The sequence below is a fragment of the Achromobacter sp. 1011791174 genome (assembly GCF_059760925.1).
The window spans coordinates 1-56,145 of the sequence record NZ_JCBANH010000027.1 but is presented as its reverse complement, the minus strand read 5'-3'; the positions used below and the strand labels follow the sequence as shown (position 1 = coordinate 56,145).

Genomic DNA, 56,145 nt, shown 5'->3' with positions numbered 1-56,145 from the left:
TCCTGGGCGAGCCGGTTCAAGCCGGCTTCTGCTCGGGACCGTCGCGGCGGGGCGCGGTCCGGATGGTGGAGATGATTATGCGCAGGCAGCTATGTGTTTTGAAATGAAATTATCTTATTATCCATACGAAGAAATATATACCTCAGAGACAAGCAAGGGGCTTGCATGGACTGGACCCACCGGTTGCGCCTGCGCAACCTGAAGATGCTGCTCAGCCTGGACCAGACCCGCAACATCAGCCATTCGGCGGCCATGCTCAATACCACGCAGCCCGGCCTGTCGAAGTGGCTGAAGGATCTGGAAGACGATATCGGCCTGCCGCTGTTCGAGCGGCACGCGCGCGGGCTGCGGCCCACGCCGCATGGCGACGTGCTGATCGCCCACGCGCGCCGCGTCGAGGCTCAGCTCGACCGCGCCGGCGAGGACATGGCCGCGCTGCGCGAGGGCGGCGGCGGGCGGGTGGTGATCGGCGCCTCGGGCGCGTCGGCGTCCGACACGGTGCCGCTGGCGGTGATGAAGCTGCTCGAGCGCATGCCGCAGGCGCGCGTGAAACTGGTCGAAGGCACCACCGACCGGCTGCTGGAGCAACTGGCGCAAGGCGGGCTGGACATCGTGGTGGGGCGCTCGGCGCCCGAGCATCACGATCCCGCCATCCGCTACGAGGCGCTCTATCTGGAACCCATCCACCTGGTGGCGCGGCCGCGCCATCCGCTGTTCGCCGTCGCGCAGCCGGACTGGCCGCAGCTGCTGTCGTACCGCTGGATCCTGTGGCCCAGGGGCACGCCCATCCGCAATGCGCTGGACGCCGCGCTGGCCGCCGCCGGCCAGGTCGCGCCAGCCGACCACGTGGAATCCAATTCGGTGACCATCAATCTCACGCTGCTCAACAACAGCGACATGATCGGCGTGGCCTCGCACCGCGCCGCGCTGCGCTTCTCGGAGCTGCGGGCCATGCGCATCCTGCCGGTGCGCCTGTCGGGCTTCGGCTCGGTGGCGATGTACTGGCGTGAGGACGCCTTCCGGCCGGCGGCGGTGCAGGAGGCGATGGCGGCCCTGCGCGCCACGGTGGCCGAACACGCGCCGGGCGCGGCGAGGTCCTGACATGCCCGCGTCCCGCCGTGGCCTGAATGCGCTGATCGCGCAGTGCCGCCGGCTGGAGGCGGAGCTGGACGGCGCCGGGTCCAGGGAGTCGACGGCGATGCATCGCTTCGTCGCCGAGATGGACGCGCATCGCGCGCCGCCGGGCATGTGGTCGCCGCTGGCGCTGGCGGTGGGGCCGATGGCGGGCGGGGGGGGCGTGGGGCTGGGCCTGCTGAGCCTGCTGCTGCCGCTGGCGGGCGCGGCGGCGGCGGCCTTCGCGCTGGTGCTGGCCTGCGCCGCGACCGCGCTGGTCCTGGCCATCGGCGTGGTGGCCTTCATGGGCGGACACGCCTACGGGCTGGTGCTGCTCAGGCGGCTGGCGCTGGGTCTGGCGGCCGCCGGCGCGCTGGGCCTGATCGCCTGGACCCAGGGCGACATGCGCGCGGTGGGGCCGGCGCTGGCGCTGTCCTGCGGACTGGGCGCCTGGCTGGTGCTGGACAGCAGTGCCTTCTATGTCTACGCCGGCTACCGGATGGCGCGGCGGGCGATGGACCGGCGCGAGGGCCGCCGGCGCTGACCGCGCCGGCGGTACCGGGCGCGGCCGTTACCTGGCGGTGTTGGACCAGCCCTTGGACAGCTCCACCGCCTGGCGCCAGCGCTGCATGCGGGCTGCGCGCACGGATTCCGGCCAGGCTGGCTGGAAGGTCCGCTCGGCTTGCCACTTGGAGGCGAACTCGTCCTGGCCGGACCAGAAGCCCACGGCAAGGCCGGCCAGGACGGCCGCGCCCAGCGCGGTCGATTCCGATACGCGCGGGCGCACCACGGGCACGCCCAGCAGGTCGGCCTGCATCTGCATGAGCAGGTCGTTGCGCGCCGCGCCGCCGTCCACGCGCAGCTCGGTCAGGGCGATGCCGCTGTCGCCGTTCATGCAGGTCAGCAGCTCGGCGCTTTGCAGCGCGATGGATTCCAGCGTGGCGCGGGCGATGTGGGCGCGCGTGGTGCCGCGCGTCAGCCCGACCAGGGTGCCGCGCGCGTAGGGGTCCCAGTGCGGCGCGCCCAGGCCGGCGAAGGCCGGCACCATGAACACGTCGTCGGTGTCGGCGACGCTGGCGGCCAGCGCCTCGATCTCTTCCGAGCGCTGGATGATGCCCAGCCCGTCGCGCAGCCACTGCACCGCCGCGCCGGCCACGAACACGCCGCCTTCCAGCATGTACGCAGGTTTCCAGGCGCCGGGCGAGCCGGCATCGGGCAGGCCCCAGCCCACGGTGGACAGCAGGTTGTTGGCCGAGCGCACCGGCTTGTCGCCAACGTTCATCAGCATGAAGCAGCCGGTGCCGTAGGTGTTCTTGGCCATGCCGGGCGTGAAGCAGGCCTGGCCGAAGGTGGCGGCCTGCTGGTCGCCAGCCACGCCGGCGATGGGGATGGGGCCGCCCAGCCATTCGGGCAGGGCGTTGCCGATCACCGCGCTGCTCGGCGCGATGCCGGGCAGCACGCTGCGCGGGATGTTCAGCAGCGCCAGGATGTCATCGTTCCAGTCCTGCGTGTGCAGGTCGAACAGCATGGTGCGCGAGGCGTTGCTGGGGTCGGTGCTGTGCACCGCGCCGCCGGTCAGCTGCCACACCAGCCAGGTGTCGACGGTGCCGAAGGCCAGTTCGCCGCGCTCGGCCATCTGGCGTGCACCGGGCACGTGGTCGAGCAGCCAGGACAGCTTGGTGCCGGAGAAGTACGCGTCCAGCACCAGGCCGGTGCGGGACTGCAGGAAATCGGCGTGCCCGTCGGCGCGCAGCCGGTCGCACAGCGGCGCGGTGCGGCGGTCCTGCCAGACGATGGCGCGCGCCAGCGGGCGGCCGGTGGCGCGTTCCCAGATCAGCGTGGTTTCGCGCTGGTTGGTGATGCCGATGGCGGCTACGTCGGCCGCGGTGGCCGCGGCGTTGCGCAGCGCTTCGCGCGCCACGTCGAGCTGGCTGTGCCAGAGCTCGCCGGCATCGTGCTCGACCCAGCCCGGCCGGGGATAGTGCTGGTGGAATTCACGCTGGCCGACGCCGCGCACCACGCCGTCGCGGTCGAACACGATGGCCCGGGAACTGGTCGTGCCCTGGTCCAGGGCGAGGACAAACTCATTCGTCGTCACTTTGCTTTGCGCCGTTCAGGTGTGCCCCGGCCAGAGGCTCGAGGCGTCTAAAGGAGAAAACCGAGGCCGCGCACATCAGGCCGATGACGATGAAACCCGCGACCACGTCGCGTATGGCCAGCGTCTCGGCGCCGCGCAAGGTCATGCTGACGTTCAGCGTGACGGCGGCCACCCCCACGCCCAGGCTGATGCCCAACTGCTGCGCCATGGCAGCGAAGCTGCTGGCGCGGCTCATCTTGGCCGGCGGGATATCGGCATAGGTTAGCGTATTTACGCCGGTGAACTGCAGCGAGCGGAAGAAGCCGCCGACCAGCAGCACGGCGATCATCAGCCAGACCGGCGTGGTGGGCGTGAAGGCGGCGCTGGCGGCGACGAAGGCGCCGGCCAGCACCGCGTTGACGGTCAGCACGCGGCGAAAGCCGAAGTGCCTGACGATGGGCGTGGCCACGAACTTCATCAGCAGCGCGCCGGCGGCGCTGGCGAAGGTGATCAGTCCGGCCGAGAACGGCGTCAGGCCGAAACCCACCTGCAGCAGCATGGCCAGCAGGAAGGGAGTGGCGCCCACGGTGAAGCGGCACAGGTTGCCGCCCAGCGTGGAGATGGCGAAGGTGGGGATCTTCATCAGCGACAGGTCGATGATGGGATGCTCTACGCGCCTGGCGTGCCAGGCGTAGAGCAGGCCGCTGGCGGCGCCGGCGGCGAGCAGGCCCAGCAACGCGGGCAACGGCATGATGTCGCGGCCGATGGCCTCGAAGCCGCTGACCAGCATGGCCAGACAGGCCGCGCTCAGCAGGAAGCCCAGCCAGTCCAGGCCGGGCGCGCTTTCCTCGCGGATCTCGGCCACGTAGCGCAGCACCAGCGCGATGCCCAGCACGCCGATCGGGATGTTGATGAGGAAGATCCAGTGCCAGGACATGTAGGTGACCATGAAACCGCCCAGCGGCGGTCCGATCACCGGCCCCAGCAGCGCCGGGATGGACAGGAAGGACATGGCCTTCAGCAGATCCTGCTTGGGCACCGTGCGCAGCAGGATGATGCGGCCCACCGGGACCATCATGGCCCCGGCCATGCCTTGCACGATGCGCGCCAGGACCAGCTGCGGCAGGTCCTGGGCCAGGGCGCAGGCGACGGAACTCAGGGTGAACAGGCCGATGGCGGCCACGAACACGCGCCGCGCGCCGTACCGGTCGGCCGCCCAGCCGCTGACCGGCACGAACACGGCCACCGACAGCAGGTAGGAGGTGATGGCCACGTTCAGTCGCACCGGGGTCGAATCCAGGGCCCGGGCCATGGCCGGCAGGGCGGTGGCCACCACGGTGGCGTCCAGCATCTGCATGAAGAGCGCGCAGCCCACGATGAAGGGAATCATCCGCGCCGCGCGCTGCGCGTCCGGGGTCGAGGGCGGAGCGGGATGGGCGGCTGCGGCGGTGTCTGCGGGCATGGCGGGAGGGGGCGTTGGGTGCCGGAAGATTGTAACGCCGGGGGTGGCCCGGGGTGCAGTAAACTCCCGGGATCAGAAACCCGCTGAAATTGGTGTCATGGCAACCAACTACGAATCCGAGATCACTCTCTTCCTGAAGGACTACAAGAAGTCCCATCCCGGCACCGAGGAGCGCCAGCGCGAAGGCCGCGCCCGCCTCTGGGACAAGCCGCAGGACCAGGAACTGCAGGAAGGCTTCCGCGCGGCCCGCGTGCCGCAAAAGCCGTACGTGTATCAGGCCGACTGATACCGTCGCGGCAGCCATGTCCAAGAACGGCTCCGTCCCAGGCGACGCCCTGGCCGCGCTCGTGGAACCGCCCGTCGACAGCACCCCTGACACGGTCGACAGCGTGGCCTTCGCTCGCCTTTACGGCGAGCCGCTGTTCCAGATGCCGACGGACCTGTATATCCCGCCGGATGCGCTGGAGATCTTCCTCGAGGCGTTCGAGGGGCCGCTGGACCTGCTGCTGTACCTGATCCGCAAGCAGAACTTCAACGTTCTGGACATTCCCATGGCGGATGTCACGCGGCAATACCTGTCGTATGTGGACCAGATCCGCATCCACAACCTGGAGCTGGCCGCCGAGTACCTGCTCATGGCGGCGATGCTCATCGAGATCAAGTCGCGCATGCTGCTGCCGGTCAGGAAGACCGACACCGGCGAAGAGCCCGAGGACCCGCGCGCCGAACTGGTCCGCCGCCTGCTCGAGTACGAGCAGATGAAGCTGGCGGCGCAGAAGCTCGACGCCATGCCCCAGCTGGGCCGCGATTTCGTCAGCAGCCACGCCGTGGCCGACCTGAGCGTGGAGCGCATGCTGCCCGAGGTCGATGTGGACGACCTGCGCGCGGCCTGGGCCGACATCATGAAGCGCGCCCGGCTCAACCAGCACCACCACATCACGCGCGAACAGCTGTCCGTGCGCGACCACATGACCCATATCCTGAGGCGCCTGAACGACGTGCGCTTCATGGAGTTCGGCGACCTCTTCATGGAGCGCATCCGCGAAGGCGCGCCCGTGGCCGTGGTCGTCGTGCATTTCATCGCCATGCTCGAGCTGGCCCGCGAATCGCTGCTGGAGATCACGCAGGCCGAGCCCTACGCGCCGATCTACGTGCGCCTGGCCTACACGAGCGTGGCCGCCGTCGCGGCCTGATCCGCCGGCGGGGCTGCGCCCAACCCCGGAGAATTCCCTTGAAAGTCGTCCACACCATCCAGGAACTGCGCGACCAGCTGCGCGGCCAGAACCGCGTCTCCTTCGTGCCCACCATGGGCAACCTGCACGAAGGCCACCTGTCCTTGATGAAGATGGCCCGCCAGCACGGCGACCCGGTGGTGGCCAGCATCTTCGTCAACCGGCTGCAGTTCGGGCCCAACGAGGACTTCGACCGCTATCCCCGCACGCTGGCGGCCGACATCGAGAAGATGGAGCGCGAGCGCGACGTCTACGTGCTGTTCGCGCCCGACGAGCGCGAGATGTATCCCGAGCCGCAGAACTACCGCGTGCAGCCGCCCGACGACCTGGGCGACATTCTGGAAGGCGAGTTCCGGCCCGGCTTCTTCACGGGCGTGAGCACCGTGGTGCTGAAGCTGTTTTCCTGCGTGCAGCCGCGCGTGGCCGTGTTCGGCAAGAAGGACTATCAGCAGCTCATGGTGGTGCGCAACATGTGCCGCCAGTTCCAGCTGCCGGTGGAAGTGCTGGCGCACGAGACCGTGCGCGCCGACGACGGCCTGGCGCTGTCCTCGCGCAACCGCTACCTGAGCGACGCCGAGCGCGCCGAGGCGCCGGCGCTGTACGCCGAGCTGCGCGCTATCGAGCAGCGGCTGGTCGCCGGCGCGACCGACTCGGCCGCGCTGGAGGCCGAGGCCGCCGCCAGCCTGGCGCGCCGTGGCTGGCTGGTGGATTACATCTCGGTGCGCCGCCAGCGCGACCTGAAGCGTCCCGAGGCCGCCGACCTGGCCGCCGGCGAACCGCTGGTGGCGCTGGCCGCCGCCAAGCTGGGCGCGACCCGGCTGATCGACAACCTGGAACTGGCCTACCGGGTGTAGCCGCCGGGGGGGGGGCGGGCGCGGCCCGCCGCTGTCAGAATTGCCAGCTTACGGCCTGGCCAACGCCGCGGCAGACTGCGGGTATTCACAGGAATGCCAGCCGTCTTTGCCCATGCAGCTACGCTCCGATCTCGATTCCCTGCTCGCTTCGCTGACCCCTCGCGAACGCGAAATCGTCCTCTATGTGGCCACCGGCCGCGCCAACAAGGTCATCGCCATCGACCTTGGCATTTCGCTGCGCACGGCCGAGGCCCATCGCGCCCACATCTTCGAAAAACTTGGCGTCCGCAACGCCATGCAGCTGGCGTGCCGGCTGTGCGAGCACTGGCGCGCGGGAGCGTCGCCGTTGCTGCGGCATCCCGACGCGGCCGCGGTTTGCGCTGGCGCTTCCGGTTCGTCCGCCTCCGCCGCTGCGTCCGATTCCTCCGGTTCTTGTTCGCGCCCTGTCCGTCCGGCCGCCCCGCGCGGCCGGGGCCGGTCCTAGCGCGGGCGCCAGGTCCGGAAACGCGCAGGCCCGCCAGAAGGCGGGCCTGTCGTGTCGCAGCCGGGCAGCCGGGATAGCTGCCCGCCGCGTTCAGCCGTTGCCGGCGGCGCTCAAGGGCACTGCGGTGCGGCGGCCTTGGCCAGTTCGTCGATCGGGTCCAGGTCGGGCTGGCGGGTCAGGTTGTAGTTCAGGTTGGGCGTCTGGCCGGCGATGGATCGCACGCGCAGCACATTGTTGGCGGCGGCGGCGAACTCGGCGCGCACGTTGCCCTTGCCGTCCAGCAGGATCACGCGCGAGGGGCGTTCGTCGGTGGCGTTCCAGCAGCCTTGTTCGACCACCGGCGCGCCCTGCTTGGCGTCGCTTTCCAGGTAGGCGACGCGACCGCGCCAGCGGCCGTTGGGCGCCAGCGTCAGCGTCACGCGCTGCGCCGTGCACTGCATGGCGGGCGAGAAGCAGGGCAGCGTACCCATGTAGGTCTGCGGCTGCGGCACGAGGCTGTGCGCGGCGGCGCTGGGCGTGGATGCCGGCAGGGCCGGGGCGGGCGCCGCGCCCGAGGCAGCGACGCCCGAGGCGGCGCCGCTGTCGGCGCCTTCGGGCACGGGCTGGCCGTCCTCGGTGGTATGGCCCGCTTGCGCGGCCTGGGCCTGCTGGCTCGCGGTCTTGCGGGGGGCGTCGGGCTTGAGCGCGATCTGCACTTGCGACGGTGCGCGCAGGACGGTGCGGTAGCCGGCGCCGGAGCCTTGGGACTGGGCGTCCGTGACGGTGCTTTCAGCCGGAGGGTCGTAATAGCCTTCGGTGCGCTGTTGCGCGCAGCCGGCGATGCCGAGTGCCGAGCCTGCCAGCAGCAGCGCCATGATGTTGAATTTGCGGGGGCGGGTGGAGGTATCGTCGCGCGCGGTCATCATGGCAGCTTATCCGTGAATTGAGTCTGTCTCCGATTTTACGCACTTATGCGAAGATTCGATACGAATCCAATCGCTGCTCCGTCGAGCGGCCAGTCTTTATGCCCAAATTACGACACGTCCCCAGGCATGAACGCCTGGCATGCCTGCCCGGCCCCTCGCGTATCAGCGGGGCTCGGCCATGCGCCTGGCCGGACGGCGGGGGCGCATGACGGCCATGTGGCAAGCCTTTGACCTGCCTCAATCCCTGTTCCTGGCTCTGGCGGCGCTGGCCGGCCTGGCCGTGGGCGGCTGGCTGACGCTGCTGACCCATCGGCTGCCGCGCATGATGGAGCGAGAGTGGCAGGCGCATTGCCAGGAGTCAGCCGAGCCGGCCGCCGCCACGGAGCCGGCGTGCGCGCCGGTCTATGGCCTGCGCGCGCCGGTCTCGCATTGTCCGCAATGCTCGGCGCCGGTCCGGGGCTGGCGCCTGCTGCCGCTGGCGGGCTGGCTGCTGCTCAAGGGGCGCTGCGCGGCCTGCGGCGCGGCCATCGGCTGGCGCTATCCCGTGATCGAACTGCTGACCGCCGTATTGTTCGCCGCCTGCGCCTGGCGCTTCGGCCCCACGCCCATCGCGTTGTGCGGCATGGGCCTGTCGGCCTCCCTGGTGGCGCTGGCCTGGATCGACCTGGAGAGCACGCTGCTGCCCGACGCCATCACCTTGCCGCTGGCCTGGGCCGGGCTGCTGGTCAATCTGGGCGACGGTTTCACGCCGCTGCCGCTGGCGGTGCTGGGCGCAGTGGCGGGCTACGGCTTCCTGTGGCTGATCTTCCACGCGTTCCGCTACTTCACGGGGCGCGAAGGCATGGGCTACGGCGACTTCAAGCTGCTGGCCGCGCTGGGCGCATGGTTCGGGGTGGGCGCGCTGCCCATGCTGCTGCTGGCGGCGTCGCTGGCCGGCGTGCTGGTGGGCGGTACGATGACGCTGGCCGGTCGAGCCCGCCGTGGCCAACCCTTGCCTTTCGGCCCCTACCTGGCGTTGGCCGGGGTGGCGGTGCTGTTGCTGGGCGGCGAGCCCGGGCTGGCAAGGCTGTTGCCATGACCATCGAGCATGGCGCCGGCGCGCGAGCGGCCATACATGGGACGAAGCGATGAGCATATTCAAAATAGGTTTGACGGGGGGCATCGGCTCGGGCAAGTCGCGCGTGGCGGACATGCTGGCCGAATGGGGCGCGTCCGTGGTGGACACCGATGAGATCGCGCGGGCGCTGACCGCTGCCGGCGGTTCGGCCATGCCCGCGATCGAGCAGGCGTTCGGCGCCGAGGCGCTGGCCGAGGACGGCTCGCTGGACCGCGCCTGGATGCGCGAGCGCGCCTTCGCCGATGTCTCGGTGCGGCAGCGGCTGGAAGCCGTGCTGCATCCGTTGATCGGCGATGAGACAGAGCGCCAGGCCGACGCGGCGCGCGGCTGCTACCTGGTGTTCGTGGTGCCGTTGCTGGTCGAGTCGCTGCCGCGCTGGCGGCCGCGCGTGGACCGCATCTGCGTGGTCGATTGCGATCCCGCCACGCAGATCGCCCGCGTGCAGTCGCGCAGCGGGCTGACGGAGCCTGCCATACGGCGTATCATGGCGGCACAGGCTGCGCGGGCAAGCCGGCTGGCGGTCGCGGACGATGTCGTCGCCAACGATGGCGACACGACGCCAGAACAACTGCGCGCGCGGACGAAGACCTTGCATGAGCGTTGGTTGGCATTGGCGGCCGCAAGGCCGTGAGCCTGGCGCCGATGCGGCGCTCATGAATAACCCGGCCCACGCGGCCGACCCCTGACGGGCCTGCATATAGCGTGATTGTTTACGAATATCCCTTCAACGAGCGCATCCGCGCTTATCTGCGGCTGGAATACCTGTTCGACAGGCTGTTCTTCTTCGCTCGCGAGGGAGATTTCCGCCAGCACCAGGTTGCCGTCACCGCCTTGTTCGACCTGCTCGACGCCTGCGAGCGCACCGACATCAAGGGCGCGCTGCTGCAGGACCTGGAACGGCAGCGCCTGGCGCTTGGCGCATTGCGCGACCATCCTGGCGTGGCGCAGGACGCGCTCGAGGGCATGTTGCGCGAAATGGAGAAGGTCGCGCAAACGCTGTCGGCGACCGGCAAGACCGGCCAGTCGTTGCGCGAGAACGAATGGCTGACCAGCCTGCGCGGCCGCCTGTCGGTGGCGGGCGGCGCGATCCAGGTCGACATGCCCTCGTACTATTCCTGGCAGCACAAGCCCCAGGCCGCGCGCTGCGCCGACCTGCAGGCCTGGACCGCGCCCTTCGTCCCCCTGTACGACGGCCTGACGCTGGCGCTGCGCCTGTTGCGCGAGTCCGGCCGCAAGAGCGACACCGTGGCCGAGCAGGGCGCCTACCAGCAGATGCTGGGCGGCAAGCAGTTCCAGATGCTGCGCGTGTGGGTGGACCCGGCGCACGGCGTGTTTCCCGAGATCAGCGCCAATAAGTATATGATCTGGATACGTTTTTCCACCCAGGACGGGGATTTCAAGCCCCAGCCGGTGGCGCGGGACGTGCCCTTCCAGATGACGCTCTGCAATTCCTGAGCGCGGGCCTTTCAGGCCCTGATTCCTGTTGCGGGCTATTTCAGCGCGGCCGGGCATCATACGAATTCAACGTCGCCTAGTAGACAATACGGCTTTTCCCGCTCGCGCCGGATCCGCTTCCATGTCTCAAAGCCGTCCCGTTACTCCGCCTTCCCGTTGGACCCGACGCCGCTTGCTCGGGTGGGCCATTCTGCTGCTGGTCGTCGCCGGCATCGTATGGCTGGCGTTGCGGCCTTCGGCCAAGCCCGGCGCGGGCCGCCCCGGCGCGGGACGTGGCCAGATGGCCGCCATGGCCAACATGGCCGTGCCGGTGCGCGCGGCGGCCGCGGTCAAGCAGGACATCGACATCTATCTCAAATCCCTGGGCACGGTCACGGCCTATAGCACCGTCACCGTGCGCAGCCGCGTCAGCGGCGAGCTGGTCGACGTGCCCTTCAAGGAAGGCCAAATGGTCAAGGCCGGCGACCTGCTGGCACAGGTCGATCCGCGCGCCTTCCAGGTCGCGCTGGCCCAGGCCCAGGGCACCCAGATGCAGAATCTGGCCCAGCTGGAAAACGCCCGCCGCGACCTGCAGCGCTACCAGGCCCTGTACAAGCAGGACTCCATCGCCAAACAGCAGGTCGACACGCAGGCCGCGCTGGTGCGCCAGTACGAAGGCGCGGTCAAGAGCGACCAGGCCAATGTCGACAATGCCAAGCTGCAGCTGGACTACTCGCGCATCACCGCGCCCATCAGTGGCCGTCTCGGCCTGCGCCAGGTGGACAAGGGCAACCTGGTGTCCAGTTCCGACACCAATGGCCTGGTGGTCATCACCCAGACCCAGCCCATCTCCGTGGTGTTCACGCTGCCCGAGACCCAACTGCCCGAAGTGCGGGCCGAGCTGGCGGCCGGCCACACGCTGACCGTGGAGGCCTATGACCGGGCCGATACCCGCCGCATCGCCACCGGCAAGCTGGAAACGCTGGACAACCAGATCGACGTCGCCACCGGCACGCTCAAGCTCAAGGCGCGCTTCGACAATGCCGACGACGCGCTGTTTCCGAACCAGTTCGTCAATGCCCGCCTGCACGTGACCACGCGCAAGGACGCCACCGCGATTCCCATCGCGGCGGTGCAGCAAGGCTCGGCCGGCGCTTTCGTCTTCCTGGTCCAGGACGACGATACGGTGGCCGTGCGGCAGGTCAAGCTGGGCGCCGTCAACAACGGCATGGTGGCGGTCAACGAGGGCCTGCAGCCCGGCGACCGGGTCGTGACCGAGGGCACCGACCGCTTGCGCGCGGGGGCCAAGGTCGACGTGGCCAAGGGATCGGACACGATACCCAAGTCGACCGACAAGTCGCTGGGCGCGGGCGCGCCCGCCGGCACCACCCCGGCCACCCGATAAGCGGACGCCGCCGTGAGCCCGTCGCGCCTGTTCATCCTGCGGCCCGTGGCCACCACGCTGTCGATGGTGGCCATCCTGATCGCCGGCTTCATCGCCTACCGGCTGCTGCCGGTGTCGGCCCTGCCGGAAGTGGATTACCCGACCATCCAGGTGACCACGCTGTACCCCGGCGCCAGCCCCGACGTGATGACCTCGCTGGTCACTTCGCCGCTGGAGCGCCAGTTTGGACAGATGCCGGGGCTGAACCAGATGTCGTCCACCAGTTCCGGGGGCGCGTCGGTCATCACGCTGCAATTCAACCTGAGCCTGCCGCTGGACGTGGCCGAGCAGCAGGTGCAGGCGGCCATCAACGCGGCCTCCAATCTGCTGCCCAACGACCTGCCGGTGCCGCCGACCTACAACAAGGTCAATCCGGCCGACGCCGCGGTGCTGACGCTGGCGATCACCTCGCCGACCATGCCGCTGCCGCAGGTGCGCGACCTGGTGGACACGCGCGTCGCGCAGAAGCTGTCGCAGATTCCGGGCGTGGGCCTGGTCAGCGTGGCCGGCGGGCAGCGGCCGGCGGTGCGCGTGCAGGTCAATCCGCAGGCGCTGGCCGCCAACGGCATGTCGCTGTCGGACCTGCGCACGGCCATCGTCGGCGCCAACGTCAACCAGCCCAAGGGCAACCTGGACGGCCCGCTGCGCTCGACCACGATCAACGCCAACGACCAGCTCAAGACGCCCACCGACTACAACAGCCTGATCATCGCCTACAAGAACAACGCGCCGCTGCGCCTGTCGGACGTGGCGCGCGCGGTGGAAGGGGCCGAGGACGTGCGGCAGGCGGCCTGGGCGGGCGACAAGCCGGCCATCCTGCTGAACATCCAGCGCCAGCCCGGCGCCAATGTGATCGACGTGGTCAACCGGATCAACGCGCTGCTGCCGCAGCTGCGCGCGTCGCTGCCCGCCACGCTGGACGTGACCGTGGTGTCCGATCGCACCCAGACCATCCGCGACTCGGTGGCCGACGTGCAGTTCGAGATGCTGCTGGCCGTGGCGCTGGTGGTGATGGTGACTTTCGTGTTCCTGCGCAGCCTCACGGCCACCTTGATTCCCAGCGTGGTGGTGCCGCTGTCGCTGGTGGGCACCTTCGGCATCATGTACCTGGCCGGCTTCTCCATCAACAACCTGACGCTGATGGCGCTGACCATCGCCACCGGCTTCGTGGTGGACGACGCCATCGTCATGATCGAGAACATCGCCCGCCACATCGAGGAGGGCGAGAGCCCGCTGCAGGCGGCGCTCAAGGGCGCCTCGCAGATCGGCTTCACGCTGATCTCGCTGACCTTCTCGCTGATCGCCGTGCTGATCCCGCTGCTCTTCATGACCGAGGTGGTGGGCCGGCTGTTCCGCGAGTTCGCCATCACGCTGGCGGTGTCCATCCTGATTTCCCTGTTCGTATCGCTGACGCTCACGCCGATGATGTGCGCGCGCCTGCTGCGCGCCGAATCCGAGCAGCACCACGGCCGCTTCCACCAGATCACGGGCGGCCTTATCGACCGCGTTATCGCCGCCTATGACCGCATGCTGCAAGTGGTGCTGCGGCACCAGCCGCTGACGCTGCTGGTGGCCCTGGCGACCTTCGCGCTCACCGTGCTGCTGTACATCGTGATCCCCAAGGGCTTCTTCCCGCAGCAGGACACGGGTCTGATCCAGGCCATCACCCAGGCGCCGCAATCGATCTCCTTCACGGCCATGGCCGAGCGCCAGCAGGCCGCCGCCAGCAAGGCGCTGAAGGATCCTGACGTGGCCGCCGTGTCGTCCTTCATCGGCGTGGACGGCAGCAATGCCACGCTCAGCGCCGGCCGCATGCTGATCGCGCTCAAGCCGCATGCCGAGCGCAGCGGCGACCTGCGCGCGGTCATGGCGCGGCTGCAGGACTCGCTGGCCACGCAGGACGGCCTGACCGTCTACATGCAACCGGTGCAGGACCTGACCATCGAGGACCGCGTCAGCCGCACGCAATACCAGATGACGCTGTCCAATCCCGACCTGGGCGTGCTGAGTCTATGGACGCCCAAGCTGGTCGAGCGGCTGCGCCAGGTGCCCGGCCTGTCGGACGTGACCGACGATCTGCAGGACGAGGGCTTGCAGACCTGGGTGGAGATCGACCGTGACGCGGCCTCGCGCCTGGGCATCACCGCCGCCGTGATCGATGAGGCGTTGTACGACGCCTTCGGTCAGCGGCTGATCTCCACGATTTTCACGCAGTCGAACCAGTACCGCGTGGTGCTCGAGGCGCAGCCGCAGTTCCAGACCAATCCGGCGGCGCTGGGCCAGATCCACGTGCCGACATCGACCGGCGGACAGGTGCCGCTGTCCTCGGTGGCGCGCATCACCGAAGGCAAGACCGTGCTGGCCGTGAACCGGCTGGATCAGTTCCCCATGGTGACCGTGTCGTTCAACCTGGCGCCGGGCGCCTCGCTATCCGGCGCTGTCGAGGACATCAAGGCCGCCGAGGCCGAGATCGGCATGCCGGCCGGCGTGGAGACGCGCTTCCAGGGCGCGGCGCTGGCCTTCCAGAATTCACTGACGAGCACGCTGTGGCTGATCCTGGCGGCGGTGGTCACCATGTACATCGTGCTGGGCGTGCTGTACGAGAGCTACATCCACCCCATCACCATCCTGTCGACCTTGCCCTCGGCCGGCGTGGGGGCGCTGCTGGCGCTGCTGATCAGCGGCACCGAGCTGGACATGATCGGCATCATCGGCATCATCCTGCTGATCGGCATCGTCAAGAAGAACGCGATCATGATGATCGACTTCGCGCTCGACGCCGAGCGCAAGCGCAGCCTGTCGCCGCGCGCGGCCATCCACGAGGCGGCGCTGCTGCGCTTCCGTCCCATCCTGATGACCACGCTGGCGGCGCTGTTCGGGGCGCTGCCGCTGATGCTGTCCACCGGCACGGGCGCTGAATTGCGCCAGCCGCTGGGCCTGGTGATGGTCGGCGGGCTGCTGCTGAGCCAGGTGCTGACGCTGTTCACCACGCCGGTCATCTACCTGATGTTCGACCGTCTGTCGCGTCGCTGGCGCGGCGCGCGGCCGGCGCGGCCCAGGGGCGCTTCATGATCATCTCGGCGCCCTTCATCGTCCGTCCGGTGGCGACCACGCTGCTCACCCTGGCGGTCGTGCTGGCGGGGCTGCTGTCGTTCTTCCTGCTGCCGGTGGCGCCGCTGCCGCAGGTGGACATTCCCACCATCTCGGTGTCGGCCAGCCTGCCCGGCGCCAGCCCCGAGACCATGGCCTCCAGCGTGGCCACGCCGCTGGAACGCTCGCTGGGAAGCATCGCCGGCGTGACCGAGATGACCTCCAGCAGTTCGCAGGGCTCGACCCGCGTCACGCTGCAGTTCGACCTGAGCCGCGACATCAATGGCGCCGCGCGCGATGTGCAGGCCGCCATCAACGCGGCGCGCTCGCTGCTGCCGACCAGCCTGCGCAGCAATCCTACGTATCACAAGTCCAACCCGTCGGACGCGCCCATCATGACGCTGGCGCTGACTTCCGACACGCTCAGCCAGGGCCAGCTCTACGACCTGGCCTCGACCATCGTGGCACAGAAGCTGTCGCAGGTGGACGGCGTGGGCGAAGTGACGGTGGGCGGCAGCTCGCTGCCGGCCGTGCGCGTGACCGTGCTGCCCGGCGCGCTGGCCAACCGCGGCGTGTCGCTGGACGACGTGCGCACGGCGCTGGCCAATGCCAACGCCAACCGCCCCAAGGGCGTGCTGGAGAACGACCGCTATCACTGGCAGGTCATGGTCAACGACCAGCTCAGCCGCGCCGAGCAATACAAGCCGCTGATCGTGGCCTGGCGCGACGGCGCGCCGGTGCGCGTGTCGGACGTGGCCAAGGTCGAGGATTCGGTTGAAGATCTCTACCAGACGGGCTTCTTCAACGACCGCAAGGCCATCCTGATGATCCTGCGGCGCCAGGCCGACGCCAACATCATCGAGACGGTGGATGCGGTGCGCGCCCAGCTGCCCATGCTGTCCGCGCTGATGCCGGCCGACGTCAAGATGTCGGTGGCGCAGGACCGCACGCCCAGCATCCGCGCCTCATTGCACGAGGCCGAGCTGACGCTGGTCATCGCGGTGGGCCTGGTGGTGCTGGTGGTGCTGCTGTTCCTGCGCCGCTGGCGCGCCGCGCTGATCCCCAGCGTCGCGGTGCCGGTGTCGCTGATCGGCACCTTCTGCGTCATGTACCTGTGCGGCTACACGCTGAACACGATCTCGCTGATGGCGCTGATCGTGGCCACCGGCTTCGTGGTGGACGACGCCATCGTGGTGCTGGAGAACATCATGCGCCACGTCGAGCGCGGCATGACGCCGATGCGCGCCGCGCTGCGCGGCTCGCGCGAGGTCGGCTTCACCGTGCTGTCCATGAGCCTGTCGCTGGTGGCGGTGTTCATTCCGATCCTGCTGATGGGCGGCGTGGTCGGGCGGCTGTTCCGCGAGTTCGCCGTCACGCTGTCGGCCGCCATCGCGGCGTCGCTGGTGGTGTCGCTGACGCTCACGCCCATGATGTGCGCGCGGCTGCTGCGCGCCGAGCCGGCCGAACCCCGGCCGCCGGGCCGGCTGGCGCGCTGGTCCGAGCGCGGCTTCGTGGCCATGCAGGACGGCTACCGTCGCACGCTGGGCTGGGCGCTGGCGCATGGCCGGCTGATGATGCTGATCCTGGCCGCTGCCGTCGGGCTGAACGTCTATCTGTACGCGGTGGTGCCCAAGGGCTTCTTCCCGCAGCAGGACACCGGCCAGCTGCTGGGCTTCTTCCGCGTCGACCAGGGCACCTCGTTCCAGGCCACCGTGCCCAAACTGGACGCGCTGCGCAAGGTGGTGCTGGCCGATCCCGCCGTGCAGAGCATGACCGGTTTCGCCGGCGGGCGCGGCGGCAGCAACAGCAGCTTCATGCAGATCCAGCTCAAGCCGTTGCAAGAGCGCGGCGTATCGGCCGACGTGGTCATCAACCGCCTGCGCGGCAAGCTGCAGAACATGCCGGGCGCGCGCATGTTCCTGGTGGCGCAGCAGGACATCCGCATCGGCGGCCGTTCCAGCCAGGGCTCATATGACTACACGCTGATGTCCGGCGACCTGCAGCTGCTGAGGACCTGGATGCCCAAGGTGCAGCGCGCCATGGCCGAGGTGCCCGAGATCACCGACGTCGACACCGACGTCGAGGACAAGGGGCGCCAGATCAACCTGGTGATCGACCGCGAGGCCGCCACCCGGCTCGGCGTCAGCATGAGCACCATCTCCACCGTGCTCAACAATTCCTTCAGCCAGCGCCAGGTATCGGTGATGTACGGCCCGCTCAACCAATATCACGTGGTGATGGGCGTGGACCCGCGCTTCGCGCAGGATATCGAGTCGCTCAAGCAGGTGGAAGTGATCACCGCCACCGGCGTGCGCGTGCCCATGTCGGCCTTCGCCCGCTTCGAGGATGCCAATGCGCCGTTGAGCGTGCAGCACCAGGGGCTGTTCGTGGCCGACACCGTGTCGTTCAGCTTGGCGCCGGGCGTGTCTCTGGGCCAGGCCACGGCGGCCATCGACGCGGCGGTGGCGCGCATCGGGCTGCCGTCGGATCAGATCCAGGCGGGCTTCCAGGGCACCGCCGCCGCCCTGCAGCAGACGCTGGCGCAGCAGCCCTGGCTGATCCTGGCCGCCCTGGTCACCATGTATATCGTGCTGGGCATCCTGTACGAGAGCTTCGTGCACCCGCTGACCATTCTGTCGACGCTGCCATCCGCCGGCCTGGGCGCGCTGCTGGCCCTGCTGATGCTGCGCCAGGACTTCACGCTGATCGCGCTGATCGGCGTGTTTCTGCTGATCGGCATCGTCAAGAAAAACGCCATCATGATGGTGGACTTCGCGCTGGAGGCCGAGCGCACGCAGGGGCTGGCGCCGCGCGACGCGATCTTCCAGGCCTGCCTGACGCGCTTCCGTCCCATCATGATGACGACCATGGCCGCCATCTTCGGCGCGCTGCCGCTGATGCTGGCCACCGGCGCCGGCGTCGAGATGCGCCAGCCGCTGGGCATCACCATCGTGGGCGGCCTGGTGTTGAGCCAGATCCTGACGCTCTACACCACGCCCGTGGTTTATCTCTATCTGGACCGCTTCCGTCTCTGGGCCGCGCGCAGGCGCCGTTCCGGCGGCGCGGCGGCCGTTTCCTCAGAACATCCATGACCCGCAACGCCAAGCCGTCGTTTTCCCTCCTGCCGTTGCGCGGCGCCGTCGCGCTCGCGCTGTGCGCCTTGCTGGGCGCCTGCGCCGTCGGGCCCGACTATCAGCGCCCGGCGCTGGACATCGGAGCATCCTACAAGGAAGGGCAGGGCGAGGTGCCGGGCTGGAAACCCGCCGAACCGCGTGACCAGGTCGATCGCGGCGCATGGTGGCGGGTCTATGGCGACGCCACGCTCGACGGCCTGGTCGAGCGCCTGAACGCGTCGAACCAGACCATCGCGCAGGCCGAGGCCAACTACCGCCAGGCGCTGGGCCTGGTGCGCGGCGCGCGCGCCGGCTTCTTCCCGACCGTGGGCGCCAATGCCGGCGTCACGCGCTCGGGCAGCGGCGGCGGCACGCAGGGCGGCTCGTCCTCGTCGGGCGGCAATGTGTCGAATCAGTATTCACTGAGCGGCAGCGTCAGCTGGGAGCTGGATGTGTGGGGCCGCGTGCGCCGCTCGGTCGAGTCATCCGAGGCCAGCGCCGCCGCCAGCCAGGCCGATCTGGCCGCCACGCGGCTGAGCGCGCAGGCCAGCCTGGTGCTTACCTATCTGCAATTGCGCGTGCTGGACGAACAGAAGCGTCTGCTGGACGCTACCGTCGCGGCCTATGAACGGTCGCTGCGCCTGACGCAGAACCGTTACGAGGTCGGCGTGGCCGCGCAGGCGGACGTGGCCGTGGCGCGCACGCAGCTGGAAAACACGCGAGCCCAATCCGTCGACCTGGATTGGCAGCGTGGGCAATACGAGCATGCCATCGCCGTGCTGATGGGGCAGGCGCCGTCGCAGTTCAGCCTGACGCCCGCGCCGTTCACGCAGCGGCTGCCGCAGATTCCGGTGGGGCTGCCGTCAGAGCTGCTGGAGCGGCGTCCCGACGTGGCGGCGGCGGAACGCCGCGCGGCCGCCGCCAATGCCGAGATCGGCGTGGCGCAGGCGGCCTGGTTCCCCAGTCTCACCCTGTCGGCGGACGGCGGTTTCCGCAGCGGCCAGTTCGCCGAACTGCTGACCGCGCCCGCGCGCTTCTGGTCGCTAGGCCCGGCGTTGGCATTGACCGTATTCGACGGCGGCGCGCGCCAGGCCAAGGTGGATCAGGCGCGCGCGGCCTACGACGCGCAGGCGGCGGCCTATCGACAGGCCGCGCTCACCGGTCTGCGCGAAGTCGAGGATTATCTGATCCAGCTGCGCGTCCTGGAGCAAGAGCAGGTGGTGCAGGGCCGCGCGCTGGAGGCGGCGCGCGAATCGCTGCGCCTGATCCGCAACCAGTACGAGGCCGGCCTGGTGGATTATCTGAGCGTGTCGGTGGTGCAGGCCACGGCGCTCAACAGCGAGCGCAGCGCGCTGAGCCTGCTGGGCAACCGGCTGGCCGCCAGCGTCAACCTGATCGTGGCGCTGGGCGGCGGCTGGGATGGCTTGAATCCGCCGCCGGCGCAGGCCGCCACGGCGCCCGCGAACGCCGGGCCGGCGGCTGCCGCCGCCGAGCCGGCTGCGGCGACGCCGGCGCGGCCCTAGTCCTGGATCAGCCGCCCGCCGTCTACTTGGTGGTGTAGCCGCCGTTGATCAGGATGGTCTGGCCGGTGATCCACCAGCCGTCCGACACCAGGAAGCGGATGAAGGGCACCACGTCCTCGATGTCGGTCAGGCCGGTCTTGGAAAACGGCGACAGCGCGGCGGCGGCCTTGTGGTAGGCCACCGCGTCGGCGCCTTCGGCCGGATAGAAGAAGGGCGTGTCCATCGGGCCGGGGCCGACCGCCGTCACCGAGATGCCGCGGATGCCGTATTCCTTGGATGCGGCGCGGGTGTAGTGCTCGACCGGGGCCTTGGTGCCTGCATAGGCCGCGTAGAACGGCGTGTAGGCGCCCAGCAGCGAAGTGACCAGCGTGCAGATCTTGCCGTTGTCGTTGACGTGGCGGCCCGCTTCGCGCAGGAAGAAGAACGCGGCCTTCGAGTTGACCGCCGTCATCTCGTCGTACTCGGCCTCGGTGATTTCGGTGAAGGGCTTCTTCAGCACCTTGCCCACCGTGTTGATCGCGATGTCGGGCCGGCCGACGGCGGCCACCGCGTCGGCGAACAGCTTTTCCATGGCGCCGGCCGAACTCAGGTCGGCCTGCAACGCCACCGCCTGGGCGCCCAGCTGCTTCACCGCCGCCACGGTGGCGTCGGCGTCCGCCTTGGTCGCCGGACTGTTGTAGTGGATCGCCACGGCGTGCGCGCCCTGTTGCGCCAGGTCGCGGGCGATCAGCCCGCCCAGGTTCTTCGCGCCGCCCGCGATGATGATGGTCTTGCCCTTGATGCCGTGATCCGCCATGAGAGGCTCCTGATTGCGGGGCCGCCGGATGGTGGCCGCTCATGGAAGGGAATGATATATTCCACAAAATCAGGATAAAGCTGTTAATTCTGTCTTTACTGTCCAGAATTAACGAACATTCTGGCGGCTTCGGCTTCGGCTTCGGCTTCGTCCAGCCGGGTTGGCGCTCCCGCGTCGCCCGCCCCTCATCGACTCATACGCCGGCTCGCGGCCGGACCCCGCATGGATAGGATCGACCTGTTTCGCGTCTACGCCCGCGTCGTCGAATGCGCCAACTTCACCCGCGCGGCGGATACGCTGGGCCTGCCCCGTTCCACGGTGTCGGCCGCCATCCAGGAACTGGAGGGCCGGGTCGGCGCGCGGCTCCTGAACCGCACCACGCGCCAGGTCGCGCCCACGCGCGAGGGCGAGGTTTTCTACGCGCGCTGCCTGCGCCTGATCGAAGACATGGAAGAGGCCGAGAACCTGTTCCGCCAGGCCTCGGTCGGGCCGCGCGGCGTGCTGCGCGTGGACGTGCCGGGCCGGGTGGGGCGGTTGATCGTGGCGCCGGCGCTGCCCGCGTTTCTGGACGCGTATCCGCAGATCGATATCACGCTGGGCGTGACGGACCGCGCCGTCAACCTGATCGAGGAGGGCGTGGATTGCGCGCTGCGCGTGGGCGAGCTGCCGGATTCGGGGCTGGTGGCGCGCACGATGGGCAAGCTGCCGCTCATCAACGTCGCCAGCCCGGCCTATCTGGCGCGCCACGGCGTGCCGCGCACGCCGGCGGACCTGGACGCGCATGCCTGCGTGCACTACGCCTCGCCGTCCACGGGCCGCGTCGCGCCATGGGAATGGCTGGAGGGGCAGGTCGCGCGCATACGCACGCTGCCGGGCCGCGTCACGGTCAACAATGCCGAGGCCTATATCGCCAGCTGCCTGGCGGGTCTGGGGCTGATCCAGATCCCGGCCTATGACGTGCGCCAGCATCTCGCATCGGGCGAGCTGGTGGCCGTGATGCCGGACCATCTGCCCGCGCCCATGCCGATGACCTTGCTCTATCCGCAGCGGCGCTTGCCGTCGCGCAGGGTGCAGGTGTTCGCGGACTGGCTCGAGGCCCTGCTGCGCGAGGCCTGCGAGCCGACGTGACGCGGCGGCGGCCTGGCCGCCTTCGGCGCGCGTCGATGCCGGATCAGCGTTCGGCGTCGGGCGCGGCGGACGGCTTGCGTTCCGCCTCCAGCTCGGCCAGCGAAGCACTGCGCAGCGCCTCCGGGAAGCCGCCCGACACCAGGTGCGCCAGCGCCGCGTCGATCCGCTGCCAGCCTTCCGGTTCGCGCAGCGGCAGGCCCAGGAAATGGCTTTCGGTCTTGGCGCGCAGCGTCAGGTAGAGCACGCCGGCCAGCATCACGCTGACCACGGCGGGCGCGTCCAGGCCGGGACTGAGCCCGTCGATGCGGTCGATGAAGTCGCGCGCGGCGCGTTCGCGCCGCTCGGCCAGCGGGGCCGACACCTCATTGCGTTCGATCAGCTCCCAGCGCCGCACTTCGCGCAAGGTGTCGTTGCCGGCCAGCGCCTCGACCTGTGCGCGCAGCATGGACAGCACCAGGTCGGCCGGCGTGCGCTGGCTGGCCTCGTCGGACAGCAGCAGGCCGGGATTGCGCGTCCAGAAATCCTGTTCCTGCATCCAGGCCAGCATCAGGCCGGGCATGCCGTCGAAGTAGCGGTAGATCAGTTCCTTGCTGACGCCGGCGCGCTTGGCGATGGCGTTGATGCCGACGCCGCCCATGCCCGTTTCCCGGATCTGTTCTTCCAGGGCCTGCAGGATCTGGCGTTCGGTTTTCTCGCGTCGGGACATGGGCGCATTCCTTCGATGTGGCGGGCCGCTAGCGCGCGGCGGCGTGGCGCGCCGGCGCTCGTGGTCATCTGCTGAATTCTAAAGAGGAATCCGCGAATCGACGAACGCCCGCGTCGACATGACCCGATCGAAGGTTGAGCGGCCCGCCCGCGAAGCGCGCGGGCGCCAGCTCCGTCCGCGCCTAGAGCCCGACCGCGCCGAGATCCGGACGGCGCAAGTGCCAGTCCGTGGCGGCCTGGAAGGCCATGCCGATACGGCCCAGGGCGGCCTCGCCGTAGGGGCGGCCCAGCAGTTGCACGCCGACGGGCAGGCCGTCGGCGGTGAAACCGGCCGGCAGCGCCAGGCCGGACGCGTTGACATAGTTGCCCGCGCGCGTGAAGGCCGCCAGCGGCGTCGCCGTTTCGTCGACGTCTTCGAGGCGGCAGGCGGCGAAGGGCAGGCAGGGCGTCAGCAGCGCGTCGACGCCGCGCATCCATTCGGCCCAGGCCGCGCAGGCGCGGGCGTGCGCCTGCAGCGCCAGCACATAGTCCGCCGCGCCCGTGGCCTTGCCCGCCAGCACGCGGGCGCGCACATGCTTGCCGAAAGGCAGGGAAGCGTCCTCGATGTACTCGCGGTGCAGCGCGTAGGCTTCGGCGGCGATGATCAGGCCATTGCGCAACATCATGTCGTGGAAGTCGAACGGGAAGGGCGTTTCGCACACCTCGGCGCCCAGTTCGATCAGCGCGCGGCGCGTGTCATCCAGGGCGGCCAGCACGGCGCCATCGACCTCGATCGGGTATTGCGCGGGCGGCATCATGGCGATGCGCATGCCGCGCAGGGGCCGCGCGCCGGCGGGCGTCCCCGGCATCTGGAAGGCCGGCACGCCCTGCGTGAGCGGATCCCTGGGATCGGCGCCGGCCATGGCCTGCGTCAGCAGCAAGGCGTCGCGCACATCGCGCGTCAGCGGACCGATGGAGTCCAGCGTGCCGGACAGCGGCACCGCGCCATGCAGGCTGATCAGCCCGCGCGTGGTCTTCAGGCCGGTGACGCCGTTGAGCGCCGCCGGGATACGCACCGAGCCGCCGGTATCGGAGCCCAGCGCGGCGGGCGCCAGGCCGGCGGCCACGGCCACGCCCGAGCCGCTGGACGAGCCGCCCGGAATGCGCGCGTGTTCCAGATCCCAGGGGTTGCGCGGCGTGCCCATCACGGGATTGGTGCCCCAGCCGCCGAAGGCGAACTCGACCATGTGCAGCTTGCCCAGCGGCACCATGCCGCCCGCCAGCAGCCTGGCCACGGCGGTCGAGGTGGTCGTGCCGCGCCGCTGGCGCCAGGCCTGCGAGCCGGCGGTGGCGATCTGGCCTTCGATGTCGCACAGGTCCTTGATGGCCACGGGCACGCCGTCCAGCGGGCCCAGCAGGCCGTAGCCGGCGCGGCGGCGCGCGTCGGCGGCCTCGGCCAGGCGCAGCGTGCTGTCGGCATCCACGCTCACATAGGCGTGCAGCGCCTGATTGGCGCGGTCGATGCGGTCCAGGAAGTGCTTCGCCAACTCCACCGAGCTGTGGCGTCCCTCGGCCAGGCCCAGGGCGAGTTCGCTCAGCGTGGCAAATGCGATGTCAGACATGTTTTCCTCGGGTTGGTGCGCGGGCCGCGCGCGCGGCGCGGCCCGGCGCGATGCGCGCGATCAGCGCTTGTTCCAGGCAGGCATGGGGTAGACCGGCTTGGCGGTGGCCACGTCTTCAGGCCAGACGGGCGCCATCTGCTTGCCCGGCAGCAGCTGCACGACGGGGAAGGGCATCTGCAGTTGCTTGCCCGTCTCGTCGATGGCGTAGGGGCCGGCCATCACCGTGAGCTTGCCGGACAGGTCCAGCGAGGCCTTCTTGAGCGCGGCGGCGTCGGTGTTGCCCGCCTGCTTGACGATCTCTTCGGTCAGCGCGCCCGCGCCGTAGGCCAGCGCGGTCTGGAAATCGGGCGGGAACTCGGCCTTGGGGAACAGGCGGTCATAGGACGTGGCGAATTGCTCGCGCGTCAGGCCGGCGTTGACCTTCCAGTTGATCGCGGGATGGTAGTTGGTGTGGCTGTAGATGTAGTCCGCGTCGGCGCCGATGGCCTGGAATTGCGGCGTGGACGCGTACACCATGAAGACGTACGGGAAGTTGATGTCCAGCTGCTTCATCTGGCGCGTCATGCTGATCAGGTCGCCCTCGTAGGAGGTCGGCACCAGCGCCTCGGCGCCGGACGCGCGGGCCTTCTGCAGGATGGTGCTGAAGTCCTTCTGGCCCTTGGGGTACTTCTCGAACATCACGACCTGCATGCCGTTCTTGGTGGCCTGCTCCTTGCCGCCCTCGGCCAGGCCCGCGGGGAAGGGCTCGTCCGAGTACAGCAGCGCGACCTTCTTGACGCCCAGCTTGGCGGCCATCTCCATGTTGGCGCGCAGCATGGCCGACACCGGCATCTGCGTGCCCGACACCATGTTCTTGAAGCCCTGGCGGTACAGGTCGTCGCTGGCGGCGGACCAGACCATCATGTACTTGCCCAGCCGTTCCGTGACGGTCGCGGCGGCGGCCGTCAGCGTGGAACCGAAAGGCGCGAACACCAGGTCCACTTTTTCATCGACAATCAGGCGTTCGTAGACGCGCGTCACCATCTGCTTGTCGCTGCGGTCGTCCAGCTTGACCAGTTCGACGGGGTATTTCTTGCCCTTGATCTCGATGCCGCCACGGCGGTTGACGTCGTCGACCCAAAGCTCGACGCCGCGCACGCCGGATTGCGAGGCGAGCGCGAAGCTGCCGGTGGACGATACCGTCATGCCGATGCGCAGCTTGTCGGAAGTCTGGGCGGCGCCGAGGGACGGCGTCAGCGCCGCGGCGGCCAGGGCCAGCGCGGGCAGGCGGTACAGCCAGGATTTGCCAAACATGGGATGTCTCCAATCGTTATAAATATGCGATCCCGGACCTGGTCTTGGGGACAGATCGCGAGCGGTATTGGGCAGTTTTTGCGCAATACGGGAAGTAGCGTATAACAAATAGGCATGGAGTGCACGCCTTGAGTAAATTGAATTACCGACAGACCGAAATGTTGTGGGCCGTGGTGATGGCCGGATCCATCAGCGGCGCCGCCCGGCTGCTCAATATTTCCCAGCCGGCCGTCAGTCGCATGCTCGCCCACACCGAGAAAGCGATGGGGGTGACGCTGTTCGAGCGGGTGCGGGGGCGGCTGCAGCCGACCGTGCAGGTGCAGAGCCTGTTCGAGGAGATCGAGAAGACGCAGCGCATGATGCAGCGGGTCAATGATCTGGCCGACGCGCTGGCCGAACACGGCACGGGCGTGCTGCGCCTGGCGTCCATCCCCAGTCTGGCGCAGTACCTGGTGCCGCGCGCCGTGGCGCGCTTTCAGCAGCGTCACCCCGAGCTGTTGCTGCGCCTGGGCACGACCGCGCTGCCCAGCCTGATCACCGACGTGCTGCAGGGCGAGGCCGAGCTGGGATTGGTGGTGATGCAGGCCGATCATCCCTTCCTGGTGTCGGAGCCCCTGCATGTGGGGCGCATGGTGGCGGCCATTCCGCGCGGACACGTCCTGGCCGGGCGCGAGGTGGTCAGCCTGGCTGATCTGTCGCCGCATCCGCACATCATCGTCGGCACCCGCATGCCCTACGGGATGCTGGTGCTGAATGCCTTCGAGCAGGCTGGCCTGCCCTGCAACATGTGCGCCGATGTGCCCTGGAGCCAGCTGGCCTGCGCCCTGGTCAACGCGGGCGTCGGGATCGCGGTGGTGGACGAGTTCACGGTCATGCAGAACACCATGCCGGACGTGGTCATCGTGCCGCTCCAGGAGCGTATTCCGCTGAATATCTCGGCGGTCTATGCCAGCAACCGGGAGCCTTCGCGCATCGCGCAGCAGTTCATCAAGGAGCTGCGCGGCGTGCTGGAAGAGGCCTTTCCGGGAGCAAATAAGGGACTGGATAAGGGTTAGTCCTTAACTTGCAGTTATAGTTTTATCTGTTCATAATCGCCTCCAAATAAATGTGGCCGCCGATCCCGAGCGGCCCGGAGGAGACACCATGAGCAGCAGTCCCGCCCTGGCGGCGGGCGCGGCGTCGCATCGCGCGCAGGATCAGCGCGCGCAGCGGCTACGCACCCGTATCGCCATCGCCGTCTTTGCCGCGCTGACCATCAGCCTGGCCCTGGTCCCCGCCGCGACGTCGAACATCTCGTTCGCGTTCTATCTGATGCTGTGGATCACCATGGCCAGCGCCATGAACATCTGCGTGGGCTTCACCGGCTACCTGCCGTTCGGCTACGTGGTGTTCTACGGCGTGGGCGCCTACGCCACCGGCATCTGCTACAAGATCCTGGGCTGGCCTATCCTGCCGTCGCTGCTCGCGGCCGGCGGCACGGGCGTGGCGATCGCGCTGCTGCTGGCGCCCACGCTGCGGCTGCGCGGCGTGTATTTCGGCATCGTCAGCCTGGCGCTGGCCACCATCGTCAAGCTGGTGATCTCCAACCTGCCGCAGTCCTTCACCGGCGGCAGCATGGGCATCATCCTGTCCAACGCCAACAATCCCGCCCACAGCTACTACGCGATGCTGGCCGTCATGGGCGCCACGCTGGCCGTGGTGACATGGCTGTCCGCGTCGGGCCTGGGGCGCGCGCTCAAGGCCATTCGCGACGACGACGGCGCGGCCGCCTGCGTCGGCATCCACGTGCCCAACACGCGGCTGAAGGCCTGGCTGCTGGCCGCGCTGTTCCCGGCGCTGGCCGGCGGCATCGAGGCCTGGTACACGAACGTGGTCGATCCTGAATACGCGTTCCATGTGCTGATCACGGCCAAGAGCATCATCTACGCCATGGCCGGCGGCTTCGGCACCGTGCTCGGGCCGGTGGCCGGCACGCTGGCGCTGCTGGGCATCGATCACCTGATCTGGCAGAAATTCCCGGTGGTGAACCTGCTGCTGCTGGGCCTGATCATCGTGCTGCTGATGCTGTTCCTGCCGCGCGGCATCGTCGGCAGCCTGATCAAGCGCAAGCCGCAACTGCGCCGCTACATCGCCTGAGGGATTCGACATGACCGGACTGATTATCCAAGGGCTGATCAACGGCCTGATCCTGGGCGCCATCTACGGCCTGATCGGCGTGGGGCTGAACGTGATCTTCGGCGTGCTGCGCGTGGTCAACTTCGCGCACGGCGAGTTCCTCGTGCTCGGCGCCTATTTCGCCTTCTATCTGCTGGAGTACCTGGGCATCAACCCCTTGCTGGCCTTGCCGCTGGCCTTCGCCGTCTTCTTCCTGGCCGGCTATCTGCTGTACTTCGTGCTGATCCCGAGGCTGTCCAAGGCCGAAGATCCGGAGATCAGCTCGCTGCTGCTGATGTTCGGCGTGTCCATCATGCTGGGCGCGATCATGCTGCTGGCCTTCGAGGCCGACGCCCGCTCGCTGCCCTATGAGATCGAGCCGGTGTTCCTGAAATTCGGCCCGGTGCTGGTCCCGACGGTACGGTTGCTGGCGCTGGGCATCGCGCTGGCCATCGTGGCGGCGCTGGCCCTGTTCCTGTACCGCACGCATCTGGGCAAAGCGCTGCGCGCCATCATCATGAACCGCGACGCGGTGCGCATCGTCGGCATCAACGCCGAGCGCCTGTCGGCCGTGGCCTTCGGCCTGGGCATCGGCCTGGCGGCGGCCAGCGGCGTGCTGGTGGCGATGGTGTTCCCGTCCTTCTCGCCGTTCATGGGCAACGACTACACGCTGATCGGCTTCATCGTCATCGTGCTGGGCGGCCTGGGCCATCCGGTGGGGGCGCTGGTCGGCGCGCTGCTGTTCGGCGTCACCGAGCAGGTGTCGGTGGTGTTCTTCAATCCGTCCATCGCCACCATCTGCGGCTTCACGCTCATGGTCGCCATGATCTTCGTGCGGCCCAGCGGGCTGTTCGGCCGCCAGGCGCTGCGCTAGGAGATCCGCCATGTTGAAAGTCAGCAATCTGAAAAAGCGTTTCGGCGGCCTGGTGGCGCTGCAAGGCGTGGATGTGCATGTGCCGCGCGGCGCGATCCTGGGCGTCATCGGCATGAACGGGTCGGGCAAGACCACCATGCTCAACTGCATCAACGGCATCTACACGCCGGACGAGGGCCGCATCGAGCTGGATGGCCGCGATATCGCCGGCCGCCAGGTCCATGAAGTGGCGCGGCTGGGCGTGGGGCGCACCTTCCAGGTGCCGCGCATCTTCCGCCAGCTGACGCTGCTGGACAACCTGGACGTGGCGCAGCAGCAGACCGGGCGCAGCGCCGACGAGCGCTACGCCCAGTCCGAATACTGGCTGCGCAAGGTCGAGCTGCACCGGCTGCGGCACAACTACGCCGAGGAATTGTCCGGCGGCCAGCAGAAGCTGGTGGAGCTGGCGCGCATCATGGTCGCGCGGCCCAAGGTGGTGCTGCTGGACGAGCCCTTCGCCGGCGTCAACCCGGCGCTGGCGCAGCTGCTGATCTCGGTCATCCGCGAGTTGCCGGTCGAGCACGATTGCTCGGTGGTGCTGGTCTCGCATGACCTGACCTCGATCTACCAGCTATCCCACCACATCATTGTCATGAACGAAGGCGCGATCCTGACCGAGGGCGATGCCGACCATGTGCGGAACGATCCGCGAGTGGTCGAGGCATATCTCGGCGAGTAGAGCCCACCCCGCAGCGCCTGCGGCGCTTCCCCCTAGAGGGCGCCGCTACGGACCGGCGGAGCCGGATCCGTGCGGCCCCGCTTGAGTGAGGGCGGTTTTTATTGGGTGCGGGTGGTTTATCTCGGATGAGGGGCGCCGGGCTCGTGCGAGGGCGGCGTCCTGTTGGATCGGATCGGATTGGATTGAACTGCGCGCGGCGCAGAGGAGCGACGGATATGAGCAACGCAGTGCTTGCGCTGGAAGAGGTGACCGTGGCCTATCACGGCGACATCACCATTCTGAACCGCGTGAATGTGCAGGCCCGGCAGGGCAAGGTCACGGGTGTGATCGGACCTAACGGCGCCGGGAAGTCGACGGTGCTCAAGACGCTGTTCGGCTTCCTGCCGCCGCGCACGGGCCGCATCACGTTACGCGGGCAGGACATCAGCGCGCAGCCTTCGCACGAGCGCGCGCGCCATGGCGTGGCCTTCGTGCCGCAGCATCGCAGCCTGTTCGGCGAGTTGTCGGTGCATGACAACCTGCTGCTGGGCTGCTGGCCGTTCCGGCAGGACAAGGCGCGCGTGCGCCGGCGTATCGAGTCGGTGTATGAGCGCTTTCCGATCCTGGCGCAGAAGCGCGACGATCCGGTGTCCAGCATGAGCGGCGGCCAGCAGCGTTTCGTGGAGTTCGGTCGCGCGCTCCTGATCGAGCCGTCGGTGATCCTGCTGGACGAGCCGACCGCCATGCTGGCGCCGCGGATTTCCAAGGAGATCTATGCGCTGATCCGGGGTTTCGCGGACGAAGGCATGACGGTGGTGCTGGTGGACCAGAACGTGCGCCGCTGCGCCGAGATTTCGGACTATATGTACATCCTGGAGCTGGGCCGCAACAAGGCGGAGGGATCGCGCGAGGCCTTCGACGAGGGCGGCGGGTTGCGCGAGATGGTCGCGTCGTGGATGGACTACAAGATCGACTGAGGGCCCGACGGTACAAGGACGGACCGGGCATGGCCCGGTCCGGCAGTCGTCACAGCGGCCGTCCGAGCCGCTTTTCCACCTGGGCTTTTTCCCATTGCGGACCGAACAGCCGCCAGGGCGCGTAGACCCGGACGGCGCGCGCCGCCAGGGCCAGTCCCAGGCCCAGCATCGCCCAGTAAGACCACATGTTGTGGGGCGATGTCAGCAGGTTGATCGCGAACAGCGCCACCGCGATCAATATGTAGCGCATGCAAGCCACATAGAAACCGCGCAATTCGCGGACATGGGCGAAGGCTTCCCGTTCCGCCTCGTCGGCGGCCGTCATGGTCGTGTCCATATTCGTTTCCTCTGCGTTCAGGGTGGAAAAGTCGACTTCGAAAACCGAGGCAATGGACTTGAGCGTTTCCACGCTCGCGGGTTGGCCCGCTTCGATGCGCTGGATGGTCCGGGCGCTCAGCCCGCTGGCCTGGGCCAGCTGCTGTTGGGACCAGCCACGCTTGAGGCGCAGCTTTTGAATCAACATGGTTCGGCTTCCATTGGTTCGGAGCTGCCAAGGTAGCCGAAAGGACCGCTCAGGGATACGACACGGGCACGACATGGGTGCGACAGGGACACGACAGCGCTGCGACGGCTATCCGCCACGGGGACGACTGCCCTGGCGGCGGCAGATTCTGACCGTCGATGCCTGTTCCTGGTTTTGGCCGAGCGAAAGTTGACACTGCGCTTTCGGGGCAGTCAGCCGGCGCCGTGATCGAACGTCACTGTGTCCAATCGTCCAGCCGCAGCCCGGACACACGGGAAAACTCGCGAGTGTTGTTCGTGACAAGCACAAAACCCCGAGAGCGGGCGTGGCCGGCGATCATTGCATCGTAGGGGCCGATGGGCGTGCCGGCTCGCGCCAGCTCCGCCCGTAGTCGGCCGGCGTGCGCGGCTGCCGCGCGGTCATAGTTCAGCACTTCCAGGCGTTTCAGGAATCCGTCGATGACGGCATGGTTCCGGGCCGGGGTTGCTGATTTTTCAGCGCCGTAGCGCAGTTCCATCGCGGTGATCGCGCTTACGCACAGCTGGCCTGGCCGCCGGTTGAGCGCCTGCCGCACGGCGCCCGGCTTGTTCTTGATGGCGAAGATGCAGATGTTCGTATCGAGCACGAACCGCAGCGTCATCGGGCGTCGTCCGTCGGCTGGTCGCGATCGACAAGAAAGTCGGCGGTGACGGATTCACCGTCGAACCAGGCGTCCCAGGAGTTGTCGGCGGTTGCGGTGGGGCGCTGGCGGTTGCCGGCGGCGGGCCTGGCCGGGGGTTCCTGCAGGGCGATGGTCGGGGTGGGGCGGATCTTGTAGCGGGATTTGAGTGTCATGGCGTGCTCCTCGGGATGTGCATGGCGCACTTCCGTTGTAGCCAAGACCAGGGAGGCCTGCCTATTGTGGTCTACCGAGGGGTGAAGCAGGCCGGGGACGCCGCGCGCGCGCGCGGACGTCCCGGACTTACTCAGATGAGTCCGCGTATGCCCGCGATGCCGTGCGCGCCATGGCGCAGCGCCTGCGACACGGTTTGCTCGGACTGGCCGCCGAGCGCATACACCGGCAGGCCGGCGTCGCGGTTGCCGGCCACGAAGCCTTCCCAACCCAGCGTCGGCGCGCCGGGATGGCTGGGCGTGTCCAGCACCGGACCCAGCACGGCGAAGTCGGCGCCCAGATCGCGCGCATGCGTGACCTGGACGTTGTCGTGCGCCGATGCGCCGACCAGCGCGCCTTCGGGCAGCGCCGGGCGCGCGTCCAGGCGGGCGGCGTCGGCGGCGCGCAGGTGCACGCCGTCGGCTTCCTTCCACCAGGCGGCCGGATGGATGCTGTTGACCAGCAGGCGAGCGCCGGCGGCGTGGCAGCGCTGCTTCACCTGCAGCAGCGCTTCATGCAGCGAGGCGGCGCCGGGGCCGTCGGGCCATTGCGGCTCGCGCAGCTGCACCAGCTTCACGCCACGCGCCAGCGCCGCGTCCAGCCGGCCCAGGAAAGCCGGCAGGCCCGCGCGCGAGCCGATGGAACTGATGCCGTAGCGGGTCGGCAGCTGCAACCAGCGCAGCGGCGGCAGCGTGGCGGGCAGGAGGTCGCCGACCTCGGCCGCGCGCGCCGGGTCCACCCATTCCAGGCGCTGGTTCTCCAGGCCGCGCGGCTCGCCTTCCCAGCCGGTGACGTGGCAGAACGCCAGCCGTACCGTGGTGTGGGGATAGACGTGCACATAGGTGACCCAGGGGCGCGATTGCGTGACGCGGATGCCGATTTCTTCTTGCAGTTCGCGCGCCAGCGCCTGCAGCACGGTCTCGCCGGGCTCCAGCTTGCCGCCGGGCAGTTCCCACCAGCCCGACCAGGGCTTGCCTTCGGGACGCTGCCCCAGCAGCAGCTTGCCGTCCGGGCGCAGGATCAGGCCGGCGGCGACATCGACGATTTTTTCAGACATGACGGGCAGCCCAGTCGCGGGCGAATTGGTAGGCGACGCGTCCCGAGCGCGAGCCGCGCTCCAGCGTCCATTGCAGGGCCTCGGTGCGCGAGGGCTCGATGTGCTGTTCCGGGCAACCCAGCTCGCGCAGCCAGTGGTAGACGATGTCCAGGTAGTCGTCCTGCTTGAAGGGATAGAACGACAGCCACAGGCCGAAGCGCTCGGACAGCGAGATTTTTTCCTCGACCGTTTCGCCGGGATGGATTTCGCCGTCCGGCTGGTGCTTGGCCTGCAGGTTCTCGCTCATGTATTCCGGCATGAGGTGGCGGCGGTTGGACGTGGCGTAGATCAGCACGTTGTCGCCCGAGGCGGCCACCGAGCCGTCCAGCACCGACTTCAGCGCCTTGTAGCCGGCCTCGCCTTCCTCGAAGGACAGGTCGTCGCAGAACACGATGTAGCGCTCGGGCCGGCCCGCGACCAGCTCGACGATGTCGGCCAGGTCGCCCAGGTCGGACTTGTCCACTTCGATCAGGCGCAGGCCGCGATCGGCGTAGGCCGCCAGCATGGCCTTGACCAGCGAGCTCTTGCCGGTGCCGCGCGCGCCGGTCATCAGCACGTTGTTGGCGGGCTTTTTCTCGATGAACTGCTGCGTGTTGCGGTCGATGACGTTCTTCTGGCGCTCGATGTGCTGCAGGTCGTCGAGGTCGATGCGGGCCACGTGGCGCACCGAGTCGAGCCAGCCGCGCGCGCCGCGCTTGCGCCAGCGGTAGGCATGGGCGGTCCAGTCGATTTCGGGCGTGGCGGGCGGCAGCCAGGCTTCGAGCTGGGCCAGCACGCGCTCGGCGCGCTGGATCAGGGTGGTGAATTCGTTTGCGGTCACGGTTGTGGTCCTTGGATGGGCTGACGGGCCTGCGGCCATCGGGCCGCGGCGCGTCCGCGTTTGTCTTCGGATAGGCGCCGCCCGGATCGCTCGTGGGAGCCGCCGGGCGCGCGCCACCCATCGGGTGTCGCCTGTCGCCGGCCAACAGTGATGCCGCTGGCTGGCGCGGAGTCAGTGACGAGCGATGGGTAGGACGCAGCCACTGGTTTCAATGCATGGCGCGCCGGCGCGGTCGGCGCCGGCGCGCGGGTGGATCAGGAACGGTAATCGGCGTTGATCGACACGTATTCGTGCGAGAAGTCGCAGGTGTAGACGGTGTCGCTGACCTGGCCGCGGCCCAGAGCGATGCGCACGGCGATCTCGGCCTGCTTCATGACGCGCTGGCCGTCGGCTTCCTGGTAGGACGGATTGCGGCCGCCGTTGACGGCGACCAGCACATCGTCCAGCCACAGGCGGATGTTCGAGACGTCCAGGTCGTCGATGCCGGCGTAGCCCACCGCGGCCAGGATGCGGCCCAGGTTGGGGTCCGAAGCGAAGAAGGCGGTCTTGACCAGCGGCGAGTGCGCCACGGCGTAGGCGACCTTCAGCGCTTCTTCGGTGCTGCCGGCTTCCTCGACGCGGATGGTCATGAACTTGGTGGCACCTTCGGCGTCGCGCACGATCTTCTGCGCAAGCTCCAGCGCGGCGGCGGTCAGGGCCTGGCGCACGGCGGCGTAGTCGGCATCGGACTCGGCGTTCACCTCGACGCCGGACTTGCCGGTGGCGGCGATGATGAAGGAGTCATTGGTGGACGTGTCGCCGTCGACCGTGATGCGGTTGAACGAGGCGTCGGCGATCTCGCGGGCCAGCTTGCCCAGCAGCGGCTGGGCGATGCCGGCGTCGGTGGCCAGGAAGCTCAGCATGGTGGCCATGTTGGGTCGGATCATGCCGGCGCCCTTGCTGATGCCGGTGAAGGTGACGGTCTTGCCGCCGATCTGAACCTTGCTGGAATGGACCTTGGGCAGCGTGTCCGTGGTCATGATGCCGTGGGCGGCGCTGAACCAGTGGTCCGGGCCGAGGTTGGCGATGGCGGCGGGCAGGCCGGCGACCAGGCGGTCCAGCGGCAGCGGCTCCAGGATGACGCCGGTGGAGAAGGGCAGGACTTCGGCGGCGGGCACGCCCAGCAGCTTGCCCAGCGCGGCGCAGGTGTCCTTGGCCTTTTGCAGGCCTTCGTCGCCGGTGCCGGCGTTGGCGTTGCCGGTGTTGATGACCAGCGCGCTGATCGGGCCGCCGGCGGCCAGATGGGCCTGGCAGACCTGCACCGGCGCGGCGCAGAAACGGTTGCGCGTGAACACGCCCGCCACGCTGGTGCCGGGCGCGAAGCGGAACACGGTCAGATCGCGTCGGTTGGCTTTGCGGATGCCGGCCTCGGTAACGCCGATTTCAACGCCGGCAACAGGGAAAATTTCGGACTCGGAGGGGATCTGCAGGTTAACGGCCATGACTTCGTCTCTATCAATGAGCAGGACGGAACCGCCGCCCGCTGGGCGGCGCGTGGGGGAAAGCTGGCTATTATCCCACCGCTTTGCTGCAGGGCCGGGATTGCCGCGTCGCGGACCGGCGGGAGGGGCGCGAACGCGCCGGCGGCGGAGCGGCCAGGGGTGGCTTGCGGGCGTCCGCGAGGGGCGGCGCCCTAGGGCCCGACCCGGACCGCGGCCACATCCAGCACGCCGGCATCGCGGTTGGACAGGACCGCGCGCACCGCGCCGTCCGGCGCCTGCAGCACCGAGCTGCCGGCCGCCACGTCCGTGCCGCCGGCGCGTCGGGCCACGCGCCCGCGCGAGGCCGAGAACAGCAGGTCGCCGGGCTGGGCGCCGGCCGCGCGCAGGCCGCCGGACAGCACCCGGGTGCCGGCGGGATAGGTCATGTCGCCCAGCGCGGTCTCGCGCGACAGCAGCCCCTCGAAACCCAGCAGCTGGCGGCGGGCATCCAGCCGCAGTTCCAGCTTCAGCAGCGACAGCCGCTCCACCTCCATGGGCTCGCTGCCTTCCGTGCGCAACAGCCAGCGCGCGCCCGCGCCCGCCTGTTCTATCGGCTGTCCGCGCACGGCCGGGTCCACCTGGATCCACGTGCCCGGTGGCACCGGCTGCCGGTCCAGCTGATTGCCGATGGCCAGATGGCAGCTGGCGAAACGGGGCTGGCCGCCCAGCATGACGAATTCGACGCGGTGGCCGTGGGCGCACAGCCAGCCCTCCTGGGCCTGGTCGCGGGCGATCTCCACGGACAGGGTTTCCGGCTGCCGGGCGGTCGCCGCGTAGCGATACAGGCCAGTGCTTTCCAGGCCATGGATCAGGCCCGGCTGACCCTCGGGGAAGCGGGCGCGATCGAAGGTTGACAGCTCGCCCGGCGTGGCCAGCCGCAGCACGGTGCCGGCGGGCATGTCCACGCCGGCGACGCGGGTGGGCTGGTTCAACACGCTGCGGCGCCCGGCGTCGGCCTGGGCGTCGCGCTCGGCGTCCAGCCACTGGCCCAGCTGTTGATAGGGGAAGATGGCGCCGAGCAGCGCCAGCGCGGTCATCAGGATCGTTCCCAGCCGGCGGTGGCCGCCGAGCCAATGGCGCGCGCCTCGACTGGTGGCGAGCACCGCCAGCCATGTCAGCAGGGTACTCAGACAGGCGAGGGAGACCGCCATCAGCACGTAGAAATTGCCGCCAGGAAGTGAGACCGGGATCATGGGAAGATTATAGGATCCCCCCCGAAGCGCCGGGGGCGCTTCCCCCCCAGGGGGGCGCTGCTACGGACCGGCGGAGCCGGATCCGTGCAGCCCCGGTCGTTGCGGGGCGAGTGGTTTTCCTGGCGTTGGGGTTGTGCTGGCGGGGTGGGCTCGCTGCGCGCTGTTGTGGGCTGGTCGCCTGTCCGGTGTTTTCCCGCTTGGGGCGTGATGGGTGGATTTCCTGGGGCGGGGGCGTGCAAGAAATTACATGACGCGCGCCGGCTTCGGCGTTATACCTGTGGTCTTGCCCGCTGCCATCCGCCTATTTCATTCCCGCCATGAAGGACGTCGTTCGATACCATCCCGTACCCGGCATGCCCGGCATGGTGCTGGGTCAGGCGCGGATCACCGAGTTCCAGTTCGATCGCCACTATCACGTGGACTATCACATCGGGCTGGTGACGCAGGGCGTGCAGCGGCAGAGCTTTCGCGGTCGCAGCGTGCTATTGGGGCCGGGCGCCGTCGCCTTGATGCCGCCGGGTGAAATCCATGACGGCGCGGGCGTTTCCGACTATGGCCTTTCCCATACGCTCCAGACCTTTCGCATCGCGCCGGAGCTGATGCGCGGCTTTCTGCGCGAAGTGGCGGGCGGCGCGGGCGAGGAGCGATTCCTGGCCACGCTGATCGAGGATGCGGGATTGGCGCAGCGGCTGATGGCGCTGCATGGCGCCTGGATGTCCGACGCGTCCGCCACGCCGATGGCGCGCGATGAAGCGTCGCTGGCCGTCATGGCCGCGCTGTTCGCGCGCAGCGGCGCGGCGGCGCCGCGCGCGGTCAAGGGCGGCCTGTCGGCCGAGCACCGCCGCCGTGTGCTGGACTACTGCCAGGAGCGCCTGAGCGAGAAGATCGGCCTGGAAGACCTGGCGGCGCTATGCGGCCTGAGCCGCTTCCAGTTCTTGCGCCGCTTCGCGCATTCCTTCGGGCTGACGCCGCATGCCTGGCTGGTGCGGCTGCGGCTGGAGCGGGCCTGCGCGGCGCTGGCCGGGTCCGGCCTGAGCGTGGCGCAGGTCGCGGCCGAGGTAGGCTTCTACGACCAGAGCCATTTCAACCGCGCCTTCCGCGTGGCCTATGGCGCGCCGCCATCGGCCTATCAGCCGGGCGGCGCGGCATAGGCAGGCAACGCCATGCAGGCGGTCTCATGCGGGCAACGTCATGCGCGCGCCACGGCGGCGCGCAGCGCCGATAGAAAGTGATCCACGTCCTGTTCGCGCGTGGCGAATGAAGTGACCAGGCGCACGATGCCCGGGCCCCAGCGGTCATGGTAGAAGCCGAAGCCCTGCGCCAGCAGGCTGTCGATGGCGGCGGCGGGCAGGCGGCAGAACAGGATGTTGGCGTCGGCGCGGCCCTGCAGCGCCACGCCGGGCAGGCCTTCCATGCCGGCCGCCAGGCGTCGCGCCATGGCATTGGCCTGGCGCGCGTTGCGCAGCCACAGATCGCCGTCCAGATAGGCCTGCATCTGCGCCGACAGCAGGCGCATCTTGGAAAACAGATGGCCGCCGCGCTTGCGGCGGAACGCCAGCGCCTTGGCCGGCGCGGGATCGAACAGCACGATGGCCTCCACGCCCAGCGCGCCGTTCTTGGTGGCGCCGAAGGACAGCGCGGTCACGCCCGCCTTCCAGGTCATCTCTGCCGGGCTGCAATCCAGGCTGACCAGCGCGTTGGCGAAGCGCGCGCCGTCCATGTGCAGCGGCAGTCCGGCGTCGCGGCAGACGGCGCCGATGGCGCGCAGCTCGTCCAGCGTGTAGACGCCGCCGGTCTCGGTGGCCTGGGTGACGCTGACGCAGGATGGCTGCATCGAATGCACATCGCCCGCCTTGCGGCGCGCCTCGACGGCCAGCTGGGCGGGGTCGATCTTGGCGTCGGCGCCGCCCAGCAGCGTCAGGCGCGCGCCGCCGGTAAAGAACTCGGGCGCGCCGCATTCGTCATTGGCGATATGGCTTTGCGCATGACACAGCACGCTGCCCCAGGGCGGCGTCAGCGCCGAGAGGCTGAGCGAATTGGCGGCGGTGCCGGTCGGCACCAGCAGCACGTCGACCTCGCGCTCGAAGATGTCGGCCAGCTGGCGGCGCACCTGCGCCGAACCCTCGTCGGCGCCGTAGGGTTGCGCCTGGCCGTGGCAGGCCGCCGCCAGCGCAGCCAGGATCTCGGGGCTGGCGCCGGCGATGTTGTCGCTGGAAAAGCCCATCTGCGGGGCGTCGGGAGAGGCGGGCGTGTGCAAGGCGGGACTCCGGGGAGTGATTCGGGGATAGACCCCGACTATGCCGCGCGCCGGCCCGCCGCGCTTGTAGAAAATTGCGGCCTGCTCCTACACTGGCCCGCAAGGAACGCGTATCGAAGGAGCATCTCATGTGCCGCTGGCTCGCTTACACCGGCAGTCCCCTGCAGATGGAGCGCGTGCTGTTCAAGGCGCGCCATTCCCTGATCGACCAGAGCCTGCATGCGCGCCTGGGCGCCACCACCACCAACGGCGACGGCTTCGGGCTGGGCTGGTACGCCCGCCCGGCGCCAGACGGCTCCCTGGAACCGCCGTTCCGCTACCGCAGCGTGCATCCGGCCTGGAACGACCGCAACCTGCGCGAGGCCGCGCGCGCCATTCATTCCTCGCTGTTCGTGGCGCACATCCGCGCCGCCACCGACACGCCGGCGCAGGAAACCAACTGCCATCCGTTCCGCCATGGCAACTGGCTGTTCGTGCACAACGGCCTGATCCGCGACTTTCCGCTGCTGCGGCGCGACCTGATGCTGATGATCGCGCCGGCGTATTTCGGCTCGCTTGAAGGGTCGACCGATTCCGAGCTGATGTTCCTGCTGGCGCTGAGCTTCGGCCTGGAGGATGACCCGCTGCCGGCGCTGGCGCGCATGGTGGGGGCGGTGGAAGAGACCGGGCGCCGCCATGGCGTGGCGCAGCCCATCAACATGACGGTGTGCGCGCTGGACGGCGAGCGCATGATCGCGGTGCGTTATTCCAGCGAGCGCGAGTCGCGCACGCTGTTCCACAACACCTGCGTGCAGCACCTGCGCCAGCTGTATCCCGACGATCCGCAGATCGCGGCGCTGGGCGACGACACCTTCCTGCTGCTGTCCGAACCGCTGACCGACATGGCGGATGCCTGGGAGGAAGTGCCCGAGTCCACCGCGCTGATCGCCGCGCGCGGCGAGCTGCGGCATTTTCCGTTCGCGCCGATCGCGCCGGGCGCCTGATGCCTGCGACTTGATGCCTGAAGCTTGCTGCTTGATGCGGCGCGCTTGATTCGCAAGGAATCGCATCTGGCGCTTGCCGCGCCGCCCGAGTGATCCGTTGCGGCCTAGTGGCCGCTGTGCAGCGCCGGGTTGAGCGTGCCCCAGGCGGCCGTGCGCACCAGCGTCTCGACGGCGCCGGTCTGCGAGTTGCGGCGGAACAGCAGCCCGTGCTGGCCGGCCAGCGACACCGCCTTGACCACCGCGCCCTCGGGCGTGAGCACGCGCGTGCCGGCGGTGATGTAGCAGCCGGCCTCGACCACGCAGTCGTCGCCCAGCGAGATGCCGATGCCGGAATTCGCGCCCAGCAGGCAGCGCTTGCCGATCGATACCACCTGCTTGCCGCCGCCGGACATGGTGCCCATGATGGACGCGCCGCCGCCGATGTCGCTGCCATCGTCGACGATGACGCCGGCGCTGATGCGGCCCTCGACCATGGACGCGCCCAGCGTGCCGGCGTTGAAATTGCAGAAGCCTTCATGCAGCACCGTGGTGCCGGGCGACAGGTGCGCGCCCAGCCGCACGCGGGCCGTGTCGGCGATGCGCACGCCTTGGGGCACCACGTAGTCGGTCATGCGCGGGATCTTGTCCACGCCACGGATTTCCAGCGTCTGGCCGGTGGCGCGCAGGTGCCAGCGCAGCGCGTCGATCTGGTCCACCGGGCAGGGGCCGGCCGAGGTCCAGGCCACGTTGGACAGCACGTTGAACAGGCCGTCCAGGTTGGCGTCGTGCGGGCGGATCAGGCGATGGCTGAGCAGATGCAGCCGCAGGTAGGCGTCATGCGCGTCCGCCGGCGGTTCATCCAGCGAGGCGATGGCGGTGCGCACGGCCACGATCTCGACCTTGCGACGCGTGTCGCGCGCCAGGGCCGTCGGCACATGCTCGCCCAGCGCCGCGCGCGCTTCCTCGGGCGTCAGGTGGCGGGTGCCGCCGGCGGGCGTGTGATCGGCCAGTGAGGGGCGCGGATACCAGGTATCCAGGATGGCGCCATCGGCGGCCAGGGTGGCCAGGCCGTAGGCAACGGCGCTGACGGGGGCGGAAGGGTCGGGCATGGTGGGCCTGCGGGATGAAAACGGCATGCGCCGCGCGGGAGTCAAGGACGCATTATCGCTTCAAGCCGAGCCCAGACTTCATCGACGAGGTACGCGGGCACTGACTCTTTTCGTTTGGCCTGCCGCACGCGCCAATCCAGTGATTTCAGTTGATGGCAATGGATGCTGCCCGTCGTCGCGGTCCCCGTGCCCATCAGCGTGACCACCGTGCCATGAGTGCGTTGTTCGGTGGCCTGACCTTGTGAAATCGGACAGATCATCGCCAGTCCAAGTTGATTGAACTCCTTGTGGCTGACGACTAGTCCGTAGTGCGGACCCGTCATTTCCCTGCCGGCAGCGGGATCAAACTGTAGATGCACGATATCGCCGTGGCTGGGCACGTATGCCATCAGTTGCGCTCCCGTCCGACAGCGGGCATGTCGTCCCAGCCGTCGGCTCGGGGCAGCCCATCCGGCATTTCAGCCAGGAGGTCGGTGAGCGCATAGCGCGGACGCGCTGGCGGTTCGATAGTGAGCCGCCGGCCGGACATGTGGAGTTCGACCTGGGAGCCTTCACGCAGCCCGTTCTGGTCGATGTATGCCTTGGGGATGGTCATCACGAGCGAACCTCCTGCCTTGCGTAGAGTTTGACGCATGGAAGTCTCCCATATTGATGAGGGATGCGGAGCCTGAGTGCGCCATTTATAGCACTATTTATCCTACAAAAATAGGATATCGATGGCGCAAAATGATCGTGTCCGACGCATCTGTCAGATCTCGCCCAGGCCCGATGCCGCGGATCCGGCTCCGCCGGTCCGCCAGCATGCCCGCTTGAGGGAAGCGCCCAGGGGGAAGCGCGTAGCGCTTCGGGGGGCCTTCTACTCCAATTCCTTCAACAGCAATTCCCAGAACTTCAGCCGCTGCTCCAGCGTCGACACCAGGATGTACTCATGCAGCGTGTGCGCGCCGTCGCCGTCCGCGCCCAGGCCGTCCAGCGTGGGCACGCCCATGGCCGAGGTGAAGTTGGCGTCGCTGCCGCCGCCGGTCATGGGCGCGTCTTCCAGCAGGAAGCCGGCGCGCTCGGCGTAGCCCTGGACCAGCGCCAGCAGGGCGGCGGCGGCCTCGGTCTTGACCATGGGCGGGCGGTTCAGCTCGACGTCGATGTCCAGCTCCACGTCCGGACCCACGGCGCACAGCTCGCGCATGCGGCGCAGCACGTCCTCGGCCGCGCCCATGTCGGGCACACGGAAGTCCACCACGCAGCGGCAGTGCGCCGGCACGGTGTTGGTGACGGTGCCGCCGGCGATGGTGCCCACGCTCACGGTGATGCCGCGCTCGTAGTCGGTCATGGCTTCCAGCGCCAGCACCTGGTGCGCCATTTCGCGGATGGCGCTGCGGCCCTTGTCGTGGTTCATGCCGGCGTGCGCCGGACGGCCCTTGACGTTCAGGTTCAGCATGCCGGTGCCCTTGCGCGCGGTCACGCACTTGCCGCCGTTGGCGCGCGCCGGCTCGCACACCAGCGCGTACTTGGCGTTGGCGGCGTAGCGCTCGATGTGGGCGCGCGACGCATGGCTGCCGGTCTCTTCGTCCGGCACCACCAGGAAGTCCACGGGCAGGCGCGTGTCGCCGGGGCGGGCCACGGTGGCCAGCGCCGACAGGGCCAGGTAGATGCCGGCCTTCATGTCGTAGCTGCCCGGGCCGTACAGGCGGTCGCCCTCGATCCGCACCGGGTTGTCCTTGAGCGTACCCACCGGATGCACGGTGTCCATGTGGGCCAGGATCAGGATGCCGGGACGGTCGTCGCCGTCGGCGCGGTTGGTGGCGTACAGCAGCGGTCCGGTGTCCGGGCCGATGTCGGACAGTTCCACTTTCAGGCCGGCGGCCTCGGCCTGGCCGGCGATGATGCGGGCCATGGCGGCGATGCCGTCGGGATAGTTGGAGGGCGACTCGCAAAGCAGCCAGGACTGGATGCCGGAGACGAGCTGTTCGGTGCTGAGGGTCGAGGACATGGCGGTATCGGGTGTCGGCTAGGCGGAAAGGGAACGATCAGGCGACCTGCTGGCCGGCCAGGCGGGCCAGCTCGGCGTCGTCGGGCATGCGGCCATCGAACCAGAGGCTGGCGCAGACCGCCGACATGGCGCGGCCGTCGTGGCCGATGCCGGGCACGACCTGCAGCGTCCAGTTGAACGGCACGCCGCGGCGCTCGGCTTCCTTGCGGCCGGCCTCGAAGTAGTTCTGCGCGCGCGCGAAACGGTGCGGCCCCTGGCGCATGGCGGCCGGTTCCGAGGGCAGGTTGGGATCGTCGGTGGCGATGTCCTGGTCGCCGGCCAGGATGGTCATGGGATAGGCCAGCAGCTTGACCAGGTGATCCTCGGTCAGGCCGACGCCAGCCATGCCTTCGGGGAAGGGGTGGTCGAAGGTCGGCAGCGTGTACCAGCCGGGATTGCCCGCGGCCACGGCCTTGAACGGCGCATGCGACTGGCTGCTCATCAGCCGGTGCACGAACTGGCCGCCGGCGGAATGGCCGAACAGGTACACGTTCTGGCCATCGGTGATCTCGGCGGCGATCAGGTCGCGCACCACGCTGCCCACCAGCGCGTAGGTCCAGCCGTCGATGTGGCGCGGATTGCCGCCGGCCGAGAACACGCGGCCATTGTTGTAGCTTTCGACGCCGGGCCAGATCTCGTTGGAGAAGGTCAGCGCCACGATCAGCAGCTTGTGCTTGTCGGCGGCCGGCACCCAGAAGTCGCGGTATTCGTCGCCGTTGCGCAGCACGCCGTGCTGCACGATCACGACCGGGCGGTCGGGCGTGTAGCCATAGGGGCGGTAGGTCTGCAGCTTGAACGGACGGTCGGCGTTGCGGTCGTCGTCGATGTAGGGAATGGCGTTGCGGCCCGCATGGCCCAGTTCAATGGCGATGCGGTCGACGTTGGTGAGTTCGGCAGGTTTCATGGCGACGTGTCAGGCGGTGGCTTCGTTCAGATGGCAGGCCGACCAGTGGCCCGGCGAGATTTCCTTCAGGACCGGCGCCTGCTCGCGGCAGCGCGGCATGGCGTGCGGACAGCGCGGGTTGAAGGTACAGCCCGGCGGCGGATTCAGCGGCGACGGGATTTCGCCCTTGATGGGCGTGAACTTGCGGCCGCGCCGCGCCACGTCCGGCACCTCGGCCATCAGGGCCTGGGTATAGGGGTGGTTGGCGCGCGCGAAGATCTCGGCAGCGGTCGAAATCTCGACGATCTTGCCCAGGTACATGATGGCGACGCGGTCGGAAATGTGCTTGACCACGCCCAGGTCATGGCTGATGAACAGGTAGGTGAAGCCGTGCTGTTCGCGCAGGTCCATGAACAGGTTGATCACCTGCGCCTGGATCGACACGTCCAGCGCGGCCACCGGCTCGTCGCAGACCAGGAACTTGGGCGCCACCATCAGCGCGCGGGCGATGCCGATGCGCTGGCGCTGGCCGCCGGAGATCTGGTGCGGGAAACGATCGCGGTATTCGCGGTCCAGACCGACCTCGGACAGCGCCTGGTCGATGCGCGCGGGAATGTCGGCCGGCGGCGCCAGCTTATGCACCTTCAGCGCCTCGCCCAGGATCTGGCGCAGCCGCTGGCGCGGATTCAGCGAGGCCTGCGGATCCTGGAAGATCATCTGCACGCCCAGCGTGTAGGCCAGCTTGTCGGCGCCGCGCAGGCGGGCCGCATCGCGGCCCTGGTACAGCAGCTCGCCCTCGGTCTGGCGATGCAGGCCGGCCACCACGCGGCCCAGCGTGGACTTGCCGCAGCCCGATTCGCCCACCAGGCCGACCACCTCGCCGCGGTGGATGGACAGGTCCACGCCGTTGACGGCGTAGACGGTGCGGCGGTCGATGGGACGGCCGGCCAGGGCCAGGATGCGCTGGGCCAGGTCGGGACGTTGCTCGAAGCGCTTGTGGACGTTCTTCAGCTCGATGACGGGAGTATCGGCTTGATTCATGCTTGCTCGGCCTCGCGGGCGATCGGCACGTAGCAGCGGAAGCTGCGCGGGCCTTCGGTGGTGACGGTGGGGGCTTGCTCGGTGCAGCGCGTGACCGCGCTGGGGCAGCGCGGCCGGAACGCACAGCCCGAGGGACGGCCGGACAGGCTGGGCGCCATGCCGTTGATCTGGTGCAGGCGCGCGCCGGGCTGCGTGGCGCCCGGCATCGAGTCCAGCAGGCCGCGCGTGTATGGATGGCGCGGCGCTTCCAGCACCTGCTCGACCGGGCCGCTCTCGACGATGCGGCCGGCATACATGACGGCCACGCGGTCGGCCAGCTCGGCGACCACGCCCAGGTCGTGAGTGATCCAGATCAGCGCGGTGTTGTGCTGACGGCAGATCTCCTGCATGCGGTAGAGGATCTGGCCCTGGATGGTGACGTCCAGCGCGGTGGTGGGCTCGTCGCAGATGATCAGGTCGGGCTTGTTCAGCATGGCGATGGCGATGGCCACGCGCTGGCGCATGCCGCCGGAGAACTCGTGCGGATAGCTCTTCAGGCGCTTTTCGGGCGAGGGGATGCCCACCATCTCCAGCGCTTCGCGGCAGCGCTCGAGCGCTTGCGCGCGCGGCACGTCCGCGTGCGTCAGGATGGCTTCCATCATCTGCTCGCCGATGCGCAGCACCGGGTTCAGCGTCATCAGCGGATCCTGGAAGATCATCGCGATGCGGTCGCCGCGCAGCTGGCGCATCTGTTCTTCGCTGTACTTGCGCAGGTCCTGGCCCTTGAAGCGGACCTCGCCCTCGACCACTTCCCCGGGGGGATCGATCAGGCCCAGCAGCGAGAAGCCGGTCACGGACTTGCCCGAGCCGGACTCGCCGACCAGGCCCACGATTTCGCCTCGGCGCACGGTCAGGTCTACGCCGTCGACGGCCGGCCAGGCGCCGGCTTCGGTATGGAATGCGGTGCGCAGGCCGCGCACCTCCAGAATGGTCTCGCTCATGTCAGTCATCCATTGCGCAAACCGCCACGCAGGTATCGGGTGTCGCTCCATCGGGGTGCCGCGGAGCCGGCTTCGCCGGTCCGCCAGCACGCCCCCTCGAGGGGGAAGCGCGCAGCGCTTCGGGGGTGGGCCTCATCTTTTCGGGTCCAGGCTTTCGCGGAGGCGGTCGCCGACGATGTTGATGGACAGGATCAGCAGCAGCAGGGCGATGCCCGGGAACAGGCTGATCCAGTAGTCGCCCGAGAGCAGATACTGGAAGCCATTGGAGATCAACAGGCCCAGCGACGGCTCGGTGATGGGCACGCCCACGCCCAGGAAGGACAGCGTGGCTTCCAGCGCGATCGCGGTCGCGATCTGGATGGTGGCGAACACCATGACCGGGCCCAGGCAGTTCGGCAGCAGGTGGAAGGCCATGATGCGCCAGGCCGGGAAGCCCAGGTTGGCGGCGGCCTCCACGTATTCCTTGCGCCGCTCCTGCAGCGCGCGGCCGCGCATGATGCGCGCGTAGTGGCCCCATTGCACCAGCACCAGCGCCAGGATCACCTTGTCCACGCCGCGCCCCATCACCACCAGCAGCACCAGCGCCACCAGGATGGTCGGAAAGCCCAGGATGAAGTCGACGATGCGCATCAGGATGGTGTCGACCACGCCTCCCATGTAGGCGGCCACCAGGCCAACCGCGCCGCCCACGGCGGTGGCCAGCACCACGGCGGACAGGCCCACCATCAGGCTGATGCGCAGGCCATACAGGATGGCGCTGAGCATGTCGCGGCCCTGGTCGTCGGTGCCCAGCCAGGCGATGCTGCCGTCCATCAGCGCCTGGCGCGGCGCCAGGCGGCCGTCCATGAGCGAGAGGTTGGCGAGGTCGTAGGGGTTCTGCGGCGCGAAGTAGGGCGCGAACACCACCAGGATGATCAGCACGGCCAGCGCGATGGCAGAGCCGGTCACGGTGGGCCGAGAGCGCAGTTTCTTCAGGATGGAGGCGCGCTTGGGCGTGTCCGCCAGCGGCGGGGCGGTGCGGGTGCGGCCGGGATTGGGAGATTGAGCCATGACGATTATTGAGCGGGGGTCACGAGCTGCACGCGCGGGTCGAGCGCGGCGTACAGGATGTCCACGACCAGGTTGATGACCACGAAGATCAGGGTGACCAGCATCACGTAGGCCACCACCACGGGGCGGTCCAGCTGGTAGACGCTGTCGATCAGCAGCTTGCCCATGCCGGGCCAGGCGAACACCGTCTCGGTGATGGTGGAGTACGCGATCAGCGTGCCGAATTCCATGCCGATCACGGTCACCACGGGGATCAGGATGTTGCGCAGGATGTGGCGGCGCACGATGCGGCCCGGCTTGACGCCCTTGGCGCGCGCGAACTTCACGTAGTCCTGGCTGCGCGCCTCGACCACGCCCGAGGCGGTCAGGCGCAGCACCAGCGCGATGTTGGCCAGCGCCAGGTTGATGGCCGGCATGATCAGGTGCGACCAGCCGTCGGCGGTCAGGATCGACAGACGCACGCCGAGCACGGTGACGGTGTCGCCGCGGCCCGTGGCCGGCAGCCAGCCCAGCCATACGGCGAACAGCAGGATCAGCATCATGCCCTGCCAGAAGTTGGGCAGCGAGAAGCCCAGCACCGACGAGGCCATGATGCCCCGGCCCAGCGGCTCGTCGCGGTACAGGCCGGCGACCAGCCCCAGCGGGATGCCGATGACACAGGTCAGCCCGATGGCCACGACCACCAGTTCGAAGGTGGCCGGGATGCGCTGCACGATCAGCTCGATGGCGGGGATGCCGTGGACGAAGGACACGCCCAGGTCGCCGTGCAGCGCGCGCCACAGGAAGCCCGTGTACTGCTGCCATACGGGCAGGTCCAGCCCGAGGCGGGCGATCATGGCTTCGCGGGCGGCCTGGCTGGCCTCGGGGCTGACCAGCAGCTCGATCGGGTCGCCCACGGCGTACACCGCGAAGAAGACCACGACCGAGACGGCCAGCAGTACGAACAGGCTCTGTATCAACCTGCGCAAGATGAATAGGGCCACTTGATATTTCCTTGGTGGGCTCGGGAGTTGCGGGCGCCAGGCGGGGCTACTTGGCGGGCTTGGCCGACATGGCCAGGGTGTACTGGTCGGCGCGGCCTTCGTAGGTCAGGCCCTTGCGGTACGCCCAGATGCTGCTTTCGAAGTGCAGCGGGATGCTGGGCAGGTCCGCCAGCGCGATCGCCAGCGATTCCTGCAGCAGCTTCTCGCGCGCGGCCGGGTCCACCGTGACCAGGGCGCGCTTGAAGACCTGGTCGAACGCCGGGTTGTCGTAGCCGCCGTAGTTGCTGGTGCCCAGGCCGTGTTCCTTGTCGAACGCGGAGACCCAGTATTGCAGGAAAGACGAGGCTTCGCCCGTTTCCGACGACCAGCCGCCCATGGCGAAGCTGAACTCGCGCTTGGCGCGCTTGGGGAAGTAGATCGAGCGCGTCATCGCGTCGACCGAGGCCTTGATGCCCACGCGCGACAGGTACTGCGCCACCGCCTGCGAGATCTGGGCGTCGTTGATGTAGCGGTCGTTGGTGGATGACACGGCCAGTTCGAAGCCGTTCGGGTAACCGGCCTCGGCCAGCAGCTTCTTGGCGCCTTCGGGGTCGTACTTGAGTTCCGGCGGCTGCGGCAGCGTGCCGAACATGCCGTCGGGCAGGAACTGGTTGGCCGGGGTGGCGGCGCCGTCCATGATGCGGGCGGCGATGGCCTTGCGGTCGATGGCCATGGAAATGGCGCGGCGCACGCGCACGTCCTGCAGCGGGTTCTTGCCGTCGGCGGCTTTGACCGTGGGGCTGGGCGAGCGCGCTACGTCGAACTGGAAGTACACCACACGCACGGACGGCGTGATCACGTAGCCGAAGCCCGGCGTTTCCGAGATGCGCTTGACGTCGCGCGCGGCGGGGTTCTCGATCAGGTCGAAGTCGCCGGCCAACAGGCCCGTCAGGCGCGGACCGGCCGACGGCGCGGGGATCAGCTTGACCTCGCCCCAGGCCGGTTTGTCGCCCCAGTAGCCTTCGTTGCGGGTCAGTTCGATGGCGCTGCCCTTGACATAGGACTTGAGCGTGTAGGGGCCGGTGCCAATGGCGGACTTGCCGCCGTTGAAGTCGGCCACGGTAGGCCAGGGGCCGGTCACGCCGCAGCCGTTCTTCAGGTCGAACGTGATCGGGCCGTGCTGGACGATGCCGCTCCACAGCATGGGCATGCGGCTCATGTCGTTGGGCAGCAGCGGATAGGGCAGGCGCGTCTTGATGACCAGCGTGTCGTCGCCGCGCGCTTCGACGCTGGCGAACTTCTGCACCACGGCGGGCTGGGAGCCGCCGATGGACTGCTCGTTGTTCATCACGCGGCAGAACGTGAAGATCACGTCCTGCGGCGTGAAGGGCTGGCCGTTGGAGAACTTGGCGCCCTGGCGCAGCGTAAATTCCCAGGTGGTGTCGTCCACGGACTTCCAGGCCGTGGCCAGGCGCGGGATCAGCTTCATGGCCGCGTCCTGGCCGACCAGCGTCTCGAACACGTGCGAGGTCATCGCGTCGTTGGGCGTGACCTGATGGTAGTGCGGGTCCATCGCGGTGGGTTCGGACGACAGGCCGATGCGCAGCGCGCCGGCCTGGGCCAGGGTGGCGGTGGGACAGGCGGCCAGCGCGGCGGCGAGCGCGCACGCGGCCGGTAACAGGCGTTGGATGGTCTTGGCTGACATGTGTTTTCCCCTTGTGGTGTTGTGGTGTGTCGCGGGCGGCGCCCTCTGGGGGGCGCCTGCCGTCTTTATGCGGCGATGGGCTGCGCCAGCCGGACCACCGTCACGCCCGGGCGCAGGTTGGCCGTGGACGGCATGATCAGCACGCAATCATCGTAGGGCGCGACCACCGGCTCGCCCTCGGACCAGCCGATCAGGTCGCCGGCGCGCGGCAGCGTCTCCAGCCCCTTCCAGGGCTGGGCGAAGCGGAAGTCGGCGCTCTTGGCGGCCACGGCATGCGTGACGCGCAGCGCGCGCTGCGCGCCGGCGTCCGGCGCGAACCAGGCGGCCGGCAGGTCGGCGCGATCCACGGTGTCGGCGGCGAGCAGGAAGCGGGCCAGCTGGTCCAGCGCCACGCCGTGCGCCTCGGGCGCGCCATGGAAACCGCATTCGATCAGCAGCGAGCGGGTGCCGTTGTCGCCGGCTTGGCCGAAGCGACCATAGTCGCGCATGCGCACGCCGGCGGCATGGCCGGCGTCGGCGATGATGGTGGCGGGGTTGCCCAGCGCCAGCGCCAGGTCGATGTTGCGCTGTTCCATGCCGGTCAGCTGCAGCGGCACGTCGGAATTGCTCATCGAGTGGAAGTCCAGCAGCCAGTCGCTGCGTTCCACCCAGGGACGGATCTGGGCCGCGCGGCGGCGTTCCTGGCTGTTCGGCGCGGACAGCTTGTCCTCGCTCCAGACGCGGTTCATGTCTTCGTCCACGAAGCGCGCGGGGGCGTAGTTGGACGGGTCGAAGCGGTCGAAGGCGGCCAGGTTGCAGAAGGCCAGCGTCAGGCTGCCCCGGCGCGGACGCAGGCCGGCGGCCAGCGCGTCCTTGAGCGCCCAGGCGCCGCACAGTTCGTTGCCGTGGATCAGCGCGCTCAACATCACGCGCTTGCCCGGCACGCCGGAATCGAAGTGCCACACCCCGGGGGTGTCCGTATTGCCGGCGCGCTCGGACGACAGGTCCGGACAGGCGAGCAGGAAGGGACGCGGACTGGGCGCGGCGGCGGGTGTGGACATGAGGACTCCGATGAAGCGGGGGGATTGTATAGGGAAGAAAGCGGCCTGCGCGGCAGTCAGCCGGCCGTGGCCGCCTGGCGTTCTGCCATAACGGCCGGGCCCTGCTCGCCCAGGTCCCAGAACAGGCCGGCCATGATGGCCATGGCCTGACGGGCGACCGGGGCCAGCAGATGTTCGTCCGGGCCGTGCTGGCAGCAGGCGGGGTAGGAATGCGGCACCCAGATCGTGGGCAGTCCCAGCACGTCCGAGAACGCGTCGTTGGGCACGGTGCCGCCCAGGTTGGGCAGGATGGCGGGTGCGGCGCCGGTGGTCGCGGCCAGCGATGCCGCGGCCCAGCGGGCCCAGGCATCGTCCGGGTCCAGCCTGGTGGCGGGGGTGCCGCGGCGGACCTTGACCTGCACCTGGCCAAAGCCGTGTGCGTCCAGATGGGCGCGCAGGATGTCGCTGGCGGCGCGCCAGTCGGTGCCGACCACGAAGCGCAGGTTGCAGGTGGCGGCCGCGCGTCCGGGTATGGCGCCCACGGGATTGTCGGGATTGCCGGTCTTGTAGGCCAGCACTTCCAGCGTGTTCCAGCCGAACAGCCGTTCGGCCAGGCTCAGACCCGGCTCGCCCCAGTCCGGATCCGTTTCGGGCGCGTCGTCGTCGCGGCCGACCTCGATGGTGGACAGCGCGCGGCGCACGGCGGCGGGGATGGGTGGCGGGCGCAGGCCGTCAACTTGCAGGCGGCCGCGCGCGTCGACCAGGCTGGCCAGCGCGTGCGCCAGGATCAGGCCGGGGTTGGGCAGCACGCCGCCCCAGTTGCCCGAGTGATGCGCATGGCTGCGCAGATTGACTTCCAGGTCGAACAGCAGCGTGCCGCGCGAACCGAGGAACAGCGTGGGCAGGTCCGCCGCCAGGCGCGGGCCGTCCGATGCGATGAAGACGTCGGCCTTCAAGGCGTCGCGCCACTGGCCGCAGGCCGCGTGCAGGCCGGGCGAGCCGACTTCCTCGCCGCATTCGACCAGCATGCGGGCGTTGAAGCCCAGGCGCCCGCCGCGCTCGGCCAACACCTGTTCCAGCGCGGCCACGTTGATGCAGTACTGGCCCTTGTTGTCGGCCGTGCCGCGCCCGTACCAGCGCTCGCCTTCCTCGACCAGGGTCCAGGGTGACAGGCCGTCGCGCCATTGCTCGTCGTAGCCGCGCACCACGTCGCCGTGGGCGTAGAGCAGCACGGTGGGCAGGTTGGCGGCCTCGATGCGCTCGGCCAGCAGGAAGGGCGGGCCATCTTGTACCGGGTTGTCTTCGATGCGACAGGAAAATCCCAGGCCTTCCAGCCGGGGCGCGACAGCGGCGCGCAGGTAGTCGTAGAGTTCGGGCCGCTGTTCGGGCGCCTGGCTGACGCTGCGGCGGGCGACCAGGCCCGCCAGGTCGCGGCGCAAAGCGCCGCTATCGGCATACGCGAGCGCGCGCGCAATCGCGGTCGAGCGGCTGGCGCTGGAAACTGCTGCTGACACGGTTGTCCCCTATGTGCCCGGCGCGTCGCTGGGCGCGCCCGCTTGGATGTATCGCCGAATTCTAGGATCCGGGTAGCTTTCTCTACAATTAGAATATTTATCGGTAGCTTTGCAAAAAAGGCAAGGTTTGCCCTGACGCTCAATCCACCTGCGGGGGAACATGCACGGTATCGCGTTGAGGTACTTTGTGGAGGTGGCCCAGGCGGGCAGCCTGAGCGGCGCGTCCGAGCGCCTGCACGTGGCGGTGTCGGCCATCAGCCGGCAGATCGCCAAGCTGGAAGAGCAGGCCGGCGCGCCGCTGTTCGAGCGCGCCGCGCGCGGCATGGTGCTCAGCGACGCCGGCCGGCTGCTGCTGACGCATGCGCGGCGCACCATGCTGGAATCCGAATCGGTGCTGCAGGAGATCGCCGCGCTCAAGGGCGCGGCGCGCGACGAGATCCGCGTGGCGTCCGTCGCGGGCGTGGCGCGCACGTTCCTGCCGGCGGCCATGGCGCGCTTTCGCCAGGACTGGCCGGACATGCGTTTCGACCTGCACGTGGATACGCCCAGGGAAGTGCTGCGGCGCGTGGCCGAGGGCCAGGCTGAGCTGGGCATGGCCTTCAATATGGAGCGCGCCGGGGGCCTGAGCGTGCGCTACTCACGCCGCGCGCCGGTCCATGCGGTGATGGCGGCCGACCATCCGCTGGCGGGCCGCGCCAGCGTGAGCCTGCAGGATCTGGGCGCCTACCCGATGGCATTGACCGAACCCGGCACGACCACGCGGCGCCTGTTCGAACTGGGCTGCGCGCTGGAGTCGGTGCAGATAGAGCCCGCGCTGAGCTGCAACGATCCTTCGCCGCTGCACGGCTTCGTGTACGGCTCCGACGCCATCATGCTGGGCGCCTATATCTCGGTGACGCACAGCCTGGACCGCGACCAATTGGTCGCGGTGCCGATCTCCAATGCCGAACTGCAATCGCGCAGCCTGCAGATCCAGGTGATGCAGGGGCGCTTGCTGCCGCCCAAGACCGAGGCGTTCATCGCGTTGCTGTGCCGCCAGCTGGATGAGCTGCTGGCGGACCGGCCGAAGGCCAGGGCGCAGGGCGCCGCGAAATGAAAAAGACCCCCCACGCCGCGCGCACTGCGTGCGCTTGCTGCCCCCCCCGAGGGGGGTGTTTTTCATCTTGGGGCGGCCCGGCGATGAAAAAGACCCCCCACGCCGCGCGCACTACGTGCGCTTGCTGCCCCCCGTGGGGCGCATTTGTCTGCCAGCGCGAATTACTTCGCGTCAGGCTTGACCGAGGTGGCCAGCGTGAACTGGTCGCGGCGGCCTTCGTAGCTGATGCCCTTGCGGAATGCCCAGATGCTGCTTTCGAAGTGCAGCGGGATCAGCGGCACGTTGTCCAGCGCGATCTTGGTGGACTGCTGCAGCAGCGCTTCGCGCTTGGGTGCGTCCACCGTCACGATGGCCTGCTTGTAGACCTTGTCGAAATCGGCGTTGGAGAAGCCGCCGTAGTTGCTGGTGCCCAGGCTGTTGGGCGAATCCAGCGAGGCCACCCACAGCTGGAACAGCGCCGAAGCCTCGCCCGTTTCCGCCGGCCAGCCGCCCATCGGGAAGCTGAATTCGCGCTTGGCGCGCTTGGGGAAATAGATCGAGGCGGTCATCGCGTCAACCGTGGTCTTGATGCCGATGCGCGACAGGTACTGGGCCACGGCCTGGGCGACCTGGCCGTCGTTGACGTAGCGGTCGTTGGTGGACGAGATGGTCAGTTCGAAGCCGTTCGGGTAGCCGGCCTCGGCCAGCAGCTTCTTGGCGCCTTCGGGGTCGTACTTGATTTCCTCGGCCTTGGGCAGGGCGCCGAACATGCCGTCGGGCATGAACTGGTAGGCGGGCGTGGCCATGCCGTCCATGATGCGGGCGGTGATGGTCTTGCGGTCGATGGCCATGGAGATAGCCTTGCGCACGCGCAGGTCCTGCAGCGGGTTCTTGCCGTCGGCGGCCTTCACGAAGGGGCTCTGGGCGCGGCCGACGTCGGGCTGGAAGAATATCAGGCGGGTCGAGGGCGTGGCCACGAAGCCGAACTTGGGGTTGTCCTTCAGGCGCTGCAGGTCGCGCGCGGCCGGGTTCTCGATCATGTCGAAGTCGCCCGACAAGAGGCCGGTCAGGCGCGGACCGGCGGCGGGCACCGGCACGAACTTCACTTCCTTCCAGTAGGGCTTGGGACCCCAGTAGTTCTCGTTGCGGACCAGCTCGATGCCGGTGCCCTTGACGTAGGACTTCAGCGTGTAGGGGCCGGTGCCGATGGCGTCCTTGCCGTTGTTGAAGTCGGCCACGGTGGGCCAGGCGCCGGTCACGCCGCAGCCCTTCTTCGGGTCGAAGGTCAGCTTGCCGTGCTCGACGATGCCGTTCCAGATGATGGGCAGCGAGCGGGCCATTTCGGCGGGCATCAGCGGGAAGGGCGCGCCGGTCTTGATGATGACCGTGTGCGCGTCGGGCGTCTGCACGTCGGTGATCAGCTTGGTCGTGTCCATGTAGGACTGCGACACGTTGGTCTCGTTGTTCAGCGTGCGGCAGATGGTGAACAGCACGTCCTCGGACGTGAAGGGCTTGCCGTTCGAGAACTTGACGTCGTCGCGCAGCTTGAATTCCCAGGTCAGGTCGTCCAGGTTCTTCCACGAGGTGGCCAGGGCCGGCACCAGCTTCATGTCGGCGCTGCGGCCGACCAGCGAGCTGTAGACGTGCGCCGAGAACGCGTCGTTCTGGGTCATCTTGTGATAGTGGGGGTCCGCCGAGGTGGGTTCGGCCGACAGGCCGATCTTCAGCGTCTGGGCCTGGACGGCGGCCAGCGGAATGGCGGCGGCCGCGAGGGCTAACGTGGTACGCAACTTCATGGTGACAACTCCGGATGGAAAACGAACCGGATCGTGCTTGAGGGAGTGACCTAGCGGGCCTGCCGGGGCTTACGGAGGGTCTTTGGCGCCAGGCACGACGGCAAGGGGCCGATTATCGGTAGGGGCTTCGCGCGCTGTCAATGCGCGGGGACAGGCTGCGGCGCTAGGGAAAACGCCGAGATGGCAGGGAAAAACGGGAATGGACCGCGCGATCGCGCCGGTCTGGGCAGAGGAAATGCCGAGGAAATGAAAAACGCCGGGGCAGCCTCTCTTGAGGCTGCCCCGGCGCTCAGGCGCCCGGTGAGGGGCAGGGCGCCCTGGGGCCGGAACGGGCACTGCGCGGGCAGCGGGCGTTCCGGCCACCGCGTGCCGGCATCAACCGCGGGAGATCTGTCGCGGTTCAGGCCGACCCGGCGGTTCTTACCACTGGGAACCGGAGAAGCGCGAGCTGGCGGCGCGGGCGCGGTTCATCGATTCGTTGACTTCGTCGATGAAGGCGAACACGGCGGCGATGCCAGCGACCAGAGCCTTGCTGGCCTTCTTCAGGCTCAGCAGCGGGTGGGCGTTGGGTTGGTTTTCGAGGGCGCCGCGGAGCAGGTCGCGCTCCAGCGCGTCGGTCAGGCGGGCAGTGTGGTTCAGGGTCAGTTCGCTCATGGTGTTCTCCAGTCCAGTCCGTTTCGTCTTGGGGTAAACCATTATAGGGATAACCCTAGGGCAAAAGCAACGGGCGCGACGGAGCCAACCCTGTGAATGTTGTAAAAATGTTTTTGTGCCAGGGACTTAGCCCGCCGATGGGGCTTTTCCCCGTGGCGGGGGCAACCCTTAGGGGAGCCTAGCCCCGGTTGCGCAACGTACGGGCGGCGTCGGCCAGTTCGCCCGCCGTCAGGCCGATGGGGCCGATGTCGTTCATGACCAGGGCGTCCGCCGCCGCGCCGTGCAGCCAGACCGCGCCCGCGACGGCCTGCTCCAGCGGCAGGCCTTGGGCGATCAGCGATCCCAGCATGCCCGCCAATACGTCCCCGGTTCCGGCGGTCGCCAGGCCGGGATTGCCGCTGGTGTTGCGCCGCCAGCCGCCATCGGGGGCGCAGACGATGGTGCCGGCCCCCTTGAGCACGATCCAGGCGTCGTAGCGGCCTGCCAGCTGCTGGGCGGCGGCGGGCCGGTCGGCCTGTACCTGGGCGGTCGTTCGGCCGAGCAGCCGGGCCGCTTCGGCCGGATGCGGCGTCAGCACGACCGGGCCATCGCCCCAATGCGGCTCGACCTGGCCGCGCGCCAGCAGGTTCAGGCCATCGGCGTCCAGCACCAGCGGGGCCTGGCCGCGCCGGGCAAACAGGCGCGCCAGCAGATCGGCGGCCAGCGGCGAGTCGCCGATGCCGCAGCCCGCCACCCAGGTCGTCACGTTCCAGTTGCCGTCCAGCAGCGAGCGGGCGTCGCGCAGCATCAGTTCGGGTTGCAACGGGTCGCAGGGCAGGGGCGAAGCACTCTCGGCGAAGCCGACCAGCACCTTGCCGGCGCCGGTCTTGAGCGCGGCCCGCGCCGCCAGCAGCGCGGCGCCTGTCATGCCCGGGCCGCCGCCGACCACGCCGACGGTGCCGAAGCTGCCTTTGTGGCTGTCCTGCTCGCGCGGCGCGAACAGGGCGGGCAGGTCATCGCGGCGGACGGGGGCGCCG

At 68.8% G+C, this 56,145-nt stretch carries 52 protein-coding genes; 22 read left to right on the top strand and 30 right to left on the bottom strand.

Annotated elements, in window-relative coordinates; genetic code table 11:
* Positions 1-165 precede the first annotated feature (165 nt).
* Together AC6LJ5_RS12335 and AC6LJ5_RS12330 are read left to right on the top strand one after the other, a co-directional pair.
* Complete coding sequence (locus tag AC6LJ5_RS12335) at positions 166-1,101, top strand: LysR substrate-binding domain-containing protein (protein WP_498140604.1); 936 nt, start codon at positions 166-168, stop codon at positions 1,099-1,101.
* Between the two features lies 1 nt (position 1,102).
* Complete coding sequence (locus tag AC6LJ5_RS12330) at positions 1,103-1,657, top strand: hypothetical protein (protein ID WP_498140603.1); 555 nt, start codon at positions 1,103-1,105, stop codon at positions 1,655-1,657.
* A gap of 27 nt (positions 1,658-1,684) precedes the next feature.
* Here AC6LJ5_RS12330 and glpK read toward each other — a convergent pair whose 3' ends face one another.
* Positions 1,685-3,211, bottom strand: a complete 1,527-nt coding sequence (glpK, locus tag AC6LJ5_RS12325) for a glycerol kinase GlpK (RefSeq protein ID WP_498140602.1) — start codon at positions 3,209-3,211, stop codon at positions 1,685-1,687.
* Positions 3,198-4,652: a DHA2 family efflux MFS transporter permease subunit gene (locus tag AC6LJ5_RS12320; protein WP_498140601.1), complete on the bottom strand. Its 1,455-nt coding sequence runs from the start codon at positions 4,650-4,652 to the stop codon at positions 3,198-3,200. The genes glpK and AC6LJ5_RS12320 overlap by 14 nt, the downstream gene beginning before the upstream one ends.
* 97 nt (positions 4,653-4,749) lie before the next feature.
* Here AC6LJ5_RS12320 and AC6LJ5_RS12315 point away from each other — a divergent pair, with 97 nt between their 5' ends.
* The 4 genes from AC6LJ5_RS12315 to AC6LJ5_RS12300 all read left to right on the top strand — a co-directional run bounded on the left by AC6LJ5_RS12315 (position 4,750) and on the right by AC6LJ5_RS12300 (position 7,222).
* On the top strand, positions 4,750-4,938 hold the full coding sequence (locus AC6LJ5_RS12315; RefSeq protein WP_103272265.1) for a DUF3460 family protein: 189 nt from the start codon (positions 4,750-4,752) through the stop codon (positions 4,936-4,938).
* A 16-nt stretch (positions 4,939-4,954) separates the two neighbouring features.
* A complete protein-coding gene (locus tag AC6LJ5_RS12310; RefSeq protein ID WP_498140600.1) occupies positions 4,955-5,845 on the top strand; it encodes a segregation and condensation protein A in 891 nt (296 codons plus the stop codon).
* Positions 5,846-5,883: 38 nt separating this feature from the next.
* Complete coding sequence (gene panC / locus AC6LJ5_RS12305) at positions 5,884-6,738, top strand: pantoate--beta-alanine ligase (protein WP_103272267.1); 855 nt, start codon at positions 5,884-5,886, stop codon at positions 6,736-6,738.
* A gap of 112 nt (positions 6,739-6,850) precedes the next feature.
* Entirely contained in the window at positions 6,851-7,222 is a 372-nt protein-coding gene (locus AC6LJ5_RS12300; RefSeq protein ID WP_103272268.1) for a response regulator transcription factor, read from the top strand.
* A gap of 110 nt (positions 7,223-7,332) precedes the next feature.
* Here AC6LJ5_RS12300 and AC6LJ5_RS12295 read toward each other — a convergent pair whose 3' ends face one another.
* Positions 7,333-8,124 carry a copper resistance protein NlpE N-terminal domain-containing protein gene (locus AC6LJ5_RS12295; protein ID WP_498140612.1) on the bottom strand — a complete coding sequence of 264 codons (792 nt, stop codon included), beginning with the start codon at positions 8,122-8,124 and terminating at the stop codon, positions 7,333-7,335.
* A gap of 217 nt (positions 8,125-8,341) precedes the next feature.
* Here AC6LJ5_RS12295 and AC6LJ5_RS12290 point away from each other — a divergent pair, with 217 nt between their 5' ends.
* From AC6LJ5_RS12290 to AC6LJ5_RS12260, 7 genes are all read left to right on the top strand, one after another.
* Entirely contained in the window at positions 8,342-9,205 is an 864-nt protein-coding gene (locus AC6LJ5_RS12290; protein ID WP_498140599.1) for a prepilin peptidase, read from the top strand.
* Positions 9,206-9,254: 49 nt separating this feature from the next.
* Positions 9,255-9,875 carry a dephospho-CoA kinase gene (gene coaE / locus AC6LJ5_RS12285; protein ID WP_498140598.1) on the top strand — a complete coding sequence of 207 codons (621 nt, stop codon included), beginning with the start codon at positions 9,255-9,257 and terminating at the stop codon, positions 9,873-9,875.
* A gap of 71 nt (positions 9,876-9,946) precedes the next feature.
* The gene (zapD, locus tag AC6LJ5_RS12280; RefSeq protein ID WP_103272270.1) at positions 9,947-10,699 is read left to right on the top strand and encodes a cell division protein ZapD; all 753 of its coding nucleotides are present in this window, start codon (positions 9,947-9,949) and stop codon (positions 10,697-10,699) included.
* A gap of 121 nt (positions 10,700-10,820) precedes the next feature.
* Positions 10,821-12,083 (top strand): MdtA/MuxA family multidrug efflux RND transporter periplasmic adaptor subunit, encoded by a 1,263-nt coding sequence (locus AC6LJ5_RS12275; protein WP_103272271.1) that lies wholly within the window; start codon positions 10,821-10,823, stop codon positions 12,081-12,083.
* A gap of 12 nt (positions 12,084-12,095) precedes the next feature.
* A complete protein-coding gene (locus AC6LJ5_RS12270) occupies positions 12,096-15,194 on the top strand; it encodes an MdtB/MuxB family multidrug efflux RND transporter permease subunit (protein ID WP_498140597.1) in 3,099 nt (1,032 codons plus the stop codon).
* On the top strand, positions 15,191-18,304 hold the full coding sequence (locus tag AC6LJ5_RS12265; protein ID WP_498140596.1) for a multidrug efflux RND transporter permease subunit: 3,114 nt from the start codon (positions 15,191-15,193) through the stop codon (positions 18,302-18,304). The genes AC6LJ5_RS12270 and AC6LJ5_RS12265 overlap by 4 nt, the downstream gene beginning before the upstream one ends.
* Complete coding sequence (locus AC6LJ5_RS12260; RefSeq protein WP_103272274.1) at positions 18,301-19,848, top strand: efflux transporter outer membrane subunit; 1,548 nt, start codon at positions 18,301-18,303, stop codon at positions 19,846-19,848. Before AC6LJ5_RS12265 ends, AC6LJ5_RS12260 begins: the two co-directional genes overlap by 4 nt.
* 22 nt (positions 19,849-19,870) lie before the next feature.
* On the opposite strand, the gene AC6LJ5_RS12255 is transcribed toward AC6LJ5_RS12260, so the two are convergent.
* Positions 19,871-20,644: an SDR family oxidoreductase gene (locus AC6LJ5_RS12255; protein ID WP_103276303.1), complete on the bottom strand. Its 774-nt coding sequence runs from the start codon at positions 20,642-20,644 to the stop codon at positions 19,871-19,873.
* Between the two features lie 222 nt (positions 20,645-20,866).
* Here AC6LJ5_RS12255 and AC6LJ5_RS12250 point away from each other — a divergent pair, with 222 nt between their 5' ends.
* Entirely contained in the window at positions 20,867-21,772 is a 906-nt protein-coding gene (locus AC6LJ5_RS12250; protein ID WP_392409231.1) for a LysR family transcriptional regulator, read from the top strand.
* A gap of 43 nt (positions 21,773-21,815) precedes the next feature.
* Here AC6LJ5_RS12250 and AC6LJ5_RS12245 read toward each other — a convergent pair whose 3' ends face one another.
* From AC6LJ5_RS12245 to AC6LJ5_RS12235, 3 genes are all read right to left on the bottom strand, one after another.
* Positions 21,816-22,478 carry a TetR/AcrR family transcriptional regulator gene (locus AC6LJ5_RS12245; protein ID WP_498140595.1) on the bottom strand — a complete coding sequence of 221 codons (663 nt, stop codon included), beginning with the start codon at positions 22,476-22,478 and terminating at the stop codon, positions 21,816-21,818.
* Between the two features lie 181 nt (positions 22,479-22,659).
* Positions 22,660-24,078, bottom strand: coding sequence for an amidase (locus tag AC6LJ5_RS12240; RefSeq protein ID WP_498140594.1), 1,419 nt, complete (start codon positions 24,076-24,078; stop codon positions 22,660-22,662).
* A gap of 60 nt (positions 24,079-24,138) precedes the next feature.
* Positions 24,139-25,371, bottom strand: coding sequence for an amino acid ABC transporter substrate-binding protein (locus AC6LJ5_RS12235; protein WP_103272278.1), 1,233 nt, complete (start codon positions 25,369-25,371; stop codon positions 24,139-24,141).
* A gap of 119 nt (positions 25,372-25,490) precedes the next feature.
* Between AC6LJ5_RS12235 and AC6LJ5_RS12230 the strand changes: the two genes are divergently transcribed.
* The 5 genes from AC6LJ5_RS12230 to AC6LJ5_RS12210 all read left to right on the top strand — a co-directional run bounded on the left by AC6LJ5_RS12230 (position 25,491) and on the right by AC6LJ5_RS12210 (position 30,073).
* Entirely contained in the window at positions 25,491-26,426 is a 936-nt protein-coding gene (locus AC6LJ5_RS12230; protein ID WP_212317213.1) for a LysR family transcriptional regulator, read from the top strand.
* Between the two features lie 88 nt (positions 26,427-26,514).
* Positions 26,515-27,507, top strand: a complete 993-nt coding sequence (locus tag AC6LJ5_RS12225; RefSeq protein ID WP_103272280.1) for a branched-chain amino acid ABC transporter permease — start codon at positions 26,515-26,517, stop codon at positions 27,505-27,507.
* A gap of 10 nt (positions 27,508-27,517) precedes the next feature.
* Positions 27,518-28,399, top strand: a complete 882-nt coding sequence (locus tag AC6LJ5_RS12220; RefSeq protein ID WP_103272281.1) for a branched-chain amino acid ABC transporter permease — start codon at positions 27,518-27,520, stop codon at positions 28,397-28,399.
* A gap of 10 nt (positions 28,400-28,409) precedes the next feature.
* Positions 28,410-29,117: an ABC transporter ATP-binding protein gene (locus AC6LJ5_RS12215; RefSeq protein WP_103272282.1), complete on the top strand. Its 708-nt coding sequence runs from the start codon at positions 28,410-28,412 to the stop codon at positions 29,115-29,117.
* A gap of 215 nt (positions 29,118-29,332) precedes the next feature.
* The gene (locus AC6LJ5_RS12210; RefSeq protein ID WP_103272283.1) at positions 29,333-30,073 is read left to right on the top strand and encodes a branched-chain amino acid ABC transporter ATP-binding protein; all 741 of its coding nucleotides are present in this window, start codon (positions 29,333-29,335) and stop codon (positions 30,071-30,073) included.
* A gap of 49 nt (positions 30,074-30,122) precedes the next feature.
* Here AC6LJ5_RS12210 and AC6LJ5_RS12205 read toward each other — a convergent pair whose 3' ends face one another.
* The 7 genes from AC6LJ5_RS12205 to AC6LJ5_RS12175 form a co-directional block, all read right to left on the bottom strand.
* Entirely contained in the window at positions 30,123-30,596 is a 474-nt protein-coding gene (locus tag AC6LJ5_RS12205; protein WP_103272284.1) for a helix-turn-helix domain-containing protein, read from the bottom strand.
* Between the two features lie 235 nt (positions 30,597-30,831).
* Positions 30,832-31,236 carry a type II toxin-antitoxin system tRNA(fMet)-specific endonuclease VapC gene (gene vapC, locus AC6LJ5_RS12200; RefSeq protein ID WP_103272285.1) on the bottom strand — a complete coding sequence of 135 codons (405 nt, stop codon included), beginning with the start codon at positions 31,234-31,236 and terminating at the stop codon, positions 30,832-30,834.
* Positions 31,233-31,430 (bottom strand): AbrB/MazE/SpoVT family DNA-binding domain-containing protein, encoded by a 198-nt coding sequence (locus AC6LJ5_RS12195; RefSeq protein ID WP_498140593.1) that lies wholly within the window; start codon positions 31,428-31,430, stop codon positions 31,233-31,235. Before AC6LJ5_RS12195 ends, vapC begins: the two co-directional genes overlap by 4 nt.
* Before the next feature lie 131 nt (positions 31,431-31,561).
* A complete protein-coding gene (locus AC6LJ5_RS12190; RefSeq protein WP_498140592.1) occupies positions 31,562-32,524 on the bottom strand; it encodes a Nudix family hydrolase in 963 nt (320 codons plus the stop codon).
* Complete coding sequence (locus AC6LJ5_RS12185) at positions 32,517-33,383, bottom strand: ATP-binding protein (protein WP_103272287.1); 867 nt, start codon at positions 33,381-33,383, stop codon at positions 32,517-32,519. Before AC6LJ5_RS12185 ends, AC6LJ5_RS12190 begins: the two co-directional genes overlap by 8 nt.
* A gap of 254 nt (positions 33,384-33,637) precedes the next feature.
* Positions 33,638-34,864 carry a bifunctional glutamate N-acetyltransferase/amino-acid acetyltransferase ArgJ gene (gene argJ, locus AC6LJ5_RS12180; RefSeq protein WP_392409223.1) on the bottom strand — a complete coding sequence of 409 codons (1,227 nt, stop codon included), beginning with the start codon at positions 34,862-34,864 and terminating at the stop codon, positions 33,638-33,640.
* 191 nt (positions 34,865-35,055) lie between these two features.
* The gene (locus tag AC6LJ5_RS12175) at positions 35,056-36,096 is read right to left on the bottom strand and encodes a hypothetical protein (protein WP_103272289.1); all 1,041 of its coding nucleotides are present in this window, start codon (positions 36,094-36,096) and stop codon (positions 35,056-35,058) included.
* 317 nt (positions 36,097-36,413) lie between these two features.
* On the opposite strand from AC6LJ5_RS12175, the gene AC6LJ5_RS12170 reads away from it, so the two are divergent.
* Positions 36,414-37,247 carry an AraC family transcriptional regulator gene (locus tag AC6LJ5_RS12170; protein ID WP_103272163.1) on the top strand — a complete coding sequence of 278 codons (834 nt, stop codon included), beginning with the start codon at positions 36,414-36,416 and terminating at the stop codon, positions 37,245-37,247.
* Positions 37,248-37,285: 38 nt separating this feature from the next.
* On the opposite strand, the gene AC6LJ5_RS12165 is transcribed toward AC6LJ5_RS12170, so the two are convergent.
* A complete protein-coding gene (locus tag AC6LJ5_RS12165; protein ID WP_233772685.1) occupies positions 37,286-38,353 on the bottom strand; it encodes a threonine aldolase family protein in 1,068 nt (355 codons plus the stop codon).
* Between the two features lie 128 nt (positions 38,354-38,481).
* On the opposite strand from AC6LJ5_RS12165, the gene AC6LJ5_RS12160 reads away from it, so the two are divergent.
* Complete coding sequence (locus tag AC6LJ5_RS12160; protein WP_103272164.1) at positions 38,482-39,336, top strand: class II glutamine amidotransferase; 855 nt, start codon at positions 38,482-38,484, stop codon at positions 39,334-39,336.
* Between the two features lie 104 nt (positions 39,337-39,440).
* On the opposite strand, the gene dapD is transcribed toward AC6LJ5_RS12160, so the two are convergent.
* The 12 genes from dapD to AC6LJ5_RS12100 form a co-directional block, all read right to left on the bottom strand.
* Positions 39,441-40,424: a 2,3,4,5-tetrahydropyridine-2,6-dicarboxylate N-succinyltransferase gene (gene dapD / locus AC6LJ5_RS12155; RefSeq protein WP_498140591.1), complete on the bottom strand. Its 984-nt coding sequence runs from the start codon at positions 40,422-40,424 to the stop codon at positions 39,441-39,443.
* A 41-nt stretch (positions 40,425-40,465) separates the two neighbouring features.
* Positions 40,466-40,813 carry a type II toxin-antitoxin system PemK/MazF family toxin gene (locus tag AC6LJ5_RS12150; protein WP_103272166.1) on the bottom strand — a complete coding sequence of 116 codons (348 nt, stop codon included), beginning with the start codon at positions 40,811-40,813 and terminating at the stop codon, positions 40,466-40,468.
* The gene (locus AC6LJ5_RS12145; RefSeq protein WP_103272167.1) at positions 40,813-41,058 is read right to left on the bottom strand and encodes an AbrB/MazE/SpoVT family DNA-binding domain-containing protein; all 246 of its coding nucleotides are present in this window, start codon (positions 41,056-41,058) and stop codon (positions 40,813-40,815) included. Before AC6LJ5_RS12145 ends, AC6LJ5_RS12150 begins: the two co-directional genes overlap by 1 nt.
* 222 nt (positions 41,059-41,280) lie before the next feature.
* Positions 41,281-42,411, bottom strand: a complete 1,131-nt coding sequence (locus AC6LJ5_RS12140) for a M20 family metallopeptidase (protein ID WP_498140590.1) — start codon at positions 42,409-42,411, stop codon at positions 41,281-41,283.
* Between the two features lie 37 nt (positions 42,412-42,448).
* A complete protein-coding gene (locus tag AC6LJ5_RS12135) occupies positions 42,449-43,354 on the bottom strand; it encodes a prolyl oligopeptidase family serine peptidase (RefSeq protein WP_103272169.1) in 906 nt (301 codons plus the stop codon).
* Positions 43,355-43,363: 9 nt separating this feature from the next.
* A complete protein-coding gene (locus tag AC6LJ5_RS12130; RefSeq protein WP_498140589.1) occupies positions 43,364-44,374 on the bottom strand; it encodes an ABC transporter ATP-binding protein in 1,011 nt (336 codons plus the stop codon).
* Positions 44,371-45,354: an ABC transporter ATP-binding protein gene (locus tag AC6LJ5_RS12125; protein ID WP_103272171.1), complete on the bottom strand. Its 984-nt coding sequence runs from the start codon at positions 45,352-45,354 to the stop codon at positions 44,371-44,373. The genes AC6LJ5_RS12130 and AC6LJ5_RS12125 overlap by 4 nt, the downstream gene beginning before the upstream one ends.
* Positions 45,355-45,486: 132 nt before the next feature.
* Positions 45,487-46,404, bottom strand: coding sequence for an ABC transporter permease (locus tag AC6LJ5_RS12120; RefSeq protein ID WP_103272172.1), 918 nt, complete (start codon positions 46,402-46,404; stop codon positions 45,487-45,489).
* Positions 46,405-46,409: 5 nt separating this feature from the next.
* A complete protein-coding gene (locus AC6LJ5_RS12115) occupies positions 46,410-47,387 on the bottom strand; it encodes an ABC transporter permease (protein WP_392410176.1) in 978 nt (325 codons plus the stop codon).
* A 46-nt stretch (positions 47,388-47,433) separates the two neighbouring features.
* The gene (locus AC6LJ5_RS12110) at positions 47,434-49,071 is read right to left on the bottom strand and encodes an ABC transporter substrate-binding protein (protein ID WP_498140588.1); all 1,638 of its coding nucleotides are present in this window, start codon (positions 49,069-49,071) and stop codon (positions 47,434-47,436) included.
* 65 nt (positions 49,072-49,136) lie between these two features.
* Positions 49,137-50,111, bottom strand: coding sequence for a M14 family metallopeptidase (locus AC6LJ5_RS12105; protein WP_392410175.1), 975 nt, complete (start codon positions 50,109-50,111; stop codon positions 49,137-49,139).
* 56 nt (positions 50,112-50,167) lie between these two features.
* Positions 50,168-51,604, bottom strand: coding sequence for a M20 family metallopeptidase (locus AC6LJ5_RS12100; RefSeq protein WP_392410174.1), 1,437 nt, complete (start codon positions 51,602-51,604; stop codon positions 50,168-50,170).
* 175 nt (positions 51,605-51,779) lie between these two features.
* On the opposite strand from AC6LJ5_RS12100, the gene AC6LJ5_RS12095 reads away from it, so the two are divergent.
* Entirely contained in the window at positions 51,780-52,700 is a 921-nt protein-coding gene (locus AC6LJ5_RS12095; protein ID WP_498140587.1) for a LysR family transcriptional regulator, read from the top strand.
* A gap of 161 nt (positions 52,701-52,861) precedes the next feature.
* On the opposite strand, the gene AC6LJ5_RS12090 is transcribed toward AC6LJ5_RS12095, so the two are convergent.
* From AC6LJ5_RS12090 to AC6LJ5_RS12080, 3 genes are all read right to left on the bottom strand, one after another.
* A complete protein-coding gene (locus AC6LJ5_RS12090; protein WP_103272178.1) occupies positions 52,862-54,475 on the bottom strand; it encodes an ABC transporter substrate-binding protein in 1,614 nt (537 codons plus the stop codon).
* A gap of 420 nt (positions 54,476-54,895) precedes the next feature.
* Complete coding sequence (locus AC6LJ5_RS12085; protein ID WP_498140586.1) at positions 54,896-55,129, bottom strand: hypothetical protein; 234 nt, start codon at positions 55,127-55,129, stop codon at positions 54,896-54,898.
* Between the two features lie 178 nt (positions 55,130-55,307).
* Positions 55,308-56,145, bottom strand: an 838-nt coding sequence (locus AC6LJ5_RS12080) for an NAD(P)H-hydrate dehydratase (RefSeq protein ID WP_498140585.1), incomplete at its 5' end; no start/stop codon positions are given.

Coding starts and splice junctions, on each gene's coding strand:
- AC6LJ5_RS12335 (WP_498140604.1), top strand. CDS start 166: ATGGACTGGACCCACCGGTTGCGCCTGCGCAACCTGAAGATGCTGCTC.
- AC6LJ5_RS12330 (WP_498140603.1), top strand. CDS start 1,103: ATGCCCGCGTCCCGCCGTGGCCTGAATGCGCTGATCGCGCAGTGCCGC.
- AC6LJ5_RS12320 (WP_498140601.1), bottom strand. CDS start 4,652: ATGCCCGCAGACACCGCCGCAGCCGCCCATCCCGCTCCGCCCTCGACC.
- AC6LJ5_RS12315 (WP_103272265.1), top strand. CDS start 4,750: ATGGCAACCAACTACGAATCCGAGATCACTCTCTTCCTGAAGGACTAC.
- AC6LJ5_RS12310 (WP_498140600.1), top strand. CDS start 4,955: ATGTCCAAGAACGGCTCCGTCCCAGGCGACGCCCTGGCCGCGCTCGTG.
- AC6LJ5_RS12300 (WP_103272268.1), top strand. CDS start 6,851: ATGCAGCTACGCTCCGATCTCGATTCCCTGCTCGCTTCGCTGACCCCT.
- AC6LJ5_RS12295 (WP_498140612.1), bottom strand. CDS start 8,124: ATGACCGCGCGCGACGATACCTCCACCCGCCCCCGCAAATTCAACATC.
- AC6LJ5_RS12290 (WP_498140599.1), top strand. CDS start 8,342: ATGTGGCAAGCCTTTGACCTGCCTCAATCCCTGTTCCTGGCTCTGGCG.
- coaE (WP_498140598.1), top strand. CDS start 9,255: ATGAGCATATTCAAAATAGGTTTGACGGGGGGCATCGGCTCGGGCAAG.
- AC6LJ5_RS12275 (WP_103272271.1), top strand. CDS start 10,821: ATGTCTCAAAGCCGTCCCGTTACTCCGCCTTCCCGTTGGACCCGACGC.
- AC6LJ5_RS12265 (WP_498140596.1), top strand. CDS start 15,191: ATGATCATCTCGGCGCCCTTCATCGTCCGTCCGGTGGCGACCACGCTG.
- AC6LJ5_RS12260 (WP_103272274.1), top strand. CDS start 18,301: ATGACCCGCAACGCCAAGCCGTCGTTTTCCCTCCTGCCGTTGCGCGGC.
- AC6LJ5_RS12255 (WP_103276303.1), bottom strand. CDS start 20,644: ATGGCGGATCACGGCATCAAGGGCAAGACCATCATCATCGCGGGCGGC.
- AC6LJ5_RS12250 (WP_392409231.1), top strand. CDS start 20,867: ATGGATAGGATCGACCTGTTTCGCGTCTACGCCCGCGTCGTCGAATGC.
- AC6LJ5_RS12245 (WP_498140595.1), bottom strand. CDS start 22,478: ATGTCCCGACGCGAGAAAACCGAACGCCAGATCCTGCAGGCCCTGGAA.
- AC6LJ5_RS12240 (WP_498140594.1), bottom strand. CDS start 24,078: ATGTCTGACATCGCATTTGCCACGCTGAGCGAACTCGCCCTGGGCCTG.
- AC6LJ5_RS12235 (WP_103272278.1), bottom strand. CDS start 25,371: ATGTTTGGCAAATCCTGGCTGTACCGCCTGCCCGCGCTGGCCCTGGCC.
- AC6LJ5_RS12225 (WP_103272280.1), top strand. CDS start 26,515: ATGAGCAGCAGTCCCGCCCTGGCGGCGGGCGCGGCGTCGCATCGCGCG.
- AC6LJ5_RS12220 (WP_103272281.1), top strand. CDS start 27,518: ATGACCGGACTGATTATCCAAGGGCTGATCAACGGCCTGATCCTGGGC.
- AC6LJ5_RS12215 (WP_103272282.1), top strand. CDS start 28,410: ATGTTGAAAGTCAGCAATCTGAAAAAGCGTTTCGGCGGCCTGGTGGCG.
- AC6LJ5_RS12210 (WP_103272283.1), top strand. CDS start 29,333: ATGAGCAACGCAGTGCTTGCGCTGGAAGAGGTGACCGTGGCCTATCAC.
- AC6LJ5_RS12205 (WP_103272284.1), bottom strand. CDS start 30,596: ATGTTGATTCAAAAGCTGCGCCTCAAGCGTGGCTGGTCCCAACAGCAG.
- vapC (WP_103272285.1), bottom strand. CDS start 31,236: ATGACGCTGCGGTTCGTGCTCGATACGAACATCTGCATCTTCGCCATC.
- AC6LJ5_RS12195 (WP_498140593.1), bottom strand. CDS start 31,430: ATGACACTCAAATCCCGCTACAAGATCCGCCCCACCCCGACCATCGCC.
- AC6LJ5_RS12190 (WP_498140592.1), bottom strand. CDS start 32,524: ATGTCTGAAAAAATCGTCGATGTCGCCGCCGGCCTGATCCTGCGCCCG.
- argJ (WP_392409223.1), bottom strand. CDS start 34,864: ATGGCCGTTAACCTGCAGATCCCCTCCGAGTCCGAAATTTTCCCTGTT.
- AC6LJ5_RS12175 (WP_103272289.1), bottom strand. CDS start 36,096: ATGATCCCGGTCTCACTTCCTGGCGGCAATTTCTACGTGCTGATGGCG.
- AC6LJ5_RS12170 (WP_103272163.1), top strand. CDS start 36,414: ATGAAGGACGTCGTTCGATACCATCCCGTACCCGGCATGCCCGGCATG.
- AC6LJ5_RS12160 (WP_103272164.1), top strand. CDS start 38,482: ATGTGCCGCTGGCTCGCTTACACCGGCAGTCCCCTGCAGATGGAGCGC.
- dapD (WP_498140591.1), bottom strand. CDS start 40,424: ATGCCCGACCCTTCCGCCCCCGTCAGCGCCGTTGCCTACGGCCTGGCC.
- AC6LJ5_RS12150 (WP_103272166.1), bottom strand. CDS start 40,813: ATGGCATACGTGCCCAGCCACGGCGATATCGTGCATCTACAGTTTGAT.
- AC6LJ5_RS12145 (WP_103272167.1), bottom strand. CDS start 41,058: ATGCGTCAAACTCTACGCAAGGCAGGAGGTTCGCTCGTGATGACCATC.
- AC6LJ5_RS12140 (WP_498140590.1), bottom strand. CDS start 42,411: ATGTCCTCGACCCTCAGCACCGAACAGCTCGTCTCCGGCATCCAGTCC.
- AC6LJ5_RS12135 (WP_103272169.1), bottom strand. CDS start 43,354: ATGAAACCTGCCGAACTCACCAACGTCGACCGCATCGCCATTGAACTG.
- AC6LJ5_RS12130 (WP_498140589.1), bottom strand. CDS start 44,374: ATGAATCAAGCCGATACTCCCGTCATCGAGCTGAAGAACGTCCACAAG.
- AC6LJ5_RS12125 (WP_103272171.1), bottom strand. CDS start 45,354: ATGAGCGAGACCATTCTGGAGGTGCGCGGCCTGCGCACCGCATTCCAT.
- AC6LJ5_RS12120 (WP_103272172.1), bottom strand. CDS start 46,404: ATGGCTCAATCTCCCAATCCCGGCCGCACCCGCACCGCCCCGCCGCTG.
- AC6LJ5_RS12110 (WP_498140588.1), bottom strand. CDS start 49,071: ATGTCAGCCAAGACCATCCAACGCCTGTTACCGGCCGCGTGCGCGCTC.
- AC6LJ5_RS12105 (WP_392410175.1), bottom strand. CDS start 50,111: ATGTCCACACCCGCCGCCGCGCCCAGTCCGCGTCCCTTCCTGCTCGCC.
- AC6LJ5_RS12090 (WP_103272178.1), bottom strand. CDS start 54,475: ATGAAGTTGCGTACCACGTTAGCCCTCGCGGCCGCCGCCATTCCGCTG.
- AC6LJ5_RS12085 (WP_498140586.1), bottom strand. CDS start 55,129: ATGAGCGAACTGACCCTGAACCACACTGCCCGCCTGACCGACGCGCTG.